Below are 57,671 nucleotides of genomic sequence, written 5' to 3'. Positions count from 1 at the left end.
GCCTTCTTGCTGCAACCTGGCAATCAACGGGTGAGCCTGCCCTTCGGGCATCTCCAGTTTAATTTCTGGTGTGGACACGTCTTTGGGCAAGGCTTCAAGCACAGCACTTGCAATATCGTGTCTTGAAAGTATTTCGAGTAGGCGCGCACCCGCATACAGCCCATCATCAAACCCGAACCAGCGCTCTTTGAAGAAAATATGGCCGCTCATTTCGCCTGCCAACGGCGCGCCGGTTTCTTTGAGTTTGGCCTTGATCAGTGAATGCCCGGTCTGCCACATAATGGGTTTTCCGCCTGCGTTTCTGATCGCCCGTGATACATGGCGGCTGCATTTCACGTCATAAATAATAGAAGCACCAGGCGCGCGTGCCAGTACGTCTTTCGCAAAAAGAATAAGCTGCCGGTCAGGCCAGATGATCTCGCCTGAGCGTGTTACCACGCCTAGTCGGTCAGCGTCGCCGTCAAAGGCAAGGCCCAGCTCGCAGTCGGTTTGCTGTACGTGCCGGATAAGGTCTTTAAGGTTGTTGGGGTCAGCCGGATCGGGGTGATGGTTGGGGAAAGTGCCATCCACTTCGCAGTACAGCTCGTCAACCGTGCAGCCCAGCGCCTGGTAAAGGCGTGCTGCAAATTTGCTGCCCACGCCATTGCCGCAGTCGATGGCCACCTTCATGGGGCGCGCCAGAATGACGCTGTCTTTAATGTACTGAATATATTCTTCAGAAAGATCAGTTTGCTGACGCGTACCAGGGGTAACGTCGTCTAGCGGCTCGAGATTGCTCATGATGCGGGCAAGTTCAGTAATGGCTTCGCCGTGCAGCGTAACGCCGCCCATCATGATTTTGAACCCGTTGTAGTCGGGCGGGTTATGGCTGCCGGTAATGGCCACGCCCGAGCCGGTGTTTTTGCGGTGCGCCCCAAAATACACCAGAGGTGTGTGCACCATGCCCAGGTCGATGGTATCTATGCCGCCTTTTAAAATTCCCTCCTGCAAGGCCTGTGACAGTTCGGGGCTGCTGAGGCGTCCGTCATAACCTACGACCAGCCCATGTATACCTTGTGCACGAGCCTGCTGGGCAAGGGCCAGCCCAAGCTGATAAGCAAAGCTGGCATTGAGCTGCCCGGGAACCTTACCGCGAATATCGTAAGCCTTGAAAACCGTACTGGTTGTCCAGGGCTGGGCTGGCGCGCCGTCATGAAAAGTGGAAGACGGAGTGGAAGTCGTCACGACATGTCCTTGTAAAGAGGTTGGCATACTGCATGATATCTCGTATTACCTCTGAAAATGTCAGCTTATACACACGCTGGGCCGCCCATCACTTCTGGCCTAAAATAGGGAATTGGATGTGTTTACTGGAAATCGCAGAATGAGTCAGATCGACGAGTTAGTTCAGATGCTGGGGCAGCCATATGTGCTGGTGGGGGCAGAAGCCGAGTCTTATGTCACCGATTGGCGCGGGCGATATCAGGGTGCGGCCCTGGCTGTCGTCAAGCCTGGCTCGACCGAAGAAGTAGCCGAGGTGGTTCGCTGGTGCGTGGCGCATAAAGTGCCCATGGTGCCGCAAGGCGGCAATACTGGCCTGTGCGGCGGTGCCACCCCCGACGACAAAGGCAATGCAGTCGTTATTTCGCTGCAGCGGCTTAACGCCATTCGTGGTGTTGACACCGATAATGACACTATGGTCGTCGAGGCTGGGTGTATTCTGCAGGCCGTCCAGCAGGCAGCCCGCGATGTAGACCGCCTGTTTCCGCTTAGCCTGGCAGCAGAAGGCAGCTGCACCATAGGTGGCAATCTGGCTACAAACGCCGGGGGCACACAAGTGCTGCGCTATGGCAATACCCGAGAGCTAGTTCTGGGCGTCGAAGTGGTGACGGCCGATGGCGACATATGGCATGGGTTGCGCGGCCTGCGCAAAGACAATACCGGTTACGACCTGCGCGATCTGTACATCGGCAGTGAGGGCACGCTGGGCATTATTACGGCAGCCACGGTCAAGCTGTATCCGCTTCCGGTCGCACAATGCACCGCACTGCTGGCCCTGGCCTCGGTCGAAGACGCTGTCACCGTACTTTCTGCTGCACAAAAAGGCTTTGGCGCCTCGCTCACCGGTTTTGAGTTAATCGCTGGCAATTGCCTGAAAGGCGTGGTTTCCTGCTACCCCGAGCAACGTATTCCATTTGAAGGCGCGTCGGCCGGCTTGCCCTGGTATGCCTTGCTCGAGCTTTCCGACAGCGAAAGCGCAGAGCATGCCCGCGAGCGATTCGAAACCGTTGTCGGAGCAACCATAGAGGCTGGCTTGGTACAAGATGCGGTCATTGCAGAAAGCATTACGCAAAGCAAGGCCTTGTGGCATTTGCGTGAAAGCATTCCGCTGGCAGAAAAGGCGTTTGGCAAAAGCATCAAGCACGACGTTTCCATTCCGGTGTCGCGCATGGCTGAGTTTGTTCGCGTTACCAATGCGGCGCTGCAAGCGCATTTTCCGGGCATTGAACACGTTATCTTTGGTCATCTGGGCGATGGCAACTTGCACTACAACGTTGCACGTGGCCAGGCTTACAGTGAAGAAGAACTGCTGGAGCGCCAGTACGAGATCTACGAACTGGTGCACGAAAGCGTACACCAGTTTAGCGGGTCGATCAGTGCCGAGCACGGGGTAGGGCAGCTTAAGCGCGACGCCTTGCCTCGCTATAAAGACCCCATCGAAATGGCGCTTATGCGTCGGATCAAAGACGTGCTTGATCCGCATGGCCTCATGAACCCCGGCAAAGTACTTGTCACAGCTAGCTAGCCAGTTAATGGCCAGGGCCTGGTGGCCCTGGCCGTTTGTTAAGGCCGCGCGGGCGGCTTACTGGGCGACAGGAAGCACGGTTCCGCTGCATTCGCCCAGGCTGATGGTGGGGTAGCCAGGCTTGCTGCACTGTGCGCGCAAAATGATCTCATCTTGATCTTCCAGAAATACGCGCTCTTCACCCCATGGTAGCTTTATAGGGTTTTTGCCGCCGGCGTTCAGTTCCAGCAACGAACCCTCTGCGCCTTTTTCGGGGCCCGAGAGCGTGCCGGTACCGAGCAAATCACCGGGTTGCAGATTGCAGCCGTTCACGGTGTGATGTGCAATCAGCTGGCTAATGCTCCAGTAAGCAGCGTCTTTAAAATTGCTGCGTGCCAGTGAAGCGGGCTCGGCTTGCTGGGCACGCGAGGCCTGCGTCGTTAGCAGCACTTCCAGTTCAATGTCGAAGGCACCGGCATCCTGATTGGCCTGAGAGTTCAGATAAGGCAGCGGCTGAGGTTCGGCATCGCCACGCACAAATGGGGCGCGAAACGGCGCGAGTGCCTCAAGGGTGACGATCCAGGGTGAAATGGTGGTGGCAAAGTTTTTAGCCAGAAACGGGCCCAGAGGCTGGTATTCCCACGCCTGAAGGTCACGGGCCGACCAGTCGTTCAACACGCACACGCCAAATACATGGCCCTCGGCCTGGTCTATGGGTATGCGCTTGCCTTGCTGGTTACCCTCACCAACAAAAATACCCAGCTCAAGCTCGAAATCCAGCCGCTTGCATGCCTCGAAGCCGGGCTCTGCGCCTTCCGAAGCAGGGCGCGTCTGGCCCATGGGACGCGCGAAGTGCTGGCCTGAAACCCCAATGCTGGATGCTCTGCCATGATAGCCAATGGGCACCCACTTATAGTTGGGCAGCAAGGGATTGTCTGGCCTGAACTGCTTGCCCACTGCCGTGGCGTGGTGCAGAGAGATGTAAAAGTCTGTGTAATCGCCAATGCGAGCCGGCACGGCCATTTCGGCATGGCTCATAGGGGTAAGCAGTGGCTCAAGCTGACTTTGCAGGGGCGAGCCGCTGCGCAGCGCACGAGAAAGCCCAAGACGCAGCGCCGACCAGTGTTTTTGCCCCAATGCCATCAGGCCATTGAGTGTGTTGCTGCGGCAGGCGTCCAGTGCCTGCCCCGCTTCATCAGCAAAAGGGCGCAGACCCGCAAGCACGGCAAGATCAATAACCTGGTCGCCAATGGCAACGCCGGGCCGGAAGTTGCGCGAACCCGCCTGAGCGCGAAAAACGCCGAAAGGAAGATTCTGTATTGGGAAACCATTGTTTTGTTCGTTGGCAGAAGTAACCCAGCTTTGCAGCGCAGGGTCATGTGTTTCGTTCAGATAAGACATCGGCAATCCAGCGAAGAGTGAGTCGGTTGTCGGCCCGGTCGTGACAGAGATCAGGGCCGGTCGGGGTTGAAATGCTTCGTGAACCCGCCCCAGACATCGTCGTAGCCTGCCTGCAAGGTGGCGGCTGCGAGTGCTGCCGCGGCGGGTCGGATGACGCGGCGTGTTTCAAACATGAATGCCATCGTATCCCGGATGTAGTCGGGCTTGCCAGTGTCGGCGGTGCTGGCTTTCTCAAAGGTTGTGGCGTCGGGGCCATGCGCCGACATGCAGTTATGCAGACTGGCGCCGCCTGGCACAAAACCCTCGGCCTTGGCATCATAGACGCCCTGAATCAGCCCCATGAATTCGCTGGCATAGTTGCGATGAAACCATGGGGGCCTGAACGTGTTTTCCATGACCAGCACACGCGGCGGAAAAATCGCAAAATCTACGTTGGCGGCGCCCGGCGTGTCGGAGGGCGAGGTTAATACAGTAAAAATGCAGGGGTCAGGGTGGTCGTAGCTGATTGAACCCATGGCATTGAAACGGCGCAAATCATACTTGCAGGGGGCGTAGTTGCCATGCCAGGCTACGACGTCAAACGGTGAATGTTCCAGCGTGGTGCGCCAGAAGCCGCCCGTAAACTTGGCAATCAGTTCGCAGGGGCCTTCGATGTCTTCATACCAGGCCACGGGTATCTGAAAATCACGCACATTGGCCAGGCCGTTGGACCCAATGGGCCCAAGCTCAGGCAGACGCAGGTGGGCGCCAAAGTTTTCCAGCATATAACCTCGCGCCTGGCCGTCCGGCAGCTCGACGCGAAATCGCACCCCGCGCGGAATAATAGCAATCTCGCAAGGCTCAACATCAAGCAGGCCCATCTCAGTGACAAGGCGCAAACGGCCTTGCTGCGGCACCACCAGCATTTCGGCATCGGCATTGTAAAAGGCGCGCTGTGTCATGGACTGGTTCGCGGCATAAAGCTGTATGCCAATGCCTGCCTGCTCTTCGCTGTGGCCATTACCTGCCCAGGTATGCATGCCGCTGACAAAGTCTGTCGGGGCGTCAGGCATAGGCAGCGGATTCCAGCGCAAGCGGTTAGGGGTTACTGGCCCCGATCCAAAGCTTGCCGTCCACGAAGGTGCAATATTGCAGGCCTCGAACGCACCCTGCTGGGCCGAGGGCCGTATGCGATAAAGCCATGAGCGCCTGTTTTCAGCGCGTGACATGGTAAAGGCTGTGCCAGTGAGTTGCTCGGCGTAAAGTCCATAGGAACAGACTTGCGGCGAGTTTCGGCCGACTGGCAGAGCACCAGGCAACGCTTCGGTAGCGCAATGGTTGCCAAACCCGCTCTGGTAATCAAGTGTGGTCATCGTGGTTTTCCTTGGGGCTGCCGCTTCTGCTTACTTGCTGCCGTTTGTTGCTTTCTGACGTGGCGATTGACGTTGAACAAGCAGGCATTGGCCGTTGATACACCTGGCTTGCAAAAGATTTCGCTGCATTGCGCAAGGTGTTTGATGCCTAAAACTATAGTTTAATGTTTGTTTATGTGCAACGTGTTCGTTATAGACGAATGTTAAATGCGCGACAATCAGAACTCACAAGACAATAGGGAATGGCACAGCGATCGGGAGTCACACGCCAACCAGTAATCGTACAGCGATTAATTTTTGCCTTTGCACAGCAAAGTCATAAGTTTGGATTTAGGCGTGCAGTCGGGGTGGGCGGGGGTAAAGGCTATCGGCGTTGACAGGTTGGACAGTAATAGGTGGCCCGCTGCCCCTGAATAATGCGGCGTATGGGCGTTTCGCAGATGGGGCAGGGCTTGCCAGCGTGGTCGTAAACTGCTGCGTGCAGGCTGAAGTAGGCACCCGCTTCGCCCGTGGCGTTTACGTAGTCGCGCAGCGTGCTGCCGCCCGACTCCAGTGCTTGTGTCAAAGTTTGGCGTATGGCCACCGCAAGGGTTTCGCAGCGTGCCAGCGAAAGTGAGCCCGACTGTGCTTTAGGGTTGATGCGCGCCTTGAACAACGCCTCAGAGGCATAAATGTTGCCAACGCCCACCACAATATGGCCCGCGAGCAGGGCTTGTTTTATGGCCTGGGTTTTGCCCTTTAAGCCTTGATGCAGAAGCTTGCCGGTAAAGCCGGGGTCAAAAGGTTCTATGCCCAGTTTGGCCAGCAGGGGGTGGCTTTCTAGCGGGCCATCAGCCAGGTCATGCCACAATACAGCACCAAAACGACGCGGGTCATGCAGCAAGAAACGGGCATCGCCGAATACCCACTCGACATGATCATGCTTGAGTCGAGGTTGATCAAGCGGGGCGCGCCTGATTGACCCCGACATGCCGAGATGCACGATTTGCGTGCCGTGGGCGAAGTTTAAAAGCAGGTATTTGCCGCGACGTTCACAACTCACTACCTGATGTCCGGTGATCGTGGCCTCCATGTCGGCAGGAATGGGCCAGCGCATGCGTGACTCGTAAACGCTGAAGCGTTCGAGCACGCGACCAGTCATTATCGTAGCGATTCCGCGACGTGTTGTTTCAACTTCTGGTAGTTCTGGCATAAGGGGGTGATAACATCGTGTTCCGACTATGTAATTTTGCTATCTGACGCTAACCATGGCTCAGCGACGACGGTTTTTCTGAATGAAATTTTCAAATCCTCTGCTGTACGCGGTATGCCTGTCTGCTGTTTTTCATTGGCCGGCGGCTGCACAGCCCACGTCAGACGACAAGCTAGAACAGGTTGAGCAGATCCGGCTGCACGCTGGTGAGTTGCCTTCGGTCACGCTCACGCCCGACCTATTGTATCGTCTGCTGGCAGCCGAACTCGCCGCGTCCCAAGGCCAGTATGACCTGGCAGGGCAGACGCTGCTTGATCTTGCTATCGAAACCTCTGACCCGAGGCTGGCCAAGCGGGCGTTTCAGTTTGCCATGATTGATCGAAATCTGGCGCGCGCTTTAGCAGCTGCGCGCCAGTGGGCACTGCTTGCACCCAAAGACCCCGAGGCTGTTGCATCGTCGCTGGCCCTTGCTGCTTCCAGCGGCCAGACTGCGGGGTTGGCCAATGCGCTCTGGCAGCGCATCGATAAAGCCGAAGACAAAGACCGTGCTGTGGCGCAGGCGTCTGCCATAATCGGCAAAATGCCCGACAAGCGGTTGGCCCTGGAAGTGCTTGAAAAAGCGTTGCATCCATCGGTCATGGGTATGCCCTCAGCCCATCTGGCGTTGTCGGATGCCGCCTGGGCTGCCTCCGACCCAGATCGCGCCCTGAAAGAGGCGCGCAAAGCCCAAGAACTTGATCCTGATTCAGGGCTCGCCGCTCAGCGTATTCTTGAATATGGCTTGCAGGCTGACCCAGAGTTAGCGCTTAAAGAAACGCGCGAATTTGTGCAAACTCATCCTGACTCCCGCGATGTGCAGCTACTGTTCGTCAATCGCCTGGTAGAACGGCGCGAGTTTGATGAGGCCTTGCGGCAGGTGGCAATTATGCGCCGCAATGCACCAGAAGACTTTGATCTGCTGTACACCGAGGCCGAAGTTAATATTCGCGCGGCCCACTACGATCAGGCTCGCAAGCTGCTCGAAGAATACATTGCGGTGCAGAACCAGCGTCGCTTGTCCATACGGGACAAGGCCAGCAATGCAATGTCTGATGCCTCCGACGCGCGCCTGCTGCTGGTGCAGATCGCCGAGCGCCAAAATAACCTCAAAGAGGCCATTGCACAGCTTGAGCTAATCGACGACCCGTCGCTCAGGTTTCAGGCACAGGTGCACAAAGCGGTTTTACAGGCGCGTATGGGTAGCCTTGATGAAGCGCGCCGCAGCCTTGACCGGCTACACCCCCGCGACACACATGAACGCTCAGTGCTGGCATTGACACTGGCCTCTATTTACCGTGAGGCAGGCCGAACCGACACCGCCGTCGAAGTGCTCGTCAAGGCCGACAAAGAAATTCCTGATTCCACCGAAATCAAATACGACCTGGCCATGCTCTATGAAAGACAGGGTCGTATGGAAGACTTCGAAACGTTAATGAGGCGCGTCATTGAGCTTGATCCCAATAATGCCAATGCGTATAACTCGTTGGGCTACACCTACGCCGACCAGAACCGCAAGCTCGATGAGGCGCAAGATTTGCTAGAACGCGCGCTCGACCTTGATCCAGACAATCCGTTCATACTTGATAGCGTAGGCTGGTATTTTTATCGCACCGGCGATTACGAGGCCGCCATCGAATACCTTAAGCGCTCACTCAGCCAAATGGATTCAATCGAAGTGGTGGCTCATCTGGGTGAAGTGCTGTGGGTCAGCGGGCGTCGCGACGAGGCCATGAAAGTATGGAGCAAGGCGGCTTCGACCGCGTCTGACAATGAAGTATTGCAAGAAACGCTGAAGCGCCTGGGGGTTAAGCTTAAATGATCACACGCTTAACGGTACGCCTCGGCCTCCATGGCGAGGCCGGTTTAGATGACCAACGCCTGGCGCCCGGGGCGTCTCTAAAATCTGGCAAAGTCTCTTCAGCCATCTGGCCCAGCTTCTTTAGCGGGCAGGGGTTCAGAGGGCGTCGTGCCTGGCTTTGCGCCGGCGCCGCTGCATTGTTGCTCAGTGCCTGCGCCACACCACAAAAAATAAGTGGGCTTGGTGAAGGCCCCGCATTTGAACGAGCCGGGCGTTTCGCCCTCAATGTCAGTAATGCCAACGGCCAGCGTGAAGCCCTTCAGGGCGGTTTTGCCTGGCGCGATACCGGGCGCCTGCTTGTGCTCGATCTTGCAAACCCGTTGGGCAGCATTCTGGCGCGTATCGACGTGAGTCCGTCCAGCGCCACCCTTACGCGCAGCGATGGGCGAATTGAGCAGGCCCCAAACCCCGACGCCTTGGTCGAAGAGGTATTGGGCAGCCCCATGCCGGTCAGGGGCTTGCGTGGCTGGCTTCAGGGCCAGGTCGGTGACTCGGCCGTCAGCGAGCTCAAGAAAGATGAAGAAGGCCATATCAGCGGTTTTACGCAAGATGGCTGGCGTGTGCGGCTGTCACGTTATGACGCTGAAGGCCCGAGGCTGTTGCAAATGAATCGTAGCGATACCAGCCGCGATATCAGTGTGCGGCTGGTTGTCGACGAAAGCTGAGCGTGCGGGCATGGAACTGCACGATGTGCCGGCACCGGCAAAGATAAACCTGTTTCTGCATGTCACTGGCCGCCGCAGCGATGGCTACCATTTGCTGCAGACGGCATTTCGCTTTATTGGCGTGTACGACACGCTCTCGTTTGATACGCGGCGCGACGGGCAGGTTGTGCGTGAGGGCGAGGGGCTGTCGGGGCTGGCTGCCGAAGACGATCTGGTTGTCCGCGCTGCGCGTACGCTGCAGCGTGCCACCGGAACGCACCAGGGCGTACAGATCCGCTATACCAAACGCATCCCCTCGGGTGCTGGCCTTGGCGGGGGGTCCAGTGACGCCGCCTCCACGCTTATTGCGCTTAACCGCCTATGGGGCACCGGGCTAGACCGTCAGCAGTTGATGGCGCTGGGCAGTACGTTGGGGGCTGATGTGCCCGTATTCATCTATGGCCAGCCGGCATTTGCGACGGGCATCGGTGATGTTTTCGCGCCACTGTCGTTGCCTGACAACGCTTATGTTGTGGTTCAACCGCCGCAAACTGTCTCCACGGCAAGTGTATTTTCGTCACCCGATTTGACAAGAGATTCAGCTTGCGTCAAAATGCTGTTCTTTACTGAATGGCTTAACAAAAACGAGCCGCTTAACGGTTACCGTGAAGGCGGGTTTTTTGGTCGTAATGACCTAGAGCCAGTTGTTTTTGCAAAGTATCCGCAGATACAGGCTGCCGCAAGGTGGTTGGGTCAGCAGGGTGTTAATGCAAGAATGAGCGGGTCAGGTGCGTGTCTGTTTGTCGAGTTTGTAACCATCGCACAAGCAGCAACGTTTCAGGCCCGAATTTTTGGTAATATAGACAGCCGCGAAAGCGGCAACGTAGCGGTAATCCGTAACGCTTGGGTTTGCCCAGGTTTACATGATCACCCTCTACGGCACTGGATTAGCAGTTAGAATTGGGGAATCGCCAAGCTGGTTAAGGCACAGGGTTTTGATCCCTGCATGCGAAGGTTCGAATCCTTCTTCCCCAGCCACTTTCCAAGCCTTTTGGCTTGCTGTTAACTACAAGCTGTTGAGTCGGCCCTCAAGGTGCTGTTCAACAGCTTTGTTGTTTAACGCAACGCATCGACCATCCGCCATGTCAAACGACCGCTTCATGATTTTTACCGGCACTGCTAACACTCGCTTAGCTGTCGATGTAGCAAATCACCTCGACATGTCGCTCGGGAAAATGACAGTAGGTCGTTTTTCAGACGGCGAAGTAATGGTGGAGGTCAATCAGAACGTTCGCGGCAAAGACGTGTTCGTCCTTCAACCCACGTGTGCTCCCACCAATGACAACCTCATGGAAGTCATGGTCATGGTTGACGCACTGCGCCGGGCATCTGCAGGCCGAATCACCGCCGCCATCCCCTATTTTGGTTACGCCCGTCAAGATCGCCGTCCTCGTTCGGCCCGTGTCGCCATCTCGGCCAAGATCGTGGCCAACATGCTGCAGGTCGTGGGCGTTGACCGCGTCATGACCATGGATCTTCACGCTGACCAGATCCAGGGCTTCTTCGATATCCCTGTTGATAACGTTTATGCCGGCCCAATCTTGCTGGGCGATATCTGGCGCCGTAACTACCGTGATCTCGTGGTGGTGTCGCCTGATATCGGCGGTGTTGTGCGTGCACGCGCACTAGCCAAGCAGCTTGAGGCTGATCTGGCCATTATCGACAAACGTCGTCCGCGCGCCAATGTGTCTGAAGTCATGAATATCATCGGCGACATTGATGGCCGTACCTGTATCATCATGGACGACATGGTTGATACCGCAGGCACTCTGTGCAAGGCCGCGCAAGCGCTCAAAGAGCGTGGGGCCGTCTCTGTGTATGCCTATTGCACGCACCCTGTACTGTCAGGCGGAGCCGTTCAGCGCATACTTGAGTCAGAACTTGACGAGCTGGTTGTCACCGACACCATACCGCTGTCAGAGGCCGCGCGTCAGTGCAGCAAAATCCGCCAGCTGTCCTGTGCGTCACTTTTGGGCGAGACCATGCTTCGCATATCCAACGCCGAGTCGGTCAGCTCACTGTTCGTCGAATAAACCTGTTTTCGCCATCTGCTGGTCGCGGCAGATGGCAATCTTGCGCAGCCTAAGGCTGCGTTCTACCAACAAGGCTATCTGCCTTCTGTTATTTGGAGTTTTTCCATGCAATTTAATGCCACTTCGCGCAGCGTCAAGGGTACGAGTGCGAGCCGCCGCCTACGCCGCGCTGGCCGTGTGCCGGGTATTGTCTACGGTGGTAAAGACGACGCCATCAGCGTCGAATTCGACCACAACGAAATCTTCCACGCTCTGCGCAAAGAAGAGTTCCACGCTTCCATTCTCGACATGAAACTTGACGGTAAAGGTAAAGGCCAGCCCGTGCTGCTGCGCGCCGTTCAATGGCACCCTTACAAGGCGTTGGTGCTGCATGTTGACTTCCAGCGTGTCGATGCTAAACAAACCCTCACCACTAAAGTGCCCCTGCACTTCATCAACGGTGATCTCTCGCCTGCCGTCAAGCTTGAAGCCCAGATCATCAGCCAGGTGCTGACCGAGCTCGAGATCACTTGCCTGCCCTCCGATCTGCCCCAGTCCATTCAGGTTGATCTTGCTAACATGCCTGCTGGTGGCAATATTTACCTGTCAGACTTGGTGCTGCCTGAAGGCGTTACGCATACCGTTCACGGTGCGGAAGACGACCTGGTCATTGCTGCTGCATTGGCCAAGAAAGGCGCCGGTACTGCCGCTGCTGATGGCGAAGAGGCCGAAGGCGAAGCTGGCGAAAACAGCGCCGAGTAAGCTGTTGTCGCCGGGCCAGGCGCTGTTTCTTCGGGGCCAGCGCCTGTCTTTCAAAACCCCTGTCAGGCCATTGCGGCCAACAGGGGTTTTTTGTGTAGACTCTGACTATGACCACGCAAGCCATACGTCTTATCATTGGCCTGGGCAACCCCGGGCCCGAGTACGAAGTTACCCGACATAACGCGGGTTTCTGGCTGGCCGATCACCTGGCCGATGATCTCAAGGCTTCGTTCTCGCTTGAGAAAGCTTTTTCCGCCTGGGTTGCTAAAGCAAGGTTCGATGGCGAAGCCGTGATTCTTTCTAAACCGACCACCTTCATGAATAAGTCGGGTCAGGCAGCCGGTGCCTTAATGCGGTTTTACAAACTGGCACCTGAACAGGTGCTTGTGCTGCACGACGAACTTGATTTGATGCCCGGGCAAGCCAAGCTCAAGCGCGGGGGAGGGCATGCTGGCCATAATGGCTTGCGTGATATTCAGTCCGCCTTCGGCAGCAGTGATTTCTGGCGCTTGCGCTTAGGCATCGGGCATCCGCGTTCGCTAGGGCTCAATCAGCAAGTTGTCAATTTTGTACTTGGCGCGCCACGCCGCGAAGAGCAAACTGAAATCGAAAAAGTAATTGATCGTTGTCGGGCTGTGTTACCCGCGCTGCTACGAGGTGAGTTTGTTCAGGCGACCAATCAATTGCATGAGGGTAATCGTGGTTGACCGGGCAGGTCTGGCAGCCTGTATGATTTGCCCGTCTCTGAGTACTATTGCAGCGCCGTCCTGGCGGTATGCCGACTCTGTCAGGGGGCTAGCATGACTGTAGATTCACCCGTATTGGTTAAAACGCCCACGCCGCGGTTTCGCGATGAATTCGCCGATTTCGCTCGATTTGTGGTGCGGCCAAGCTTCACTCCCCGCCTGCCTCCCCGTGAAATCGAAAATGGGTGGATACAAGACTGGTTTCCTTCCGTCCCGCTCGTGGGCCTATTCAAATGGGCCCTGTTTCTATGGGTAGTCAACCTGATCCTGTTCGGGCCTATAGCTGTGTGGGCGGCCACTTCCAGCGGTGCGACCCACAGGCTGGACGTTTACAATATGCCCTGGTTGCAGGCATTGATCTGGGCTCCCATCGTCGAAGAGCTGGTTTTTCGCTATGGCATGCGGCGCCCAGCCTACGCGTGGTGGCTGGCTCCCATTGCTACGGTGGCAATGCTGCTGGGGCCGAAGTGGCCTGGTATCCTGTTGATTGCCGCCGTACTCGTAATGTGCTGGGCTCCGTATTTATCAGGAGCCAAATGGGCCAGACGCTCAACGCCCTGGCGCTGGCGGCTATATTATCGGCGCGCCTTTCCGGTGGTGTTTCATCTGGCATCGCTTTTGTTTGCCGCCGTGCATCTTTACAACTTCAAGCTTCATCATACGGCGTGGTGGTTGTTGCCGCTGCTGGTATTGCCGCAGTGGCTGACCGGCCTGGTGCTGGGTTGGCAGCGATGCCGGCGAGGCATAGGCGCGTCCATGCTGCTGCACTGTATTTTTAATTCTGGTCCGCTACTGGTCGTATGGATATTGCTGCAAGTTGCGGGAGACGCGCTGACCTAAGGGTTCCAGCAAGTGTCTTGCCGTTGTTCGGGGCAGCATAGCCTGCTGCCGTGCTCGCGGCAAATCTGCCAGCGAACTACTACAATAGCTTCTTTTCGAAATATTCTTTATTTTTCAGGATACTCATGGCTCTGCAATGTGGCATCGTTGGCTTGCCCAACGTCGGGAAATCTACGCTCTTTAACGCCCTGACCAAGGCTGGCATTGCCGCCGAGAACTACCCCTTTTGCACTATCGAGCCTAACGTTGGCGTCGTTGAGGTGCCCGATGCGCGTTTGACGGCACTTGCCGAAATCGTCAAGCCTGAGCGCATTCTGCCCGCCGTGGTCGAATTCGTTGACATCGCTGGTCTGGTTGCCGGTGCGTCCAAAGGTGAGGGCCTGGGTAACCAGTTTCTGGCCAACATCCGTGAAACCGATGCCATTGTGCACGTCGTACGCTGCTTTGAAGACGAGAACGTCATTCACGTGGCCGGTCGTGTAAACCCAGTGTCTGATATTGAAGTTATCAATACCGAGTTGGCCCTGGCTGATCTGGCCACGGCTGAAAAGGCATTGCACCGCAATCAGAAAACCGCGCGTGCGGGTGATAAAGAGGGCATCAAGATTGTTGCCATCCTTGAAAAAATCATTCCGGTACTTAACGAGGCACGCCCGGTGCGCTCGCTGGACCTCGACGACGACGACAAAGCGCTTATCAAACAGTTTTGCTTTATCACTGCAAAACGCAGCATGTATGTCGCCAACGTGCGTGAAGATGGGTTCGAAAACAACCCCCACCTCGATGCAGTGCGTAAGTACGCAGAGGCTGAAAATGCACCCGTAGTTGCCGTATGTGCTGCCGTCGAAGCCGAGATCGCCGAGCTTGATGACGAGGACAAACTCGAATTTCTGCAAGACATGGGCATGGAAGAGCCTGGCCTGAACCGCGTTATTCGTGCGGCCTACTCGCTGCTCGGTTTACAAACATACTTTACGGCAGGTGTAAAAGAAGTGCGCGCCTGGACCATCCGCATTGGCGACACTGCACCCAATGCCGCCGGCGTCATCCACACCGACTTTGAACGTGGTTTCATCCGTGCGCAAACCATTGCTTATGACGACTTTATTGCCTGCAAAGGCGAGCAGGGCGCCAAAGAGGCCGGCAAGATGCGTGCAGAAGGCAAAGAGTATGTGGTTAAAGATGGCGACGTGCTGAATTTTTTGTTTAACGTCTGACCTGTGGGGCTTGTTGCCCCTTTGTGTGCGGTTCCATTGTCGTTTGCCTTTGCCAAGGATGGGAGACTGAGAATCGGGTAATCAATGAGTAAATGGGGTGATTTTTAATTTTATTACTCGTCTTTTTATGAAGACTCATACGTATCTTCCTTCCGGTCAGCTTTATCAGCCCTGCAAAGCCGACCTGTGCTAGGTTCAAGAAAAGGGCAGTCAAAGTCATGGCACTCAGGCGCCCACGCTGCGCTCACTGGGCGAGTGTCTGGGCAAGTAAAAGTGCTGCGCCGTGCAGTCGCCCGAAACCCTCAAGGGTCTGAGCCAGGTCGCGGTGATAGAGTCAACCGAATCATCCAATCGCCTGCAAGGCGTCGTTGTCGCGCCCTCACTTCGCCGACATGGACACCGAAATAACCACTCTCGAAAACCGCCGCCCCAAGACCTGCGCCCTCAAGCAGGCCGTGACGCAGGAACTGCTGGCAGGCAGAGCGCAATTAATACGTGTCGCTGGCGAAGCGTGGTGGTTGCAAGCCGTACTTCGATCATCATGTCTTCAAGATCGTCGAGACTCTTGATAAAATTCCGTTCACATTCAAGACAGCGAAAACTGAGTAATACGAAATCGCCGCTACCTAGATAGCGGCATGGAGCGATCTGCTGCGTGGCAAAGGAGCTGTCTCCGATGAGATGATCGTGCATGAGGTGCTGCACAAATGGCACGAAGAGACGCAGGGGATACCTGAAGATCGCTGGCGAAGGCTGTTAATTGGATGCGAGAAAAGGTTTCGCTTCCAAAGGAATGACGGTGCTATGACTGACAAACCAATCTCCTTGATCCCCGTCCCGCAAGGCTATGCAGATTGGCTAGTCGATTTAAAGGGTCGCATTCATACCGCGCAGCAGCGGGCGGCGCTGGCGGCCAATCGGGAGCTGGTGGGGCTTTACTGGCAGATCGGTCGCGACATCCTGGAGCGGCAGGCAGAGCAGGGCTGGGGCGCAAAGGTGATCGAGCGGCTGTCGCATGACCTGCGTACCGCCTTCCCGGAAATGAAGGGTTTTTCACCGCGAAACCTCAAGTATATGCGGGCGTTTGCCGAAGCCTGGCCGGACGAATCATTTGTGCAAGAGGTGCTTGCACAATTGCCCTGGTATCACCAGTTGGCCTTGCTGGACAAACTGCCTGGCCCGCAAACTCGTAAGTGGTATGCGGCCAAGGCCATCGAGCACAACTGGTCGCGCAACGTGCTGGTGATGCAGATCGAGTCCCGGCTGTTGGAGCGCAACGGCCAGGCAGTCACCAACTTCCCGACTACGTTGCCTGCGCCGCAATCTGATTTGGCTCGTGAGTCGATCAAGGATCCGTACCGTTTTGATTTTCTCGGTCTGACCGACGAGGCACAGGAAAGGGAGATCGAGGGTGCGCTGATCAGGCACGTTACCGAATTTTTGTTGGAGCTCGGCGCAGGTTTCGCTTTCGTGGGGCGACAGGTGTTGCTGAACGTGGGTCGTGACGAGTTCTTCATCGACTTGCTGTTTTACCACCTCAAGCTGCGCTGCTATGTGGTGATCGAGCTGAAGGGTGGAAAGTTCAAGCCTGAGCACTTGGGACAACTGAGCTTCTACCTGACGGCGGTGGACACGCAAATAAAGCGCCCAGACGACAGCCCCACCATCGGCCTGTTGTTATGCAAAGGCAAAAACAAGGTGGTGGCTGAATACGCGCTGCGCAATAACGCTCAGCCACTAGGTGTGGCTGAGTACCAATTGGTCGAGTCGCTTCCCGCCGAACTGCAGACCAGCTTGCCTAGTATTGAGCAGATCGAAAGAGAGCTGGGTAACTCCATGAGCAAGGGTGCCGAGGAATGATGCGCTGGGCCTGCGCTACGGCGTCACCGGCACGCCGGAATAGTTCTTGATGCAGTGGAAAGGCCAGCAACTAACTGCTGCAGCGGCGGCGCCTTTCCATATTTTTCGGCCGTTCATGTAATTGCGTCGCGTCATTTTCTTGCACATGGTCACTTGTAGGGAATTAATTTCTACAAACAAGGGTTTTGCGTGTAAACAAGACAATAATTTTTTAAGCTTAAAGAATTAAAATAGTGATATTGCCATTCAAGACGCTGTTATAAAACTCATGAAAAATTTCTCTCAGCTTTTTACCAAACACCCGAGCTCTGTCGGTGAATCCTACCTGCAACACATGAAGGTGTCGTTTTCTTTCGCGCTGACCATGCTGGGTAGTGGTGCGGCCGCCATCGTTCATGGTGTTTTGCCTTTTTGCTTTGTGAAAACTGGCAGTACGAATATCACCAATTTGTACAAAAGAATGGTCGCGCATCGTGACAGCCGTGTAGGTTAGTTATTGCCAGCCTTACAGTGGATGTTGCACTGATCACCCACGTTACGTGCACCATTGAGACGATATTGTGCAGCGGCTTTATGAAGAAGCGCTAGGACGCTTCTTCTCACTGTCGCTCAGTGCGGGCGACGTTAACAGAAGGCAAGGTATGATGGTTATCGCCTTCGCATAGCGTTGGCGCTTATGACAGCCACCACGTATTTGATGCGTTTGGCGCGCCAGATATCTTCGGCCTCAAAGTCAGCGGGCTGTCAAAAAAAAACTATCTGATCAAAAGGCTTTCCTGTCATGAGCGACCTCCACAACCGTATTTCTGCCAGTTTCGATGCGCAGGGCTTGATGGCCACACTGGGCGCACAGCTTGTCCTGGTCGAAGAGGGTGAGGTGCAGATCGCATTACCGTTTTCGAAGGGGCTTTCGCAGCAACATGGTTACGTTCATGCGGGTGCGATTACCAGTGTGGTGGACAGCGCCTGCGGGTATGCCGCATTGAGCATGGCGCCACCCGGGTACGAGGTGGTTACCGCCGAGTTCAAAATAAATTTCATGCGGCCCGCCATGGGTGACCGGTTTGTCGCCATTGGCAAAGTAATCAATGCAGGCAAACTGCTCACCGTTTGTGCTGGAGAAGTCCATGCCTATTCTGGCTCTACGGTTAAAGTAATCGCAGCCATGCAAGCGACCATTGTGAATGTGCATCGTTGAACAACAAAACGGTCAAACGAAAAGCTTGTTCAAACACCAGCCAAAGAGATAAAGACCAGATAAGCGTGCTCTTATAGAGCGTAAACGCGGGTGCAGTGACTCGGAATTCGTTTCTGGACGGCCTGTTGAGCCCTATATATCTGCTAGCTATTTATAAACCCTTATTCAATAATGGCTTCACAAGCATTCAGGCCTAAAATAGTCCACAATAAACGTTTTTCGTTTTGACTAGCCTGGATCCATCAATGACTCGTATTGTCCTGTTTGAAAACATCCACCCCAGCGCCAAAGAAGTCTTCAACGCCGCCGGTTTTGACAACGTCGTAACGCATGCTTCTGCACTGTCTTCCGAGCAATTGCGTGAAGCGGTTCGCGGCGCACATGTGTTGGGTATTCGTTCCCGCACGCAGCTTGACGCGGCTGTGCTCGCCGAAGCTACTGACTTGCGTGTTGTAGGGTGTTTCTGCATCGGGACCAATCAGGTCGATCTTGAATCCGCCATGTTGCGTGGCGTGCCGGTTTTTAATGCGCCATTTTCCAATACCCGTTCGGTCGCCGAATTGGTGCTGGGTGAAGCCATTTTGCTGTTGCGCCGCATCCCTGAAAAAAACGACCGTGTACATCAGGGCTTCTGGGACAAAACTGCAGACGGTGCCTTCGAAGCGCGCGGTAAAACCTTGGGTATCATCGGGTACGGCAATATTGGTTCACAAGTGGGCACACTCGCCGAAGCCGCGGGCATGCGCGTTATTTTTCATGACGTCGAAGCCAAACTGCCCCTGGGCAACGCACGTGCCACAACCTCACTCAAAAAATTCCTGGCTCAGGCCGATGTGGTGACGCTGCATGTGCCGGGTGGTAAAGCCACTGAAAACATCATGGATGCAGAAGCCATCGCCTCCATGAAGAAAGGCGCTATCCTTATCAACGCCTCGCGAGGTTCGGTGGTCGACATTGACGCACTCAATAACGCGCTAGATTCCGGCCATCTGTCAGGGGCCGCCATAGACGTGTTCCCCGTCGAACCCAAAAGCCGTGACGAAGCCCTTAAAAGCCCATTAATCGGCAAGCGCAACGTCATCCTTACCCCGCACATTGGCGGCAGCACGCAAGAGTCCCAAGAAAACATCGGCCGCGAAGTCGCCGAAAAACTTTGCCATTTTCTGCTCAGCGGCACCACAAAAGGCGCTGTCAACTTCCCCGAAATCTCATACCAGCCCACCATGGGAACCGCCCGTATCCTGCACGTTCACCGCAACCTGCCAGGCGCCATGGGTACCCTCAGCAACCTGATGGCCGAGCACGGGCTCAACATTCTCAGCCAGCAACTGCAGACCAAAGGCCAAATCGGTTACGTCATCTCCGACGTCGAAGGCAAGGTTGACGACACCGTTGTCTCAGTGCTTAGAGCGCACCCGATCACCGTGCGTTGCAATATCGTTTAATCTGGCGAGCGGCAAATATGCCGCTCCGTTAGTTTTGTAGGTTCGTGCTCAACAAGGTACTGGCGTCGCAATAGTGGCGTCAGAACTTGATCATTGTGCGCCTACAGAAGCCAGCGGCGCGAGTGCCCCGTAAAAATCGTACGATCGGGCACCCGCCGCAACTAAACTGTTACGCGCTCCGAAAAGCTCATTGCAGTTACCTTTTAAGGAAGTTGCCCCTGCGCCTAAGTACAAGCGCTCCGGGCCCGACCCGCTTCTGTTGTCAGACAGAGGGGTGCTCATGAAAAAGATCGTGCAACAGCCCGCTACACAGCCATAAATATCGTCCGACATCAACTTGACTCGACTCGACTCGCAAGCGTCAACACCAACACCAACACTAACCTGGCCTTGTGGCTGACGCTGAGCATAGCGAAGATCACCACATACTAAGTAATAAAAATCTGCAAAGCGCCGCGGACCAGTGCCCTGAGCGCCATTTGAGCGTGCCGTCAGGAAGGTCTTGGATCAGGGGCCTGAGAGGGCGTGCTGTCTGAGTCCAAAACAGTCCGGGGGACTGTTTTGGACGAGTTCACGCCCGTCCCCTGAGACAGGGCCTTCCTGACGGGCAGCCCCGCAGGGGCCGCGCGATTTGGCGCTCAGGGCACTGGTCCGCGGCGCGACTGAAGAACCCAACCGCTGCGGCTCTGCAAAGAGCACACGATTTAGTGCAAAGGGCGCAGGCTACACGCCCTAGCTCGCGCGCGAATTAAGAAACCAACCGCTGCAGGCGCCCAGCAAAGACCATACGATTTAATGCTCAGGGCACAGGGCACTGGCCCGCGCGCGAATTAAGAAACCAAATATGGCAGCCTCACAAGAAAGAGCGCCCACAAAAAAAGCGCCACCAAAAGGCAGCGCCATAAAACCTCATCATCAAGCCCTCAGCCAGCCGAAAAACCAACCCTACTTGGTAACCCCACGCCGAGCCTCAAAAACCACAGGCACCTCAAACGTTGCCGGCGTAACCAACACATCAGCCAGCGTAAACCCATCAAGATGCTGCAAAAACGCCACCAGAGCCCCGTCAAGAATCGACCGCACCCCACAGCGCCCCGTCAGACTGCACTGGTTTGCATCCGTATAACACTCAACCAGTGCAAGATCATTTTCAGTGTCGCGCACCACCGCACCCAGATTAATTTGCTCAGCGGGCATGGCAAGCCGCATACCGCCATTCTTGCCCCGCACCGTTTCCAGCCACCCCCGCTGAGCCAACCTATGCGTAATCTTCATCAAATGCGGCTCTGAAATACCATAGGCCCGAGCAATCTCGGCAATGGTACACAACCGGTCGGGGCGCTCGCCCACATACATGAGCAGGCGCATCGCATAATCCGTCATCATGGTCAGCCGCATATTGACACCTTAGAGAGCTGCATAATTGCTACTACTTGGCCGCCTTGGCCTTGAGCACCGCATCAGGCCGCGGGCGGATCAACATAGGCACGAACCGCCACAAATAAAGACCCATGCATACGATCCAGCATGCGGCAGAAGCATGCAACAGCATCAGCGTGACGCTTGATGGCCACAAAGCCGCCAGACGCAGCGCCACGGCCGCAATCATCAGGTAATAACTGAGCAGCATGCTGGCATCAAGCGCCAACGGCCTGCCAAGATGGCCCAACGCCGTGCGTGTAAGCATGCCAATAATCAGAATGCAGAACCCGCCCATGCCGATAATATGTACATGTGTTGCGCTTCGGCCCAACGGGCTACTGGCGCCAATACCCGCCATGTGCGCGGCTGCACATATCAGACCGATACCGATCATTGCGTAGCCCAGGTACAGAATCCATAACATAGGCTTGTGCAGCACTGAAAACGGCTTCCAGTGAGCAAGCTGCCACAGACTGATCAAACCCGTAATAGCAAGCGACAGCGCCATGGCCCAGCTCAGGCCCACCAAACTGAACACAATAGCCGCCACACCAAAACCCAGTTGGTATTTGCCGCTGCCAACCAGCATGGGCAGCTTCAGCTCAGGCACCATGCGCATGGAGAAGAAGGGAATAACCCGGCGTGCAATCAATAGGGCGACCACAGCCATGGCGATCAAGCCTTGATTAAAGTGCTCGATGAGAAGAACATAATCGCCATTTTTTGCTGCCGAAAGATACAGCACATTGGCCACGCCCAAGCCGAGCACCAGCAGAGGCAGGCCATAGTTGCGACGGCTTTTGCCTTTGATGACCACCCTTAGCAGGCTGAGTGCACTGATAAGGAAAAAGGCAGACTCACTGATCACACCCACCGTGAAGGCCGTATCGCCGCCGGTCAGGTAGGCAATGCGTGCGATCAGCCAAAGAATGCACACCAGACCCAGCGGGGCGCCTTTCAGCGGGTTGAAACCCGTCCAGGTTGCACTGGCAGTAAGCAAAAAACCCAGTGCAATCGTAACGATAAAGCCCCACAGCATTTCGTGGGCGTGCCACGCAACGCCCCACATTGGTGCAGGGATCAGTTGTGGCGCGAAAATCCAGATTGCGATGGAAACGAGCGCCCAGACAACACCCGCAATATAAAGCGGGCGAAAACCGAGGCTGAGGAAGGTGGTCAGGTCGGGCCGCGCCACACCAGCTTGGCGCTCCTGGGGGTGGATGAGTTCAGCCATTATGAAGATCCTTGGGCATGCTGTCAGGGTTGTTATTCATTTGATAGCCAAACCACAGGCTGCGGGCAATACGATGCGCGGCCTCTTCGGCGCGCTCGGCAAACAGCCGATTTGGCAAGGTTTCTGTGGTGTCATGAAAAAGCTGAAGCCAGCGTACAAACATGTCGGCGTCGAGGCCGGGCAAGGCTACATGCTTGGGCATGGGGGCACCGCTATACGTGCCACTGCCGATCAGTACTGACGACCAGAACCGCACCATGATTGTCAGGTGAGTGTCCCAGTCGTGGATGGCGTCGTTGAAAACAGGGCCTATGAGGGGGTCAGCGCGAACTTTGTCGTAAAACGAGTAAACAAGCGTAGTGATTTCTGCTTCGGTGCAGAGTTCGGATCGGGACATCGAGAAGCTTCCGGGTAGCCTAGAAATAGTGGGGACAAGATGTTTTCGAGTGAAAACGGCTTTAAAGATTCATTTTATATATATCTTATAGAAAGCCGTCTTCACCGTCAATGGTAGCCTGTAAGAAATACGCGTGAAAGCAGAGCTTGCGTCGCCCAGTTGGCCGTCATACTATTTTCTTTTTATTCCATCAAGCAGGAGTACGCCATGTCTGTAGCCATCAGGGCGCTGACCGATACCTTTGCGGTCGCCCCGCAATTAGGGCCAGACGATATGCCCGACGTCGCCAATGCAGGTTTCAGAAGCGTAATTATCAATCGGCCCGACCTTGAAGGCGGGCCCGACCAGCCGCTGTCAGCTGACGTGATAAAGGCCGCGCAGGCCGCAGGCCTGCAAATTGAGTATCAGCCTGTTGTAAGCGGTGCCATGACGTATGATGATGTCGAGTGCTTTGCCAAGTTGCTCAAGCAGCTTCCCGAGCCTGTGCTGGCGTATTGCCGTTCGGGGGCACGCTGCACTGCGTTGTTTGAAGCCGCGCGGCAAATCAATGCAAACAAGTCATAATAAGCAAATTGTCTGATGCATATCAGCACAGGTGTATATACCAAGTGTTATTAATTACACTTGACGTTAATCTTTGGGGCCAAGCAACACATGGGGACTACAAGCATGTTCAAAAGAATTTTAATTCCGACTGATGGTTCTGCACTGTCAGCACAAGCAGCTAACAAAGGCGTCTCCTTCGCCCGTGAAACGGGCGCCGAAGTCGTGGCTGTGTACGTTACCCAACCGTTCGCCGCAACGGTCGGTTTCGATGGCATGGCAGCCGCCTATGCCATTACTGACGAAGACTACGATAAAACGGCCCAGCAACAGGCGCAAAAATACCTCCAGTCTGTGCTTGATCGGGCTGAGACGGCAGGCGTCAAGGCCACAGGCAAGGCCGTGTCCAACTTTAACGTAGCAGATGGCATTGTGCAGACAGCCACCGAAGAAGATTGCGATCTGATCTTTATCGGCAGTCACGGTCGCAGCGGTCTTTCGCGTTTGCTACTGGGCAGTGTCACCATTAAGGTGCTCAGCCTGGCCAAGACGGCGGTACTGGTTTACCGGGTGAAAGAGTCCTCCTGATCGGGCACTAACCTGCTGCAAAAAAAGCCACCGTGTAAATCGGTGGCTTTTTTTTGCAGGCTTGCTGCGTGTCAGGCAGTGCCCACGCCGCCGGGCTCAAGCCCCGCAAGAGGCCAGCCCGGCGGTATGCAGGTTATTGAAATAACGCCGTAGCCTTCAGCATGGTTTCCCAGATGCCCCAAACCAGCGGTATGCCTACATAAAGCCAAAACATTGCTACCAATGCAGGTGGGCTTGTAGTTGTTTGTGTTGTCATGAATATGCTCCTTTATTCGGCAGCCAGGATGGGCTTGAGGCTGGGTTGTTCTTCGCCCATGTGATGGTGGGCGGCTACCGGGCGTACCATCATGTTGCAGAGAAACCCGATAATCAGTAGCCCAGCCATGATGTACATAGTGGTGGTATAGGCTTGTGCGGGCGGTACCCCACTATCTACCTGATATTGGCGAATGTAATTTACCAGCACCGGGCCAAAAACACCTGCTGCCGACCATGCTGTCAGCAGACGGCCGTGGATGCCGCCTACAAAACGGGTGCCAAACAGATCGGCCAGATAGGCCGGCACTGTCGAAAACCCGCCGCCGTACATCGATATGATGATGGCGTAGAACAATACAAACAGTGCCACATTACCTGCCGACCCCATGCCTGGCACCATAAAGTAAAGCGCTGCGCCCAAGACGAAAAAAATGTAATAGGTGTTTTTGCGGCCCACGTAGTCAGAAACCGATGCCCAGAAAAAACGCCCCAGCATGTTGGCCAATGACAGTACACCCACAAAGCCTGCGGCAGCAGCCGGCGTAATGCCGCCCTTAAAACTCTCCTGGATCATGACTGAGGCCTGACCCAACACACCTATGCCAGCGGTTACGTTCAGGCATAGTGCCCACCAGATCAGCCAGAACTGAGGCGTTCTCAGGGCCTGGTCAATATGAACATGATTGCGTGTGATCATCGCATTCTGTGTGACCGGAGGCGTCCAGCCTTCAGGCTTCCAGTTAGCGGCAGGAATGCGCACGGCCAGCGAACCGATGGTCATGGAAATAAAATACAGCACGCCCATCACGACGAACGTTTGGGCCACGCCTACCGATGTGGACGACTGAAAATGGTTCATCATGGCGACCGACAGGGGTGAGGCAATAAATGCTCCGCCTCCGAACCCCATGATCGCCATGCCCGTTGCCATGCCTCGCCGGTCAGGAAACCATTTGATCAGCGTAGAAACAGGCGATACATAGCCTATGCCCAAGCCTATACCGCCCAGCACACCGTACCCTAGATAAACCAGCCATATCTGATGCAATGAAATGCCGACTGCCGAGACCAGAAAGCCGCCGCCGAAGCAGCATGCGGCCACAAACATGGCCTTGCGCGGTCCGACTTCCTCCAGCCACTTGCCGGCAAATGCCGCAGACAGCCCGAGAAAAACGATGGCAATGCTGAAGATCCAGCCCAGTGTCGGCAAATCCCAGTCGCCCGGCGCAGACTCCGAGATACCGACAAGGCGTGTCATGGGACCATTGAATACTGAAAATGCGTAGGCCTGGCCAATGCATAGGTGTACAGCGAGTGCAGCGGGTGGGATCATCCATCGGTTAAAGCCAGGAGGCGCAGTTATGCGTTCCTTGCTGAAAAAACCTGCTGTGCGATCTGTGCTCATGTTGTCTCCTTGTTGCTGAGGGGGCAGCGTTTATTAATACAGAGTGCAGAAAAAGTGGTGGTGCAACTAAAAACTCAGTGGGTTGATGTTTGTTTGGGGGTTAATCTCTCCCTGTTCTTGAGCAGTGACTCGAGTACGATTGCGTCCAGGCCCGCCTCCTCCGACTGGCCGTCAGGTCTGGCCTTGATGAACGCCAGCATGGCAATGCGCATGCGGGGTTCCCAGAATTTGTGAATATGATTGGCGATGCCTTCAATGGCTTCGTCATGGCGGGGCATTGCTTCGAAGAATGCGCCGATGCGGTTGGCCAGACGGATAAGATGGTCGATATTGTTCATGTCGTACTCCCATGACTGATCAGGAATTCTGGGTGGCTGTAAACGGTAAACGCGTTGCCGCGGGCAAAGCCTGCAAGCATGACGTTAAGGTCGTTGGCCAGGGCACAGGCATAGGTGGTGGGTGCTGATACGGCAATTAGCGCAGACATTCCCATGGCGGCAGCCTTTTGCACCATTTCAAAGCTTGCGCGGCTTGATATCACGGCAAACCCTGAGGCAGGGTCGATCGCCTCGCGTAATAGGTGACCGATAAGCTTGTCCAGGGCATTGTGTCGGCCTACATCTTCCCTCACATAAAGCAACTGCCCGTCGAGCGATGCCCAGCCGGCGGCGTGTGTGGCACCCGTTTCCTGATGCAGAGGCTGTTGCGCGCGAAGTTGCGCCACAGCATCAAGAATGGCGCGGGTGGATACCCATTCGTGCCGGGCTTGTACGGCCGGTAGTACGCGCCGGACCTCGCCCAGGCTTTCCACACCGCACAGCCCGCAACCCGTGCGGCCGGCAAGGTTTCGGCGCCGCATTTTCAGTTTGTGCAAGCAGGCACTGGCTATTTGCGCCTGAATAACAATGCCTTCAGGGCGTTCGGAGAGTTCGATGTCATACAGATCATCGGCGCTGTGGATAATGCCTTCGGTCAGTGAAAACCCCAGAGCAAAGTCTTCGAGGTCAGTTGGCGTAGCCAGAAGCGTGGCATGGCTGATGCCATTGAACTCAAGAGCGACCGCAACTTCCCGGGCTAGTCTGTCATCTTCCAGATGGAATTTATTTTGCTCCGCCGAGCCTATGCGTACTACCACCGCAGATTCGCTGCCTTCATAGCAGGCGATTTCAGCGGGGTAGGCGCAGGGTAGGGGTTCAGGCATAGGTGTCATGTTTTGCTCAGGTTTCCAGTGCGCCACTCAGTTTTCTGAGGCAAGCGCGGGGGTTGCCCGTACGCCAGTTGCAGACTGATGCGGCTGTGCGGCAGACGCATCTACAGTCACCTTTTCTTTCTGTTTTGCCGGCCTTACCGTCGGCCCCGATGGAGCGCTGGCAGCGGTCTCGCCTTCACGCGTACGCTGTTCAAGCAGTCTGGCCTGAACATCGCTAAAGCGTGACCATTGAGCCTGCCACGCCGAAGGCTCTGTAACTCGGCGGGCCTGCACGGCCGTAACCTTGTATTCGGGGCAATCAGTTGCCCAGTCTGTGCTGTCGGTTGTGACGACGTTGGCACCGGATTCGGGAAAATGAAAAGTGGTGTACAGAACGCCAGGCTGTACTCGGTCGGTAACATCCGCCCGTAATACGGTTTCACCTGCGCGGCTGGCTATCGCCACCATGTCGCCCGACTGAATGCCTCGGTCTTCGGCATCGTGGGGATGCATCTCTAGCAGATCTTCGTCGTGCCAGACCACGTTGGCAGTGCGCCGCGTTTGCGCGCCCACATTGTATTGCGTGAGGGTGCGGCCTGTTGTGAGCAGCAGCGGAAACTTTCGTGTGCTGCGTTCATCGCTGGGCACATACTTGGTGATCATGAAACGCCCCTTGCCGCGCACGAAGGTGTCAACGTGCATGATGGGCGTGCCATCAGGCGCTTCTTCGTTGCACGGCCATTGCACGCTTCCGCCCAAGGCCTCGATTTTGTTGAACGACACGCCGGCAAAGGTAGGTGTCAGGCGGGCGATCTCATCCATAATTTGAGAAGGATGGGTGTACTGCATGGGGTAGCCCAAGGCATTGGACAGTGCGCAGGTGGCCTCCCAGTCGGCCAGCTCACCCATGGGCTCCATCACCTTACGTACGCGTGAAATACGACGCTCGGCATTGGTGAAGGTGCCGTCTTTCTCAAGAAATGAAGAGCCTGGCAGAAATACATGTGCATACTTTGCGGTTTCGTTCAGGAAGATGTCCTGAACGATGACGCACTCCATGGCAGCCAGCGCTGCGGCCACATGCTGCGTGTTGGGGTCAGACTGGACGATGTCTTCGCCCTGGCAATAAAGCCCCTTGAAAGACCCACTGATTGCCGCATCAAACATATTGGGAAGACGTAGGCCCGGCTCGGCCTGAAGGATGACGCCCCAGTCTTGCTCAAATTGATGGCGAACAGCGTCGTCAGACACGTGGCGATAGCCCGGCAGCTCATGCGGAAAGGACCCCATGTCGCACGAACCCTGAACGTTGTTCTGTCCGCGCAACGGGTTGACACCCACGCCTTCACGCCCATAGTTGCCGGTTGCCATGGCTAGGTTGGCGATGGCCATGACGGTTGTTGAACCCTGGCTGTGCTCGGTAACGCCAAGGCCATAGTAAATAGCGCCGTTGCCGTGGGTGGCGAACAAGCGTGCGGCCCCACGTACGTCTGCGGCAGGTACGCCAGTTTCACTCTCCATGGCTTCGGGCGAGTACTCGGGGCGTGCCACGAATTCACGCCAATGCTCAAAGGCTTCCGCCTCACAGCGCTCGGCAACAAAGGCTTCGTCGACCAACCCTTCGGTAGCAATGACGTGAGCCATGCTGGTGAGCAGTGCAGTGTTAGTGCCAGGTCGTACCGGAAGATGAAAGTCTGCTTTGACGTGGGGTGCCTGCACCAGCTCGATGCGGCGCGGGTCAATAACAATGAGTTTTGCGCCTTCGCGCAGGCGTCGCTTCAGGCGCGAAGCAAACACAGGGTGCGCTGCACTGGGGTTGGCCCCCATCAAAATGACCACGTCGGTATGCATGACCGAGTCAAAGGTTTGTGTGCCGGCTGATTCGCCTATGGTTGTCTTGAGCCCGTAGCCGGTTGGCGAATGGCACACACGAGCGCAGGTGTCGACGTTATTGGTGCCAAAGGCGGCGCGTACCAATTTCTGTACTAGATAGGTTTCTTCGTTGGTGCAACGCGAAGAGGTAATGCCGCCGACCGAGTCTCGCCCATACTTGCTCTGGATGCGGCGAATCTCTGAGGCAGCGTACTGGATAGCCTCGTCCCAACTGACTTCGCGCCAGGGTTCAGAAATGTGGCTACGTATCATGGGTTTGGTCATGCGGTCTTTGTGGGTGGCGTAGCCCCAGGCGAACCGGCCTTTGACACATGAGTGGCCGCGGTTGGCCTTGCCATCTTTCCAGGGCACCATGCGTACGACTTCCTGGCCCTTCATGTCGACCTTGAAGGCGCAGCCTACGCCGCAATACGCGCAAGTGGTAATGACAGAATGTTCGCCAAGGCCTTTTTCTATGACAGAGTTTTCCATGAGCGAAGAGGTGGGGCAGGCCTGTACACAGGCGCCGCACGATACGCACTCGCTGCCCAGAAACCCATCGTTCTGGCCTGCTGTAATGCGTGATGCAAAGCCGCGGCCATCCACCGTTAGCGCAAACGTGCCTTGCACTTCGTCGCAGGCCCGCACGCAGCGGCTGCAGACAATACACTTTGCGGGGTCATAGGTAAAGTAAGGGCTGGAGGTGTCTTGGGTATCGTCCAGGTGGTTGGCACCTTCAAAGCCATAGCGCACATTGCGCAAACCAACTACTCCGGCCATGTCCTGTAGCTCGCAATCACCGTTGGCCGGGCATGTCAGGCAATCTAGGGGGTGGTCGGAAATATACAGCTCCATCACACCACGCCGCAGTTCATGCAGTTTTTTGTTTTCGGTATGAATCACCATGCCAGCTTCGACCGGCGTGGTGCAGGAGGCCGGATAGCCCCGGCGTCCTTCTATCTGCACCAGACACAGCCGGCATGAGCCAAATGCTTCAAGGTTGTCAGAGGCGCACAGCTTGGGTATGTTGATGCCGGCTTCTGCAGCGGCGCGCATGACTGAACTACCTTCAGGCACATCGATGGCAATGCCATCCACAGTAATGCTTACATAAGTGGTTTGTGTTGATGCCGGGGTGCCAAAATCACGGTCACGTCGGGCGATGGTCTCAAGCATGGTGGCCTCCGTCAGGCGATCTGTGTGCCGGCAGCCTCGGATGAGGGCAGGCCGAAATCTTCTGGAAAAAACTCCAGAGCGGAAAGTACTGGGTATGGCGTCATGCCCCCCAGGGCGCAGAGTGAACCCGCCATCATGGTGTCGCATAGGTCACGCAGCAAGACCACCTGGGCTTCGCGCTGATCGTTGTCACGAATCTTCTGAATGACTTCTGTGCCGCGTATCGAGCCAATGCGACAGGGAGTGCATTTGCCGCAAGATTCTATGGCACAAAAATCCATGGCATATTGCGCCATTTTGGCCATGTCTACCGTGTCGTCAAACGCCACGATGCCGCCATGACCAATCATGGCCGACAGCTTGATATAGGTTTCATAATCAAGCGGGGCGTCCCATTTTGAAGGGGGCAGGTAGGCGCCAAGTGGCCCTCCAACCTGCACGGCGCGCAATGGCCGGCCGCTGGCACTGCCTGCGCCATAGTCATACAGCAACTCCTTCAGGCTAACGCCAAAGGCTTTTTCTACAAGGCCGCCATGCCGAATATTGCCGGCCAGCTGGAAGGCCAGCGTACCGGTTGAGCGGCCCATGCCGTAATCTTGATAGAACGCCGCGCCACGGGCCAGAATAATGGGCACTGAAGCCAGCGATACGACGTTGTTGATGACGGTTGGTTTGCCGAAAAGGCCTTTTATGGCCGGCAGTGGCGGTTTGGCGCGCACCAGGCCGCGTTTGCCTTCGAGGCTTTCCAGCATCGATGTTTCTTCACCGCAGATATAGGCGCCTGCGCCCACCCGCACTTCCATGTCGAAGGCGCGGCCGCTGCCACGTACATTCTGGCCCAGCCATCCTGCTGTGCGCGCCCGCCGTATGGCCTCTTCAAGTGTCTCGATGGCGTATGGGTATTCAGAGCGAAGATACACATAACCATAGTTGGCCTGCACGGCCAGTCCTGCGATGATCATGCCTTCGATCAGTGTATAGGGGTCGCCTTCCATCAACATACGATCTGAAAACGTGCCCGAGTCACCTTCGTCGGCATTGCAGGCAATGTATTTTTGTTCAGAGGTGGTTTCGAGTACGGTTTTCCATTTAATGCCTGTGGGGAAGGCTGCACCGCCGCGTCCACGCAGGCCTGATGCGGTTACCTCCTCGACAATGGCTGACGGTGTCATCGTCAATGCCTTGTTCAGGCCAACGAAGCCGCCATGTGCCTGGTAATCGTCCAGCGACAAGGGGTCGGTGATGCCAATACGTGCAAAGGTAAGACGTTCCTGGTTTTTTAACCACGGGATCTCATCGGTCAGGCCTTTCCAGAGCGCATGCGGTTGGCCTTGCAGAAAGCCGGCGCTGAACAAGCCTGGTACGTCGTCGGGTTCGATGGGCCCGTAGGCAATGCGTCCGGACGGTGTTTCAACTTCGACCAGTGTTTCCAGCCACAGCATGCCGCGAGAGCCGTTGCGTATCAGTTCAATGTCGGCGTGCTGACGTGTCGCTTCCTGAGCAATGGCCTCGGCCACCGCATTGGCACCGACGGCAATGGCCGCAGTGTCGCGCGGAACAAAGACTTTTATGGTTTTGCTCATGCCTGATACCCCTCTTCCTGAAGCAGGCGATCCAGTTTCTCCGGCGTGACCCGGGCGTGCGGCTGGCCATTAATCATGATGGCGGGCGACTGAGCACAAAGGCCAAGGCAATAAACGGGTTCGAGTGTTACGGCCTGGTTTGATGAGTTTTCGTGAAAATCGCAGCCCAGGCGCTGCATGGCGTGGGCAGCAAGTTGTTCGCCGCCCATGGCTTGGCATGATTCAGCACGGCACATTTGCAGTACGACAGGCGCAGCGGGTGTCTGCCGAAAATGCGGGTAGAAGCTGATGACGCCATGTACTTCTGCCCTTGATAGCTGCAGGGCTTCGGCCAGCACCGGCACGGCGCTGGCCGGTATACAGCCCAAGGCATGCTGAACCGCATGGAGTATGGGCAGCAAGTTGCCGTTTTGGCCTTGGTAATGCGCTATGGCCTGGCGTGTCGCGGTATGTACGCTTTCGTCCGAGGGGATGAACTCGTCTGAAGCCGAGGGCGTATGCATGGTTTCTTCCTCCGACAGCCTTAGGTAGCCAAGGCTGGGTTGTCTCTAATATGTTTTTGATTGCATATATGTTTTTTTATGCTTTGAGGTAATCTACACACTTAAGTCATAAGCTTCAATAAGAAAAAATTGACATATAAGAAGTTTTTTAATAGGCAATAAAAAACATATAAGAGAGGCATGGAGACGCATGAGCTATAAATTCAAGGCACGGCTACGGTCAGAATGGGTGCTGGAAAACCCATCGGGAAACGAGCTTGCACTGAGCGAAGTTTTGCGGCTGCTGGCCGCCATCGATGCCACCGGGCATATTGCCGGCGCCTGTAAAGCCTGTGGGCTTTCTTACCGACACGCCTGGGGTGTTGTGCGTAACGCCGAGAAGGAGTTTGGTGCTGCACTCATCGACACCTCGCGTCGTCAGGGCTCACGCGTTACGGCGTTCGGGCAGCACCTGTTGTGGGCAAACCGGCGTGTTGATGCCAGGCTCATGCCCACACTTGAAAGTATGGCGTCAGAGTTGCAAGAAGAGCTCGACCGCCTGTATCCCGCAAGCCAGCCCAGGCTGCGTCTGCATGCCAGTCATGGGTTTGCGGTAGAAGGCCTGATGCAACTGGCCAATGGCCTCGATATTTCGCCCGTCGAATTGCGCTACCGCACCGCCATTGAGGCGCTGGCATCGCTTGATCGATCAGAATGCGACCTGGCCGGTTTTCAGGTGCCCTTGGGTGAGTTTGAACAGCCTATTCTTGAGCGCTACAGGCAGTGGCTCAAGCCTGATCGACATGTGCTCATTCACCTGGCGGTGCGCAACACCGGCATGATCGTCAAGCCTGAAAACCCCAAACACATTGAGTCGGTCGCCGACCTGGTTAATGATGATGTCCGCTTTGTGAACCGCCAGATCGGGTCAAGCACGCGTTATCTGGTTGAACTGATGCTGCAGGAGCTCAATATCGACACCAGCAAGGTGCAAGGTTTTGACACCAGTGAGTTTACCCATATGGCGATTGCGGCACATATCGCGAGCGGCATGGCCGATGTGGGCATTGGCGTGGAAACGGCCGCCTGGCGGTGCGGCCTGACGTTTATTCCGCTGGTTCACGAACGTTATTTTTTTGCTGTTCATCGTGACTCGCTCGATACGCCGCAAATGCAGCGTTTGCTCAATCTGATGAATGGTGAGCAGTACCAGGCCTATGTTTCCGAGTTGGTGGGTTATGACGCGGCCTGTATGGGGCAGGTGCAGACCTTAACGTCAGCATTTGGAGAACAGGGCGTGCAGGCACTCACGGGGCGCGCTGGCGCGCTATGATATCAATATGAGCAAAGTTATCTTTCATTCGGATTCGCGCCCCGTCCCAGGGGTCAGGCCGGTTGCCGCACAGACCGTCGGTGGTGCAGTGCTGGACACGAGGTCGAGGCCTTTGCGTGACCTGCGCATATCGGTTACCGACCGCTGTAACTTTCGATGTACGTATTGCATGCCACGTGAAGTGTTTGGCAGCGATTATCAGTTTATGCCGCACGCCGAGCTGCTCAGCTTTGAAGAAATTGCTCGCGTGGCAGAAGCCGGCACTAGACTCGGTTTGCGTAAAATTCGCCTTACCGGCGGCGAGCCCTTGTTGCGTAAAAACATCGAGGTGCTGATCGCCATGCTGGCAGCCTTGCGCACGCCCGAGGGCAACCCGCTTGAGCTTACCCTTACCACCAACGGCACCTTGCTCGAAAAAAAGGCGGCAGCCCTTAAAGAGGCGGGGCTAGGGCGAGTTACGGTCAGCCTTGATGCGCTCGATGAACGCCTTTTTGAGCGTATGAGTGACAGCAAGGTCAGTGTAAAAACCGTGTTGCGCGGCATCGATGAAGCTGCGCGTGTCGGGCTGGCACCCGTCAAGGTCAACATGGTAGTGCGCAAGGGCATGAACGATGATCAGATTCTTCCCATGGCCCAACACTTTCGCCATAGCGGGCATATTCTGCGGTTTATCGAGTTCATGGATGTCGGGTCGACCAATGGCTGGAACCTGAAAGAGGTGGTCACGGGTGCCGAGATCAGGCAACTTATTGCTCAGCAGTTCCCTTTGCAGCCTGTCACCTCTGATTACCGTGGTGAAGTGGCTGCGCGCTGGCGCTATGAAGATGGCGCGGGCGAGGTCGGGGTCATCACTAGTGTCTCTCAGCCCTTTTGCGGCGACTGTACACGCGCACGCCTGTCGCCCGAAGGGCAGGTGTTTCTCTGTTTGTTTGCCAGCCAGGGCCATGACGTGCGCGCACTGGTGCGCAGCGGTGCCAGCATAGACCAGCTTGCGGCGCGATGGGCCGAGATCTGGTCGGGTCGTGACGACCATTACTCTGAAATTCGCGGAAAACAGACGGCAGCGGCGCGCAAGATCGAGATGAGTTACATCGGCGGATAAACGGCGCACGAGGCATGATACCGCGCGAACATCTCACGGGCCTTATTCTTGCAGGAGGGCGGGCTAGCCGCATGCAGCCGACTGTTGCAGGGTCAGCCCCGTCAGGGCGACTCGTACGCCACGGTCCGCGTGGAGGGCTGTCACCAGAGATGCCGGCAGCCAATAGCGGCATTGTGCCCATAGAAAAAGGCCTGGCTTTGTTGCACGATGAGCCGTTGGTGGCTCACGCCCGGCGTTTTCTCCAAGGGCAGGTCAGCCGCGTGGTGATCAGCGCCAATCGCAGCGTTGATGCGTTTGCGCGCTATGGAGAAGTAATTACTGACGATGCCGAGATAGGGCCAGATGCAGGGCCGTTGGCGGGTATCTACAGTGCGCTGGTGCGCATTGACACGCCTTGGTTGGTCGTTACGCCTGTTGACGTAATTAACCCGCCTGAAGACCTTGTGCCGCGTCTTGCCGATGCCATTGCCCGCAAGGTGGCTCAAGCCGCTTACGCGACCACGACCCGTTCGCACCCCTTATGCATGATGGTGCACGCGGATCTGGCGCCTAGTTTGCGTAGTTACTTGCTGGGGGGGGACCGTAAGGTAATGTTGTGGCTGGAACGCATAGGCGCTGTGTCGGCGCCTTTCGATATGGGCGAGCATGCATTCGCCAATATCAATACCCTGGCAGATTTGCAGCACGCTCAAATTAGAGGGGCGGCAGACACTGTTTAAGCGCCTGCCGCCCCTTTTTTTCTACCGAGCCGACAAACGGCTTAGAAAAACGCCTGAAGTCCTGTCTGGGCGCGACCCAGAATCAGTGCATGCACGTCGTGTGTGCCTTCATAGGTATTGACGACTTCAAGGTTGACCAGATGACGGGCAACGCCGAATTCATCCGAGATGCCATTGCCACCCAGCATGTCGCGCGCCATACGAGCGATATCCAGTGACTTGCCGCACGAGTTGCGCTTCATGATGGAGGTGATCTCGACGGCGGCAATGCCTTCGTCTTTCATGCGACCCAGGCGCAGGCAGCCTTGCAGACCCAGGGTAATTTCCGTCTGCATGTCAGCCAGTTTTTTCTGGATAAGCTGGTTTGCCGCCAGAGGGCGACCAAACTGCTTGCGATCCATGGTGTACTGGCGGGCGGTATGCCAGCAAGACTCGGCGGCACCCAGTGCACCCCATGCGATCCCGTAGCGAGCGGAGTTCAGGCAGGTGAAGGGGCCACGCAGGCCGCTGACACCCGGCATCATCTGTTCGGCACCGACCTCGACGCTGTCCATAACGACTTCACCGGTGATCGACGAACGCAGGCCGACCTTGCCATGAATGACCGGCGCAGACAGGCCCTTCATGCCTTTTTCAAGTATGAAGCCGCGGATTTTGCCGTCATCATCGCCGCCCACCACTTTGGCCCACACCACGAACACGTCGGCGATGGGTGAGTTGGTGATCCACATTTTGGCGCCAGAGATGGTATAGCCATCGGCCGTTTTGACGGCGCGGGTTTCCATGCTGCCTGGGTCGGAGCCATGGTTGGGCTCGGTCAGGCCGAAACAGCCAATCCATTCACCGCGGGCCAGCTTGGGCAGATACTTCTGCTTTTGCTCTTCACTGCCAAACTCGTTGATAGGCACCATCACCAGCGATGACTGCACACTCATCATGGAGCGGTAGCCTGAGTCAATGCGCTCGACTTCGCGGGCGATAAGGCCGTAGCTGACGTAGTTCATGCCAGCGCCGCCGTACTCTTCAGGAATGGTGGCGCCCAGCAGGCCAAGTTCACCCATCTCAGAAAAAATGGCCGGGTCGGTTTTTTCGTGGCGGAAGGCTTCGAGCACGCGCGGCGCCAGCTTGTCTTGCGAGTAGGCTTGCGCTGCGTCACGCACCATGCGTTCTTCTTCGGTAAGCTGGCTGTCCAGCAAGAGTGGGTCTTCCCAGTGGAATGAAGGGTTGGACGACATTTTAATACCTCGTATCAGATGAATTTAATGTCAATCGCCTGATGGCGATTGATAGTGATGGTTTGTGCTGCCGACTGAGTGGTGCGTGCAGCCGCGACGGAGTTACATTAGGCGAAGGTGCTTGCATGACACTACACCTCGCCGTTTTACTGGGTACGATATCTGGCTGCGCTTGCACCGTCGGTTTCAACGCCTTTAGCGTGCCGCCTGTGCCTTCTCGCGAATTTTCTGCAGCGTAGTAGTTGGGGTAATGGCCTCGGGGTCGATCAGGCAATGCAGGATGGCGGGCTTGCCACTGGCTACGGCGCGTTCAAACGCTGGTGCAAACTGCTCGGTGGTTTCGACACGCTCGCCGTGGCCGCCAAATGCCTGGGCGTAGGCAGCAAAATCGGGGTTTTCGAGTGTGGTGGCCGAGATGCGTGCGGGGTAATGGAGCTCTTGATGCATGCGAATAGTGCCAAACATGCCGTTGTCGAAAATAAGCACAACAATGGGCAGGTTGTATTGTACGGCGGTGGCGAATTCTTGCCCGTGCATCATGAAGCAGCCGTCACCGGCAAAGCATATAACCGTGCGTGAAGGATGGATGCGCTTGGCCCCCACGGCCGCAGGCAGGCCGTAGCCCATGGAGCCCGAGGTTGGCGCTAGCTGTGTGCCGTAGCGCTTGAAGGGATGAAAGCGGTGCAGCCAGGTGGCATAGTTGCCGGCGCCATTGCACATAATGCTGTCGTCGGGCAGGGCAGAGGCCAAGTAGGCCATAACCTTGCCAACCTGCAGAGCGCCGGGGTGTGTAATGGTGCTGGGGTCGCTCCAGGCCTCATAGCTTGACCGCAAGCGGGTCAGATCGTTTGCCCATGCAGGTGTTCCGGCTGGTTTCAGGGCAGACACCGCTTGGGCGAATGCGCTGGGCGACACATTAATACCCAGTGTGGCGCGGTAAACGCGGTTTAACTCGCCGGCGTCAGGGTAAACATGCACCAGCTTTTGCTTGGGAACAGGAATGTCGAAAAGCGTGTAGCTCTGGCTGGCGATTTCTGACATGCGCCCGCCTACCAGCAGCACCAGGTCGGCATCACGTATGTACTGCATAAGCTCGGGGTTGCTGCCCAGCCCGACATCGCCCGTGAAGCTTGGGTGATCAACCGGAAACAGCATTTGACGACGAAACTGTACAGCAACAGGCAATTGATAACGGCTGGCAAACTGGGCGAATTCGTCGACGGCGTTTTGGTCCCAACGCGTGCCGCCAAGAATGGCAATAGGCTTGCGGGCGTTGGCTAGCAAACCCTGCAGGTCGTCAAGTTGCGCTGTCGTTGGTGCGCTTTCTATAACTTGGTAACGGGGTGCATCGGCTACCTGGGCGGTTTCCACCAGCATATCTTCAGGCAGCGCGATAACGACGGGGCCTGGGCGGCCAGAGGTGGCGACATGAAAGGCCCGGGATATCAGCTCGGGTATGCGTTCAACCTGGTCGATTTCGGTAACCCATTTGGCCTGGGTACCGAAAACGGCGCGGTAATCCATTTCTTGAAAGGCTTCGCGCTCACGCATGCCGCGTTCAATCTGGCCGACAAACAGAATAAGGGGTGTTGAATCTTGCTGGGCGATATGTATGCCTGCCAGCGCATTAGAGGCACCAGGCGCACGTGTAACCATGCAGATGCCGGGTTTGCCTGTGAGCTTGCCATAGGCATCAGCCATCATGGCTGCGCCGCCTTCCTGGCGACATACTGTGACCTCGATGGAGGCGTCATACAAACCATCGAGCACCGCGAGGTAACTTTCACCAGGCACGCAGAATACGTGCTCGGCCCCGTGGGCGACGAGTTGGTCGACGAGAATGTGGCCGCCAATGCGGGCCTGCAGAGTAGAGCTGGATTCAGTTGTCATGGTAAGCAAGGATAATGTGCGTTGGGCGCACAACGCAATTGATAAAATTGCACAATGTCTTGCGTATTAGGCAAGACATTGGCGTGACGTACAGATCTGGTGTGGCTCGCCATCCAGCACCAGGTATCGACCTTGGGCATCCAAACGCTGACGCGCGGTGTCTCGAGCCCCTTGCACACGATGCCTGGCATCGGGTTACTGGTTTTCAGGGCGCGAAATCCTCGCGTTGCTTGCAATAGTTTGCCAGATTTCTGGCTTCGGAGACGGATATGAGAAATGGGGTGCCCAATCTTGGGGCGTTGCAGGCGTTCGAAGCGACTGCGCGGCTGGGATCTTTTTCGCGCGCTGCCGAGGAGCTGGCGTTGACGCATAGCGCCGTATACCGTCAAGTGACTGGGCTGGAGGAGCGTCTGGGGGTGCAGTTGTTAACGCGTATCCGGCGCCGCGTGGGTCTGACGGATGCTGGCGCAGAATACGCTGCCCGTGTTCGCCATCACCTGGAGCAACTGGAAAAAGACACATTTGGGTTGATTTCTCGCTCAGGCATGGGGCGTAGCCTGCATATTGCTGTCCTGCCCACCCTGGCGACGACCTGGTTGGTGCCCCGATTGGCTCAGTTTCATCGCCTGCATGGTGATATTGCGGTAAGCCTGTCCTCCCGCACTTTGCCGTTTCAGTTCAAAGATCACCCTGTGGATGCCGCCATTTACCATGCTGAACAATTATGGCCACAGACGCGAGGCATCAAACTCTTTGATGAAGAGGCGCTGGTGCCTGTGTGCATGCCCCAGCTGCTTAAAGGGCGTGAGACTGTTGACAGCGACATGTCGGGTCTTACCCATCTGCATATGCTTTCTCGTCCTGATGCCTGGCGATACTGGTATGACGCACAGGGGCGCGAATACCAGCCTTCCATTAGTGCCGGGCCGCGCTATGAACTGTTTTCCATGGTTATTGCGGCCGTCAAAGCAGGTATGGGCGTGGGCCTGGTGCCACGCTTTCTGGCGCAACCTGAGCTGGATGCCGGCACGCTGGTCGCGCCGGTTGAGGGTGTGCTAAAAGTGCCGGAAGCCTATTTTTTCAGTTATCCAGTGGATCGCGATCGCTCTGAAGCGCTCAACATGTTTGAATCATGGGTGCAGGGGCTGGCGCAGTAAATTGAGTGAAAGACAAAGACAAAGACAAAAAAACGGAAAGGCAAAAGTAAGGGGTGAGGCAAAAGTAAGGGGTGAGGCGGCTAGGGGTAAGAAACAGAGAACAGGGAGCCAGAGACACAGACGGCCAGAGACAGACGGAGACAGACGGGAATAGACGGGATAGACGGGAATAGACGGGAATAGACTGGAATAGACTGGAATAGACGGGGATAGACTGGAATAGACTGGAATAGACGGGGATAGACGGGGATAGATGGGGATAGATGGGGATAGACGGGGATAGACGGGGACAGACGGGTATAGACAGGGATAGGCAGGGGATAGCAGAAGACAGTCAGAGACAGCCAGAGGCCCGAGGGTGGGCGAAGGGATGAGAAGCAAGAAATAAAGGGCGAGACACATGCAGGCAAGGCGAGAAAACACACGATTGGGCTTTTATGCGGTGACCGGGCGCCGCAGCACGGTAGCGCGTGCGCTGGCAGGGCTGATGCTTGCCCTCTTGCTTCCCGCTGCGTGGGCGGCGTCGCCGGCCTCACCCTCACCCGCTGTGGTGTCGCCAACTGCAGTGTCGCCAACTACGGTGTTCAAAGAAGACATCAACCCTGAGTCTGCTACAGCCGTATCCCAGCGGACATTGGTCAGGGCAGCGCATTACATGGCCAGCAGCGCCAATCCACTTGCCACGCGGGCTGGTGCCGACATGCTGGCAGCGGGCGGTAATGCCGTGGATGCCACTATCGCCATGCAAATGGTGCTTGCACTGGTAGAGCCTCAGTCTTCCGGGCTGGGGGGCGGCGCCTTTCTGGTCATGTATGACCCTGCAAAGGGCATGCTTGCATACGATGGTCGCGAGACGGCACCATTGGCGGCGCGCAACGACCGATTTGTCAAAGACGGCAAGCCACTGCCATTTTGGGACGCGGTAAATAGCGGAAAATCTGTCGGAGTACCTGGGGTGCTGGCCATGCTGGCCATGGTTCATGCGCAGCACGGTCAGCTTCAATGGTCACAGCTTTTCACGCCGGCCATTGCACTGGCTGAGCAGGGTTTTGAGGTGTCTCCGCGCCTGCATGCCTTGCTCAAAGAAAATGAGTATTTGCCGCAGCAACCGGCTGCGGCAGCGTATTTTTATGATGATCAGGGCCAGCCGTGGCCTGCAGGGCATCGCCTGAAAAACCCCGCACTGGCACGCAGCCTGCGCCTGATCGCTCAAGATGGCGTATCGGCATTTTATCAGGGCGACATCGCGCACGATATCGTTGAGGCAGTGAGGGGCCATGCTATGCCCGGCGACCTGACGCTTGCTGATCTGGCTGCCTACAAGGCTAAAGAGCGCGAGCCTTTGTGCATGCCTTACAAGGCCTATCAGTTGTGCGGCATGCCACCGCCCAGCTCGGGGCCGCTGGCGATTATGCAGATGCTGGGCATACTCGCTCATACTGATATCGCGGCCATGGCGCCAGACAGCCTGTCGTCCGTACATTTATTTTCTGAGGCGGGTAAGCTGGCCTTTGCCGACCGCGATGTTTATGTGGCCGACCCTGATTTTGTTCATGTGCCAGTACAGGCCATGCTAAATCCAAAATATCTTGCCTTGCGGGCGGGCTTGATCGATAAACAACAAAGCATGGGGCGTGCGCCACCGGGTGACCCGGCCAATATGCTGGCGGTCAGAGGGCAAGACAACTCACCGGAGCTGCCGTCCACCAGCCACATGGTGGCGGTTGACGCTGATGGTGGGGTGGTTTCCATGACCAGTTCAATAGAAACCGCGTTCGGTAGCAAAATCTTTGTTGATGGCTTTTTGCTTAACAACGAACTGACAGACTTCTCGCTCAGCGGTGTAGACGATGAGGGCAAGCCTGTGGCCAATCGGGTTGAACCGGGCAAGCGCCCGCGCAGCTCCATGGCGCCCATGATTGTGCTCAAGGACGGTAAACCCTACATGGCGATCGGATCACCCGGAGGGGCTGCCATTATCAACTTTGTGGCAAAGACCTTGCTGGGTGTACTCGATTGGGGGCTGAACATTCAGCAGGCCATTGCCCTGCCCAATCGAGGCAGCCGCAATCGGTTTACCGAGGTCGAGAAAGACACGGCCCTACATGTATTGGTAGCACCGCTGCGTGCAATGGGCCATGAGGTGCGCGAAATTGCATTTCCAAGCGGGCTTCAGGGCGTGGTGATTACGCCCCAGGGTCTGGAAGGTGGGTCTGACCCTCGACGCGAAGGCGTATCGATGGGTGACCCGCCGGGTTAGCGGAAAACGACAGTACGCTGGCCGTTGAGCAAAATGCGGTGTTCCACGTGCCAGCGCACGGCGCGCGACAGCACGCGCGATTCTATGGTGCTGCCCACACGGGTAAGGTCGGTTGAGCTCATGGCGTGGTGCACACGCTCAATGTCTTGCTCAATAATTGGCCCTTCGTCAAGTGCTGCCGTAACGTAGTGGGCGGTGGCGCCAATAATTTTGACGCCGCGCGCATGCGCCTGGTGATAAGGCTTGGCACCTTTGAAACTGGGCAAAAAGCTGTGATGAATATTAATGGCCCTGCCAGACAGCGCGCGACACATGTTGTCGGACAAAATCTGCATATAACGCGCCAGCACGACAACGTTTACATTTTCTTTGGCGACCAGGTCAAGAACCTGTTGCTCTTGCTCTGCACGGTTTTCGGCGCTGACAGGCAACAAATGAAAAGGTATGCCATAGGATTCAGCCATGCCTTTGAAATCAGGATGATTGGACACGACGCCCGCCACTTCTACTGGCAGTTCGCCGCTATTGGCCCTAAAGAGCAGGTCGTTCAGGCAGTGGCCTTGTCTGCTTACCAAAAGCAGCAGGCGCGCCTTGCGCTGGGCGTCATTGATCTGCGCGTCCATATCGAATTTGTGGGCCACTGATGCAAACGAGGCATGAAGCTCGTCGACGGGTGTGGCAATGGGCAGCGCAAAATGTACACGCAAGAAGAACCGCTCGGTTTCGAGATCGCCAAACTGCTGGGCATCAATAATGTTGCCATGCAGGCCCAGTAGCCAGCCGGTTACGTTGTGAACTATGCCAATGCGGTCAGGGCACGAAAGCGTAAGAATGTAGTCGTTCATGTGTAGTGTTAAGCAGTAAGTTACAGCGTGGCCAGCGCTGAGCGAGCGATCGCCAGGCAGGCTGTTAAGCCGGGAGATTCTATCCCGAACAGATTAATCAGGTTGCTCACGCCGTGGGTTGCCGGCCCTGCGATCACAAAATCAGCTGCAGGCTGACCTGCGCCAACGATTTTTGGGCGTATGCCGGTATAGCCGGGGCTAAGTGCGCCATCGGGCAGGTCGGGCCAGTAGCGGCGCACGGCTTCGTAGAAACTGTCGCCCCGGTGAGGGTCTATATCGTAGTTTTCATGGTCGACCCATTGCGTGTCGGGCCCAAATTTGGCCTGGCCGCCAAGATCTAACGTTAGGTGTACGCCCAGGCCTGCTTCGTCAGGCATGGGGTAGATGAGACGGCTAAAGGGTGCCCGCCCTGACAGCGTAAAGTAACTGCCTTTGCAGTAATACGTGGGGGGTATGTGTGCAACAGGCTGCCCATGCAGTGCGTGCGCTGTGGCTGGCGCCGACAGACCCGTCGCATTGATGACGGTATTGGCGCTGAGCGTCATGGCCGAGGCGCTGTCAGCGGCGTTGTCACCAAAGGTTAATACGAATTCGCCCGTATCGTTAATATGCCCGTCGCGAAACACAGTATGAAAAACGCATTGCGCACCGTGGTTTTCGGCATCTCCCTGCAGCGCCAGCATCAGCCCATGGCTGTCGATGATGCCTGTTGAGGGTGAGACCAGTGCCCCGTCACAGCTAAGCGCAGGTTCGAGTTCGCGCGCCTGCGCACCGGTAATCTGGTACAGATCGTCTACGCCATTGCGTCGTGCCTGCTCGGCAATCTGCTTTAGTTGTGCGGTTTGCCCGGGCGTGGCCGCCACGATAAGTTTGCCTGTGCGTTTGTGCGGTATGCCGCGCTCAGCGCAATAGGCGTACAGCAGTTGCTTGCCTTCCACGCACAGTTTTGCCTTGAGGCTGCCCGCAGGGTAATAAATACCGGCGTGTATGACTTCTGAGTTGCGTGAACTGGTGCCGGTGCCAATGCTTGAGTCTGCCTCGGTAACTAGCACCTCACGGCCTGCAAGGGCGAGTTCACGCGCAATAGCCAGGCCGACAACGCCAGCTCCGAGCACCACGCAGTCTAGATCTGCTGCCATTGTTTCTCGTACATAGATAAGTTGAAAGCCGCGTCAGAGATCGGACAGCGGCTCGGTAGAAGGGGTAAGGTCAAAGTCGCCTGCGTGGTACACCAAAGGCTGACTGAAGCTGCGATCACAGCTTTCTACCTGACCGATGAACACCACATGGTCGCCCGCTTCATGGTGGGTCAGATTATGGCATTCGAACCAGGCTGCCGTGTCGTTATCGGCCAGCATCAAGGTGCCGCCGGGCGCACGTGCAAGCGCCACATCGTTAAAGCGGCCGCTTTGGGGGCCGCTGGCAAAGCGTTTGGCCAGATGCAATTGTGAGGCTGCCAGCACATGAATCACATAGCGCTCAGCATGCAGAAAATAGGGCAATGCAGACGCTTTGCGTGACAGCGACCAGAGCACCAGGGGTGGGTCAAGCGACACCGAGTTGAACGAGCTAATGGTGAGGCCCACAGGCTCGTTTCCGGCATTGCCGGGGTGTTCAGCGGTAATGACGGTGACACCTGTAGCGAAACGGCCCAAGGCAGATCGGAAAAAGGCGGAGTCAAAAATAGGGGGCGTAGCGGCCATGAGCGGGTGGCCGGTTAGGGCGCGAGACGCCGCAGCGCCCAATGTGTGTTTTCGCGTTGGAACACCAGACGATCGTGCAAGCGCGACGGCCGACCTTGCCAGAACTCAAAGTAACTGGGCGACAGACGATAACCACCCCAATGCTCGGGGCGTGCAGGGTTATCGCCAAGCGATGCCGTGAGCGCAGCGGTGCGTGCTTCGAGTTCGTCGCGGCTGATGGGCTGGCTTTGGGGTGAAACCCAGGCGCCTATGCGTGACTCGAGCGGACGACTTTTAAAATACTGGTCAGACTCGGCTGCCGGTATTTTTTCGATGACGCCTTCAATGCGTACCTGGCGTTCGAGGGCTGGCCAGAAAAACAGCAGGCTGGCGTTGGGGTTGTTTGCTAGCTCATGGCCTTTGCGTGAGAGGTAATTGGTAAAGAACACCATGCCTTGTGCATCAAACCCTTTGAGCAGCACAATGCGTGCAGATGGCCTGCCTTCTGGGGTTGCAGTGGCCAGCGTCATGGCAGTGGCCTCAGTGACGTTGGCCTTTAACGCTTCGTCCAGCCATAGGGAAAACTGGTCAAAGGGGTTTGCGGCCAGAGAAGATTCGAGCAATTCGAATTTTTCGTATTTGTGGCGAATATCGGCAACTGACATGGTAAATGTACGCAGAATGGTGAACCCCTAGTTTAGCAAGCCACGACGGTCTGCAGGGATCAGTGTTGCTGTAAGTGTCGAACAAGGGCTTGCAGGCGTTTATCCTGGATATTGCACTGCCTGAGCGCGTTGGCGGTTTCGAGTACGTATTCTACGCAGGGCCCATAGCTTCCATGGGCGTTGCGCACAATTTGTGCCAGGTGATCGGTAGACAAACCGCGCACGTAGGCGTCTGTATGGCGATTAATGGCAAAAACTAGCGCTGTGATCGTGCCCTGTTCAGTGCGGCAGTTGATCCACCGTGGCAGATATGCGCCGCTGGGCATTTCGCGCTTCCACAAGGCCTCCATAGAAGCAGGCACCTGGTGTGCAGGTATGCGAAAGGCCATACCACGGCATGAACCGCCAGTGTCAAGACCGAACACCAGGCCAGGGCGGTCAGGTGTTCCGCGGTTTACGCGTGACCACAGGCATAGCGCACGGTGGTAGCCATGCAGCAGTGCCAGCCGTTTTTCGGTGTAGTCGAACTCTGGCCGCCAGATCAGCGAACCATAGCCGTATACCCACACGTCTTGGTCGGGTTGCCACCGGGCCATGGCACTTTGTAGTGACGCAAGGCGTTCGGCCTCGGTAAGAAGACGAAAATTACTGGGCGCTGGTGCAGACGCCAGTGCGGGTTCGGGAGCAAAAACGGTATTCACGACAAGAGGGCTCCGTAGATTAACCACTTGCCTGCGTCTGACCCAATTTGCGGGCGGCCGCTGGCAAGGCCTGATGCGGGCATATGCAGTGACAGCCCGGGCTGTGATGATGAGGTCTCACCCGAGGCGCGTCTGGCATCATCACTTACTTGCTACTTCAATATTCTAAGGCACTCCTATATGCTCTGGGGTTGTTTGCTTCTACAAAGACGGGGCCCGTGTACACTTTATGCACCCAAAGCGCAGTGTATTTAGCTGCTCGCCGTAGTCTTGGCTGCCTAGTTGGGTGGCCAGCTATCGGAACAGGCCTATTTGGCTTTTATGAAACACTTCTTCAGGCACCATGACAGACGCGACCAATATTGATTTGCAACGCCGCTTCGCTGGCCTTGAACGGTTATACGGGGTAGACGGGCTGTCGCGGCTGCAGGGCGCGCATGTGCTGGTGGCTGGCATTGGTGGCGTGGGGTCGTGGTGCGCCGAGGCGTTGGCGCGTTCAGGGGTGGGGGCGATTAGCCTGGTCGACCTTGATCATGTTGCCGAGTCTAATATCAACCGGCAGCTGCATGCGTTGACCGAAACAGTTGGTCAGGCCAAGGTGGTGGCGATGGGGCAGCGGGTGCACGGCATTAACCCGGCGTGCAGGCTCAATATGATCGATGACTTCATAAGCCCTGAAAACGTCTCGGCAATTATCGCGGCAGACGTAGACCTGGTCGTTGATTGCACCGATCAGGCAGCCGCCAAGATCGCCATGATACTGGAATGCCGCACTCGCAAACTGCCTGTCGTGGTGTGTGGGGGCGCGGGCGGCAAAACTGACCCACTGGCGTTGAGGGCTGGCGACTTGTCGGCGGCCGTAAACGATGCCTTACTGTCAAAATTGCGCAACACGTTACGCCGTCTGCATCGATTTCCCCGAGCTGCCAGTCAGGCTGGCAAGGTCAAACACCGCGTTCCCAAAATGGGGGTGAGGGTTTTATGGTTTGATCAGCCTGCAATACTGCCGACGGCCTGGATGCAAGACATGAACGCTTCCGTGTCAGGCGACAAGGCTTCCAGCCAGGAAAATGACCTTAATGTGCCAGTACCCGAATATTTGGCACATGAAGCGGCAAGTCAGACGGAAAACCAGATAGCCAGCGCGCAGGCGCGCCTTGAGCTTGGTGAGTTGCCTGCTCTGGCACCTCAGGCAACTGCATTGCAGGGCCTTTCGTGCGCGGGCTACGGTTCGGCCGTTACGGTTACCGCACCCATGGGCATGGCTGCCGCCAGTGAGGCCATACATCACTTATTGCATGGCCGGTTCAAATAAAAACAACGATGGAGATAACCTATGTATCACGATGATTCATGGCTGGAGTGGCCGTTTTTTGACGACACCCATCGCCAACTGGCTAAAGCGTTAAATCAGTGGTGTGTCGATAATCTGGGTGAGGTTGATCATACTGACGTCAATCAGGCATGCAAAGACTTGGTGTCGCAACTGGGCAAGGCGGGTTGGCTCAGGTATTGCATTCCATCAGGTGATGCTGATGAAGTCTTAAGCCTGGGGGGTATTTATCCCCAGATTGACTCTCGCTCCGTGTGTATTTTGCGTGAAACATTAGGGCGCTATGATGCGCTGGCCGATTTTGCCTTCGCCATGCAGGGGTTGGGGTCGGGTGCCATTACGCTGGCAGGCAGTGAAGCCATCAGGCAGCGTTATCTTCCCCGCGTCGCGACGGGTGAGGCCATTGCCGCATTTGCGCTTTCCGAGCCTGACGCGGGCTCCGATGTGGCGGCCCTAACCTGCTCGGCCTCGCGAGACGGTGACGCGTTTGTGCTGAATGGCAGAAAAACCTGGATCTCAAATGGCGGTATCGCCGACTTCTATTGTGTTTTTGTGCGTACTGAGGTCGATGCAGGCTCGCGCGGCATCAGCGCTTTTGTTGTCGATGCAGATACGCCAGGCCTGAGTGTGGAGTCGCAGATTAACGTCATGTCACCCCATCCGCTGGCGACGCTGCGTTTTGATGGTTGTCGTGTGCCCGCCGGTCAAATGCTGGGCGAGCCAGGGCAGGGCTTTAAGCTGGCCATGCGCACGCTGGATATTTTCCGTTGCTCTGTGGCGGCTGCCGCCCTGGGTTTTGCTCGTCGCGCGCTGTCCGAGGGTCTGGCCAGGGCCAGCAGCAGAAAAATGTTTGGCCAGACGCTGGCAGACTTCCAGCTAACGCAGGCTGCTTTTGGCGATATTGCCACAGCCATTGATCAAAGTGCGCTGTTGACCTACCGCGCAGCCTGGACACGTGACGTGGTTGGCCGCTCGACCACGGCAGAAACCGCCATGGCTAAGATGGCGTCAACAGAGTCTGCCCAGTGGGTGATAGACCGTGTGCTGCAGATGTTTGGCGGGCAGGGGCTGGTGAGCAATACGCCGGTTGAAAGGCTTTATCGCGATATTCGAGCCTTGCGTATTTATGAAGGTGCAACCGAGGTTCAAAAACTGATCATTGCGCGCGAACTGCTGAAAGCAACAAAATAGCCGATTGTTGCGGCAGCTTGGGTCAGAATCAAGTTCGTACCCCGCCACGTACATACAGCAAAAGACTTACTGGCCACATTCAGCAGACCATCAAGTACGTACCCGGCGATGCACATACAGAAAAAGACCTGCTGGTTACATTCAGCAGGCCATCAGGTTCGCACCCGATCCCGCACATACAGCAATAGGCCTACTGGCCACATCAGGCAGACCAGCAAGTGCGGCGCAAAGCCTTTCAGTGACCAGCCGTCGGGCTGTTCCTGGTGGTTATCGCGCATGTGCAAAGAAAATCTGGTGTAGCGTGCAGCCGCCATCAGAAACGCCTGGGGACGATAACGAAACCAGGGCAGGCACTCGACGACGGTATCTCTGGCCAGCAGCCACAGCCCCAGTGCGTGTTGCTGGCTGTTACGGCCCTGATGCGACAGCGAATCGGGGCTGTCGTAATACACCCGGAACACCTGATTTACGAAACGGGTAAGGTAGCCAGCACGTGCAATGGCTCGCCAGACCAGGCTTTCAGGCACAAAGCCGGCGATTTCTTCCGGAAACGGAAACTGGCGCAACACGTCAGTGCGAAGACAGCCGAATTTTTCCCCCCTGACCCTGTACTTGAAAGTCATGTCGAGTGAAGTGGCGTCAAACACATCGCTGGGATACATGTCTCCCACAATACGTCCATCGGGACGGGCACAGAGGCCGGTAATGGCGACGTAATGCTCTCGTTCATTTAGCGGGATTTCGTTCCACGCACTGGCCATGCTGTACAGCGCGTTGGCGTCGAGGCTGTCGTCGCTGTCTATGGCCACGACCAGCTCACCGCTGGCTTTCTGCACACCACGGTTAAAGGCAGTTTTTTTGTGCTGGTTGTTTTGCCACATATAGTGGATGGGGAAACTGGCTTCTTGCTGCCAGCCCATAACCATAGTGCGTGTATCGTCGGTGGAACCGTCATCAACGATTACCCATTCAAAGTCTTGAAACGATTGGTCGCGCAGCGACTGGTACAGACGCTCCAGCGTGTGCGCACGATTATATGTGGGGGTTACGACCGTAAAAAGATGGCGCCAGATAGACATAGAATTTTCTTTTATGTGCAGCTATGCCGTGATGATAGGCGAAAAAAAACCCGCAGTTTGGAGTTCTGCGGATTTCTTGCCAACCTTACAACAGGATACAAGCAAAACTGACGTATTCAACGTGAATGTGCCAATTTTTGGTCTTTAGACTGTTTGTACTAGAGACCATACAGTATTGCCTGGTACGACCTGATCACGCTTGGGGGGCTAGCCCCCCATTGCACTGGCAAAGTACCAGAGCGTTGTCGTGATTAGGCGCGCTTGACCTTTTCAAGCATTTTGAACACGCCTTTGGGCGAGCGCACAAAAAGACGCTTGAAAGCCTTGCCCAGGCAACGGCGTTCAAGGGTGTTGCGACGGTTGCGTTTGATTTCTGCCATGATAATTCTCCGGTCTTTGCATGAAAGGCCAGGCTGGCGTGCAAGGCCCATAAATTCAGTTAACCCAACATTCTACCTCAGAACTGTGTTGGGCCACAAAAAGTCAAGCTTAAACGGTACAGGTGGGCCCAAGTTGATGCGGCATCAAGGTAATCGGTGAGCATTGCCAAAAGAGCGATTATCATAGCGATATGAGTTCACAGATACGCATCTTTGGCGCCCGCCAGAACAACCTTAAAAACCTCGACGTCTCCATCACAACCGGCGAGCTGCTGGTCGTTACTGGTGTGTCAGGCTCGGGTAAGAGTTCACTGGCTTTCGACACCCTGTACGCCGAGGGTCAACGCCGCTACGTCGAAACCTTCTCGCCCTATGCGAGACAGTTTCTCGATCGTATGGATAAACCCCAGGTCGAGCGCATCGAGGGCATTTTGCCCGCTATTGCCATAGACCAGGTCAACCCGGTGCGTAATTCACGCAGCACCGTGGGCACCATGACCGAGCTTAATGATCATTTCAAGCTGCTGTTTGCACGCCTGGGGCGGTTGTACTGTCGTTGCTGTGGCACGCAGGTGCGGCGTGACAACCCACAATCCATCTGTCAGCAACTGGCGGTTCTCAGTCAGCCTGACGACCCACGGCTTGTCATTACCTTTCCGGTGGTCATTCCTGCCAACTACACCGAAGACGAGGTACGCGGGTTTCTCGATCAGCAGGGCTATACCAGGGTTCATCACGAAGAAACCCGCCTGTACACACCGCCTGTGCCCAAAAAGGCCAAAGGCAAGCGTGCCAAGCCCAAGCCTGAGCAACGCCGGGTACTGCATGTGGTGCAAGACCGATTCCGCTACGGCTCTGCTGAGGCAGAGCGCGTCATGGAGGCGCTTGACGCTGCACTAAAACAGGGTGACGGGCACATTGCCGTGCATGCCATGCCTGAATCGGGAGACGAAGCGGCTCAAGAAACCGTATGGCGTTTCAGTAGTCGTTTGCATTGCGCGCAGTGCGATATTGAATACACTCCGCCATTACCCAGCACGTTTTCGTTTAATTCGCCTCTGGGGGCGTGTGAGTCGTGTCGCGGTTTTGGTCGTGTCATGGGCATTGATTACGGGCTGGTCGTGCCTGATGAAACTAAAACCCTGCGTGAGGGCGCGGTCAAGCCATGGCAGACTAATAGCTACAAAGAGTGCCAGGCCGAGCTGGAGCGCTACGCCCCCGCCGCCAAGGTGCGTCTTGACACCCCCTGGAAAGATCTCGACGACGACGAGAAACGCTGGGTTATTGACGGTACCCCCGACTGGAAGGGCGGCCAACAGGCCTGGAAAACGCAATGGTATGGGGCGCAGCGTTTTTTTGACTGGCTCGAATCACGCGCCTACAAAATGCATGTGCGTGTGCTTTTGTCCAAATACCGCAGCTACACACCCTGCCCGACCTGCAATGGTTCGAGGCTCAAGCCCGATGCAACGCTGTGGCGCGTGGGCGATGGGGTGCACCGCGAGCAAGACGATGCCTATCCGCGTTTTATGCCAGTGCATGCCGCCTGGACGCGCGAGCAACTCAACGCCTTGCCCGGGCTATGTATTCATGACCTCATGCGCCTGCCTATACAGCGTGTGCGCGATTATTTCGTCGATATCAGCTTTGGGGCTGATATTGACGCAGCCATTGATTTGCTGCTTTCCGAGGTACGCACTCGCCTGAAGTTTTTGTGCGATGTGGGGCTGGGTTATCTATCGCTTGACCGCCAAAGCCGCACCCTGTCGGGCGGTGAAGTGCAGCGCATTAACCTGACCACAGCGCTGGGCACGTCGTTGGTTAATACGCTTTTTGTACTGGATGAACCCTCCATTGGTCTGCACCCGCGCGACATGCATAGGGTGGTTGAGGTCATGCACCGACTGCGGGCCAACGGTAATACCCTGGTCGTGGTAGAACACGACCCGCAGGTAATGATTGCTGCCGACCGCATTATGGATATGGGCCCCGGGCCGGGTGAGCGGGGGGGCAACATCGTATTTGATGGCACACCTGCGCAGTTGCGCAATGCTGATACGCTGACCGGCAACTATCTGGGTGGCCGTCTTCGGGTCGAGGCCCCGCGGCCCATGCCCGTAGCGCCCAATACACCCAGACTTATTCTGGAAGGTGCGCGCGCCAACAACCTCAAAAATGTATCGGTGTCGATTCCGCTGGGTCGCCTGGTGTGTGTAACCGGCGTGTCGGGCTCAGGCAAATCTACGCTAATCCAAGATGTACTCTACCCGGCCATACTCAAACAACACGGCAAACCGACCGAAGCGCCGGGCGAGTTTGATCGCCTGCTTGGCGTAGAGATGCTGGCCGATGTCGTTATGGTCGATCAAACGCCTATTGGCAAGACGGCGCGTTCCAACCCGGCCAGCTACGTTGGCGCATTCGACTCTGTGCGCAAACTGTTTGCACAGGCGCCGATGTCCCGCGAGCGCGGCTATACCGCCGGTACGTTCAGCTTTAATACTGGCGATGGGCGTTGCCCCACCTGCGGTGGCACGGGCTTTGAGCACGTCGAAATGCAGTTTTTGTCTGATGTTTACCTGCGCTGCCCTGACTGCGACGGCAAGCGTTTCAGGCCCGAAGTGCTGGAAGTGCAGGTTGAACACCTCGGGCGCACCGCGTCCATTGATCAGGTGCTTGAAATGACGGTGTCAGAGGCCCTGTCGTTTTTCAGCGGCCTGCGTGACGTGCAGTGGGCGCTTGCGCCGCTTGCCGATGTCGGCCTCGAATACCTGCGCCTGGGTCAACCCGTGCCCACCTTGTCGGGGGGTGAAGCGCAGCGGCTAAAACTGGCCGGCCATTTGGCGGCTGCCTCCCGCAGCGGCATCTCGTCGGCCAGGGTGGCAAAGAAGGGCAGCCTGTTCTTGTTTGATGAGCCTACCACCGGGCTGCATTTTGATGATGTGGCAAAGCTGATGCAGGCTTTCCGCAAGCTGCTAGCCGCCGGGCATTCATTGTTGATCATTGAGCATAATCTGGATGTCATCCGTGCGGCTGACTGGCTCATAGATCTGGGGCCTGAGGGGGGTGACGCCGGGGGCGAAGTGGTGGGCGTAGGTACGCCAGACGACCTGGCCGCCAATGCCGCGTCGCATACCGGCCAGGCGCTTGCTGATTACACCTCAGCCATTGTGTATGAAGACCGTTCGCAGGCGGCGCGTCTGCTTGCCGAGCCTGAGCGCCAGTATGGGGCCGAAGCAGGCACCCCACTGCAAACCGCGCTGGGGCGTCGTCGCGACAACCACAGCATAGATATTCTCAATGCGCGTGAGCACAATCTGAAAGGCATTAACGTCAGCATTCCGCGTGACACCTTTACCGTCATTACAGGTGTTTCAGGCTCGGGTAAGTCGACGCTGGCCTTTGATATTTTGTTTAACGAAGGGCAGCGCCGTTATCTTGAATCATTAAACGCCTATGCGCGGGCCATTGTGCAGCCAGCAGGCAAGCCTGATGTTGACGCCATTTACGGTATTCCGCCTACGGTGGCCATTGAGCAGCGCACCAGTCGTGGTGGGCGCAAGTCAACGGTGGCCACCATGACAGAAATCCACCATTTTCTGCGTCTGCTTTATGTAAAACTGGGCACCCAGATGTGTCCTACCTGCCATGTTCCTGTCGAACCGCAAAAGCCGGAACAAATCGTGGCGCAGATTATGCGCGATTATAAAGGCAGGCATATTGGTGTGCTCGCGCCGTTGGTGGTTGCCCGTAAAGGGTATTACACCGATCTGGCCAAATGGGCCGCAGGCAAGGGTTATACCCATTTGCGCGTTGATGGTGAGTTTATTGCCGTCGCGCCATGGCCCCGTCTTGATCGTTATAAAGAACATACGATAGAGCTTCCTGTAGCCGATCTGCTGGTCGACTCAAATGACGAACTAGGCCTGCGCACGGCGATTCGCAGTGCGCTTGAGCACGGGCATGGCACCATGGGCATACTGGTTGACCTTACTGACAATCACACTTTATCGCTGGAGCTACGCCGTGAAGCAGGCCTGGGCGTATCAGCGCAGTATCACCAGTTTTCAGTCAAGCGTGCGTGTCCGTGTTGTGGCACAAGCTTTCCTGAGCCTGATCCACGCATGTTTTCATACAACTCCAAACATGGTTGGTGCACGAGCTGTTTCGGTACAGGGCTGCAGCTTTCAGGGTTTGATGAGGAACAGACGGGTGAAGAAAGTGCGTGGAATGCCGGTTATGAAGGGCAGACTGAGCCGTGCCGGGCCTGTCACGGCGAGCGCCTCAATCCGGTTTCGCGGGCCTTTTTATGGCGTGACCGCTCTATAGCCCAGCTGGCATCCATGCCTGTCTCTGATGCACAGTCTTTCTTTACCGGCCTGGTGGCGCGTGGTCGCGAGGCCGAAATTGCCCGCGATATTCTGACCGAGGTGCAGGGGCGACTTAATTTCATGCAAGAAGTTGGCTTGGGCTATCTGGCGCTGGACCGCGCCGCACCCACGCTGTCGGGCGGTGAGGCGCAACGAATCCGCCTGGCGGCACAGTTGGGTTCCAATCTTCAGGGCGTGTGTTACGTGCTGGACGAGCCAACCATCGGTCTGCATGCGCGTGACAACCAAATTCTTCTGAACGCGCTGGCTACGCTCGAGCGTAATGGCAATACGCTGGTGGTGGTTGAGCACGATGAAGACACCATACGGCGAGCCTCCCACATTATTGATATAGGCCCGGGTGCCGGTGTGCGTGGCGGCATGGTGGTAGCGCAGGGTACAGCGCAAGATCTTATGGACAACCCGGCGTCAGTGACCGGCCGCTTTCTGAAACATCCATTGCAGCACCCCATGAATGGCCGACGCACTGTCGACAAGGAAACCCCGGTTATCGAAGTGCTGGGTGCTCATATGCATAATCTGCATAACGTCAACGCACGTATCCCGGTTGGTCGTCTCAGTGTTATCACAGGCGTTTCAGGCTCGGGCAAATCTACGCTGGCGCGTGAAGTATTGCTCGACAATATTGCGTTGGCAGTGTCGCAACGTAAGGTGCCTGTCTGGAAGGGATGCGTTGAGGTTAAAGGCTGGGAGCAGGTTGATCGTGTGCTAGAGGTCGACCAGACACCCATCGGCAAAACGCCCCGCTCTTGTCCTGCCACCTATGTCGGCTTTTGGGATGATGTGCGCAAGCTCTTTGCCGGTACGCGTGAAGCGCGCGTGCGAGGCTGGTCGGCGACGCGCTTTTCCTTTAACACGGGCGATGGCCGTTGCCCGGTGTGTGAAGGACAGGGCATGCGCACCATAGAAATGAGTTTTCTGCCCGACGTCAAAGTGCTGTGCGATGCATGCCACGGTGAACGCTTTAGCCGCGACACGCTTAACGTTACATGGCGTGAAAAAAGCGCGGGCGAAGTGCTTAAAATGGAAGTGGATGAAGCCGTCGGCTTTTTCAGTGCCCATTCAAGAATTTCACGTATTTTGCAGCTGATGCAAGATGTAGGCTTGGGGTATCTGACACTGGGCCAGCCTTCGCCCACTCTATCGGGGGGTGAGGCGCAGCGCATCAAGCTGGTCACAGAGCTGGCCAAAGCGCGCATGGATGAAGGGGTGGTCAAGACCGGGCGCGCGTCGCGCCTGCCGCACACCTTGTACGTGCTGGATGAACCTACGGTTGGGCTCTCTGGCGCCGATGTCGAAAAGTTGATCAACGTACTGCACCGTTTGGTCGAGGCCGGCAACACCGTAGTGGTTATTGAGCACAATCTTGACATTATTGCCGAGGCCGATTGGGTGGTCGATTTGGGCCCTGAAGGCGGCACAGGCGGTGGCCACCTGGTTGTGCAGGGTACCCCCGAGGATGTTATTGCCCGAAGCCCGGTATCACATACGGGCGAGGCACTGGTCCGGTTTCTTAAAGCCGGCCAGCAGGCGAACGAGGTAAAGCCAGATGCTGTGCCGCTTTGAAAATCGCCTTGAGGGTAAGGCGCTCGAGCTAAAGCAATTTAGCCATCGCATTGCAGTTACGTCGGCGTCGGGGCTTGATGCCGCATTTCGCGATATTGCCGATGCGCAGGCACGTGGCTGTTGGGTCGCGCTATTGCTTGACTATGAACTGGGTGAGTGGCTGGAGCCCGGCAGCATGTGTGGCGTGGCTGGCGACCCCTTGTCTGGGGTCAGCAACAAGCCCAGGCTGACGGCATTGGTGTACCAGGAAGCCGAACCTGTTCCAGTATGGCAGGGGCTTGGTTCGGCAGCGATTGCCAACAGCATGCCTGAACATGCCAGGGCAGGCTCTGGCGCGCTAAAGACAGCGGGTATACATACGCGGCTCGCGGCATCTGCTCAGGCCACTGCAGGGGCAGCAGCAGAGGCTAATGTAATGGCTACTGAAAAGGCCACTGCAGAGGCTGCGGATCAGGTTACAGCTCAGCCCACAGCTAACACTGTAGCTCAGCCTTTAGCTCCGGCGGCTGCGCTGCCTGCAGCGCACATGCAGGCGTCGCTGCTGTCAGCGACGGCGTTAATGCCGCGAAGCCGTTATCTTGACCATATCGAGGCGTTGCGGGGCAGTATCGCCCGCGGTGAGATCTATCAGGCCAACTACACGTTTCCTATTGCCATTGAAACCTGCCTGTCGCCACAGACGCTGTACCGCGAGATTGCCAGTCGTCATCCCTGCGCGCATGCCGCCTATGTTGAAGATGAGGGGCGTACCCTGTTGTCGTTTTCCCCCGAGCTGTTTTTTGCACGCAGCGGATCAACCCTCACGGTGCGGCCCATGAAGGGCACCGCCCCGCGTTTTGCCGACCCAGAACAAGATCATCAGTCTGGTCAGCAACTGCTGCACAGCGAGAAGAACCGGGCCGAGAACTTGATGATTGTCGATCTGTTGCGTAATGACCTGGGCCGCGTGGCCACACCGGGCACGGTTAAGGTTGACGCTTTGTTCACACTCGAGCAATACCCTTCGGTCTGGACACTGACGTCAACGGTGACGGCGCAGGCGCCCGATGCTTCGCTAGAGACCTTGTTGCGGGCACTGTTTCCATGCGGTTCAATCACTGGCGCACCCAAAATTGCCGCCATGAAAAAAATACGCGAACGCGAGATGGCAGAGCGCGGTATTTATTGCGGCAGCATAGGCTGGTTGGCGCCCAACGGTGACTGTTCGCTTAACGTTGCCATACGCACCATTACCATGCAAGGCGACGCGCCGGAAGACGGGCAGGCTGGCTTGTCAGACCATACAAAAAGCCGTGCAAACCAAAGCCACAGCGCAGACGTACCTGGCAGTCAGGCAGACCAAGACCAAAACGCAGAATTGCCTGATCGACAGGCAAGCCAAAGTCATAATGCAGAAGTGCCTGATCGACAGACAAGCCAAGGCCATTACGCAGAAGTGCCCGGCAGTCAGTCAGACCATCGTGCGGCGCAAAACGTGTCATTGGGCGGTGTGCATCATTTCGCCGCGCCGCGTTTTCATGGGGTGTTTGGGGTTGGAGGGGGTATCGTCTATGACTCCGAACCTGAGCTGGAGTGGCAGGAATGCCTTTGGAAGGCCCGTATTTTGGGATCGCCGCCTGGGTTTGTTGATGAAGTGCCCATTGCAGAGCAGCCACCAAGTACCGTAAGTGGCACGCAAAGGCCGTCAGAGGTGGGTATGTCTTCGCGATCATCACAGTGGTCTTTTGAAAGTCGGGCCGACGCAAAGCGTCAATCATGACAGCGATCACAAAAATAGCCACCAGGCATGGCTCAGACGACGCCCAAGTGCAGTTGATCGAAACCATGCGTGTTGAGCCGGGCCACAGAATCGAACTGCTGGCAGGCCATATGCGCCGGCTGCAAGCCTCAGCCCAGGCATTGGGTTACCCCTGGCATGGCCAACAGATTACACAGGCCATACAGCAGGCTTTGGCAGATGTAGATGCACACGGCACGTTTCGTCTGCGCCTGCTGCTCAATAATCGCGGCAGGTGTTCGCTGGAAAGTACGGTCTTGCCGCCCACCCCAGAGCCCGTAAAACTGAAGCTGGCGCCTGAGCCGCTTTTGGCCGATGCGTTCTGGCTGGTGCACAAAACCACACGCCGTCATTGGTACGAGCCCGCACAAACCTGGCTTTCAGCGCACGCTGAGTACTTTGATGTGGTGTATTGCACTGAGCAGGGGCAGGTTTGCGAAGGCAGCCGCAGCAACCTCTATGTGCAGGATGATGCGGGCGTTTGGTTAACGCCGCCCATCTCTGCAGGCCTGTTGCCGGGCGTGATGCGCCAGGCGTTACTTGACCAAGGCATAGTGCGTGAAGCGCTCGTGCCCCGCCAGATGCTGATCGAGGCCCGGGCTGTGCGCGTTTCAAATGCCTTGCGCGGTTGGCTGGATGCCTTGATCGACTTTGACTGATCCAATCTTAGGGCCTGTAATCAACATGAACGGGCGTTGGCGCAGGCCATACGCCCGGGCGTGAGGGCAATCGCGTCGGGGCAGAGGCGTTTAGCGTTAATGCAGCGTGCGCGGGCGGTAGGGGTCAAAGGGGCCAGCCCCTTCTGTGCCGTCATCAGGCCCGGTGT

At 56.4% G+C, this 57,671-nt stretch carries 49 protein-coding genes, 1 tRNA gene and 2 pseudogenes (2 of these 52 running past the window's edge); 27 read left to right on the top strand and 25 right to left on the bottom strand.

What is annotated here, in order from left to right; all coding sequences use genetic code 11:
* Positions 1–1,137, bottom strand: the 5' portion of a protein-coding gene (locus FQ179_RS17480; protein WP_370459895.1) for a phosphomannomutase/phosphoglucomutase. The gene continues 207 nt to the left of window position 1, outside the view; only the first 1,137 of its 1,344 coding nucleotides appear in the window; the start codon lies at positions 1,135–1,137; the stop codon falls past the left edge of the window.
* A gap of 226 nt (positions 1,138–1,363) precedes the next feature.
* Here FQ179_RS17480 and FQ179_RS17475 point away from each other — a divergent pair, with 226 nt between their 5' ends.
* A complete protein-coding gene (locus FQ179_RS17475) occupies positions 1,364–2,785 on the top strand; it encodes an FAD-binding oxidoreductase (protein ID WP_149398598.1) in 1,422 nt (473 codons plus the stop codon).
* Positions 2,786–2,842: 57 nt separating this feature from the next.
* Here FQ179_RS17475 and fahA read toward each other — a convergent pair whose 3' ends face one another.
* The 3 genes from fahA to mutM all read right to left on the bottom strand — a co-directional run bounded on the left by fahA (position 2,843) and on the right by mutM (position 6,709).
* Complete coding sequence (fahA, locus tag FQ179_RS17470; RefSeq protein WP_149398597.1) at positions 2,843–4,165, bottom strand: fumarylacetoacetase; 1,323 nt, start codon at positions 4,163–4,165, stop codon at positions 2,843–2,845.
* Between the two features lie 50 nt (positions 4,166–4,215).
* Positions 4,216–5,517, bottom strand: a complete 1,302-nt coding sequence (hmgA, locus tag FQ179_RS17465) for a homogentisate 1,2-dioxygenase (RefSeq protein WP_149398596.1) — start codon at positions 5,515–5,517, stop codon at positions 4,216–4,218.
* A gap of 364 nt (positions 5,518–5,881) precedes the next feature.
* A complete protein-coding gene (gene mutM, locus FQ179_RS17460; protein ID WP_149398595.1) occupies positions 5,882–6,709 on the bottom strand; it encodes a bifunctional DNA-formamidopyrimidine glycosylase/DNA-(apurinic or apyrimidinic site) lyase in 828 nt (275 codons plus the stop codon).
* Between the two features lie 82 nt (positions 6,710–6,791).
* Here mutM and FQ179_RS17455 point away from each other — a divergent pair, with 82 nt between their 5' ends.
* The 10 genes and pseudogenes from FQ179_RS17455 to FQ179_RS22965 form a co-directional block, all read left to right on the top strand.
* Positions 6,792–8,567, top strand: a complete 1,776-nt coding sequence (locus FQ179_RS17455; protein ID WP_149398594.1) for a tetratricopeptide repeat protein — start codon at positions 6,792–6,794, stop codon at positions 8,565–8,567.
* A complete protein-coding gene (gene lolB / locus FQ179_RS17450) occupies positions 8,564–9,271 on the top strand; it encodes a lipoprotein insertase outer membrane protein LolB (protein WP_149398593.1) in 708 nt (235 codons plus the stop codon). The genes FQ179_RS17455 and lolB overlap by 4 nt, the downstream gene beginning before the upstream one ends.
* Before the next feature lie 10 nt (positions 9,272–9,281).
* The gene (gene ispE, locus FQ179_RS17445; protein WP_149398592.1) at positions 9,282–10,208 is read left to right on the top strand and encodes a 4-(cytidine 5'-diphospho)-2-C-methyl-D-erythritol kinase; all 927 of its coding nucleotides are present in this window, start codon (positions 9,282–9,284) and stop codon (positions 10,206–10,208) included.
* A gap of 3 nt (positions 10,209–10,211) precedes the next feature.
* A tRNA-Gln gene (locus tag FQ179_RS17440) sits at positions 10,212–10,288 on the top strand.
* Positions 10,289–10,392: 104 nt separating this feature from the next.
* A complete protein-coding gene (locus FQ179_RS17435; RefSeq protein ID WP_180118603.1) occupies positions 10,393–11,343 on the top strand; it encodes a ribose-phosphate pyrophosphokinase in 951 nt (316 codons plus the stop codon).
* Positions 11,344–11,448: 105 nt separating this feature from the next.
* Complete coding sequence (locus FQ179_RS17430) at positions 11,449–12,084, top strand: 50S ribosomal protein L25/general stress protein Ctc (RefSeq protein ID WP_149398591.1); 636 nt, start codon at positions 11,449–11,451, stop codon at positions 12,082–12,084.
* Between the two features lie 107 nt (positions 12,085–12,191).
* A complete protein-coding gene (pth, locus tag FQ179_RS17425; RefSeq protein WP_149398590.1) occupies positions 12,192–12,791 on the top strand; it encodes an aminoacyl-tRNA hydrolase in 600 nt (199 codons plus the stop codon).
* Positions 12,792–12,884: 93 nt separating this feature from the next.
* Entirely contained in the window at positions 12,885–13,670 is a 786-nt protein-coding gene (locus FQ179_RS17420; protein WP_149398589.1) for a type II CAAX prenyl endopeptidase Rce1 family protein, read from the top strand.
* Between the two features lie 125 nt (positions 13,671–13,795).
* Entirely contained in the window at positions 13,796–14,887 is a 1,092-nt protein-coding gene (gene ychF / locus FQ179_RS17415) for a redox-regulated ATPase YchF (RefSeq protein WP_149398588.1), read from the top strand.
* 220 nt (positions 14,888–15,107) lie between these two features.
* Positions 15,108–15,269 (top strand): annotated as a pseudogene (locus tag FQ179_RS22965) (cell filamentation protein Fic); the annotation flags it as partial.
* A gap of 62 nt (positions 15,270–15,331) precedes the next feature.
* Here FQ179_RS22965 and FQ179_RS22365 read toward each other — a convergent pair.
* Positions 15,332–15,580: a hypothetical protein gene (locus tag FQ179_RS22365; protein ID WP_188074644.1), complete on the bottom strand. Its 249-nt coding sequence runs from the start codon at positions 15,578–15,580 to the stop codon at positions 15,332–15,334.
* 111 nt (positions 15,581–15,691) lie between these two features.
* Here FQ179_RS22365 and FQ179_RS17400 point away from each other — a divergent pair, with 111 nt between their 5' ends.
* The 4 genes from FQ179_RS17400 (at position 15,692) to serA (ending at position 19,390) form a co-directional block, all read left to right on the top strand.
* The gene (locus FQ179_RS17400) at positions 15,692–16,747 is read left to right on the top strand and encodes a YhcG family protein (protein ID WP_149398587.1); all 1,056 of its coding nucleotides are present in this window, start codon (positions 15,692–15,694) and stop codon (positions 16,745–16,747) included.
* A 268-nt stretch (positions 16,748–17,015) separates the two neighbouring features.
* The gene (locus FQ179_RS22500) at positions 17,016–17,240 is read left to right on the top strand and encodes a DUF6356 family protein (RefSeq protein ID WP_149398586.1); all 225 of its coding nucleotides are present in this window, start codon (positions 17,016–17,018) and stop codon (positions 17,238–17,240) included.
* A 288-nt stretch (positions 17,241–17,528) separates the two neighbouring features.
* Positions 17,529–17,945 (top strand): PaaI family thioesterase, encoded by a 417-nt coding sequence (locus FQ179_RS17390; protein WP_149398585.1) that lies wholly within the window; start codon positions 17,529–17,531, stop codon positions 17,943–17,945.
* Between the two features lie 224 nt (positions 17,946–18,169).
* Entirely contained in the window at positions 18,170–19,390 is a 1,221-nt protein-coding gene (gene serA, locus FQ179_RS17385; protein ID WP_255475045.1) for a phosphoglycerate dehydrogenase, read from the top strand.
* Positions 19,391–20,335: 945 nt separating this feature from the next.
* Here the strand turns inward: serA and FQ179_RS17380 are convergent.
* From FQ179_RS17380 to FQ179_RS17370, 3 genes are read right to left on the bottom strand one after another with little or no spacing between them, the layout of a single operon-like run.
* Positions 20,336–20,788, bottom strand: coding sequence for an Rrf2 family transcriptional regulator (locus FQ179_RS17380; RefSeq protein WP_149398583.1), 453 nt, complete (start codon positions 20,786–20,788; stop codon positions 20,336–20,338).
* Between the two features lie 31 nt (positions 20,789–20,819).
* Positions 20,820–22,046 carry an NnrS family protein gene (locus FQ179_RS17375; protein WP_149398582.1) on the bottom strand — a complete coding sequence of 409 codons (1,227 nt, stop codon included), beginning with the start codon at positions 22,044–22,046 and terminating at the stop codon, positions 20,820–20,822.
* The gene (locus tag FQ179_RS17370; RefSeq protein WP_149398581.1) at positions 22,039–22,443 is read right to left on the bottom strand and encodes a group III truncated hemoglobin; all 405 of its coding nucleotides are present in this window, start codon (positions 22,441–22,443) and stop codon (positions 22,039–22,041) included. The genes FQ179_RS17375 and FQ179_RS17370 overlap by 8 nt, the downstream gene beginning before the upstream one ends.
* A gap of 207 nt (positions 22,444–22,650) precedes the next feature.
* On the opposite strand from FQ179_RS17370, the gene FQ179_RS17365 reads away from it, so the two are divergent.
* Complete coding sequence (locus FQ179_RS17365; protein WP_149398580.1) at positions 22,651–23,007, top strand: TIGR01244 family sulfur transferase; 357 nt, start codon at positions 22,651–22,653, stop codon at positions 23,005–23,007.
* Between the two features lie 105 nt (positions 23,008–23,112).
* Positions 23,113–23,574 (top strand): universal stress protein, encoded by a 462-nt coding sequence (locus FQ179_RS17360; RefSeq protein WP_149398579.1) that lies wholly within the window; start codon positions 23,113–23,115, stop codon positions 23,572–23,574.
* A 133-nt stretch (positions 23,575–23,707) separates the two neighbouring features.
* Here the strand turns inward: FQ179_RS17360 and FQ179_RS22495 are convergent, their stop codons facing one another.
* The 7 genes from FQ179_RS22495 to FQ179_RS17330 all read right to left on the bottom strand — a co-directional run bounded on the left by FQ179_RS22495 (position 23,708) and on the right by FQ179_RS17330 (position 31,560).
* Positions 23,708–23,830, bottom strand: a complete 123-nt coding sequence (locus FQ179_RS22495; protein ID WP_223146288.1) for an oxalate:formate antiporter — start codon at positions 23,828–23,830, stop codon at positions 23,708–23,710.
* A 12-nt stretch (positions 23,831–23,842) separates the two neighbouring features.
* Complete coding sequence (locus tag FQ179_RS17355; RefSeq protein WP_149398578.1) at positions 23,843–25,237, bottom strand: OFA family MFS transporter; 1,395 nt, start codon at positions 25,235–25,237, stop codon at positions 23,843–23,845.
* A gap of 74 nt (positions 25,238–25,311) precedes the next feature.
* A complete protein-coding gene (locus tag FQ179_RS17350) occupies positions 25,312–25,575 on the bottom strand; it encodes a formate dehydrogenase subunit delta (protein WP_149398577.1) in 264 nt (87 codons plus the stop codon).
* Complete coding sequence (gene fdhD / locus FQ179_RS17345) at positions 25,572–26,447, bottom strand: formate dehydrogenase accessory sulfurtransferase FdhD (protein ID WP_370459891.1); 876 nt, start codon at positions 26,445–26,447, stop codon at positions 25,572–25,574. The genes FQ179_RS17350 and fdhD overlap by 4 nt, the downstream gene beginning before the upstream one ends.
* A 27-nt stretch (positions 26,448–26,474) precedes the next feature.
* Positions 26,475–29,474, bottom strand: coding sequence for a formate dehydrogenase subunit alpha (gene fdhF / locus FQ179_RS17340; protein WP_149398576.1), 3,000 nt, complete (start codon positions 29,472–29,474; stop codon positions 26,475–26,477).
* Between the two features lie 11 nt (positions 29,475–29,485).
* Positions 29,486–31,057 carry an NADH-quinone oxidoreductase subunit NuoF gene (locus FQ179_RS17335; protein ID WP_149398575.1) on the bottom strand — a complete coding sequence of 524 codons (1,572 nt, stop codon included), beginning with the start codon at positions 31,055–31,057 and terminating at the stop codon, positions 29,486–29,488.
* Positions 31,054–31,560, bottom strand: a complete 507-nt coding sequence (locus FQ179_RS17330; RefSeq protein ID WP_149398574.1) for a formate dehydrogenase subunit gamma — start codon at positions 31,558–31,560, stop codon at positions 31,054–31,056. The genes FQ179_RS17335 and FQ179_RS17330 overlap by 4 nt, the downstream gene beginning before the upstream one ends.
* Positions 31,561–31,750: 190 nt before the next feature.
* Between FQ179_RS17330 and FQ179_RS17325 the strand changes: the two genes are divergently transcribed.
* From FQ179_RS17325 to mobA, 3 genes are read left to right on the top strand one after another with little or no spacing between them, the layout of a single operon-like run.
* On the top strand, positions 31,751–32,872 hold the full coding sequence (locus FQ179_RS17325) for a substrate-binding domain-containing protein (protein ID WP_149398573.1): 1,122 nt from the start codon (positions 31,751–31,753) through the stop codon (positions 32,870–32,872).
* 7 nt (positions 32,873–32,879) lie between these two features.
* Positions 32,880–33,974, top strand: coding sequence for a GTP 3',8-cyclase MoaA (gene moaA, locus FQ179_RS17320; RefSeq protein WP_149398572.1), 1,095 nt, complete (start codon positions 32,880–32,882; stop codon positions 33,972–33,974).
* Between the two features lie 14 nt (positions 33,975–33,988).
* Positions 33,989–34,693, top strand: coding sequence for a molybdenum cofactor guanylyltransferase (gene mobA / locus FQ179_RS17315; protein WP_149398571.1), 705 nt, complete (start codon positions 33,989–33,991; stop codon positions 34,691–34,693).
* A 41-nt stretch (positions 34,694–34,734) separates the two neighbouring features.
* On the opposite strand, the gene FQ179_RS17310 is transcribed toward mobA, so the two are convergent.
* Both FQ179_RS17310 and FQ179_RS17305 read right to left on the bottom strand, forming a co-directional pair.
* Complete coding sequence (locus FQ179_RS17310; protein WP_149398570.1) at positions 34,735–35,928, bottom strand: acyl-CoA dehydrogenase; 1,194 nt, start codon at positions 35,926–35,928, stop codon at positions 34,735–34,737.
* Positions 35,929–36,123: 195 nt separating this feature from the next.
* Entirely contained in the window at positions 36,124–37,818 is a 1,695-nt protein-coding gene (locus FQ179_RS17305; RefSeq protein WP_149398569.1) for a thiamine pyrophosphate-binding protein, read from the bottom strand.
* A gap of 269 nt (positions 37,819–38,087) precedes the next feature.
* Here FQ179_RS17305 and FQ179_RS17300 point away from each other — a divergent pair, with 269 nt between their 5' ends.
* Both FQ179_RS17300 and ggt read left to right on the top strand, forming a co-directional pair.
* On the top strand, positions 38,088–38,975 hold the full coding sequence (locus FQ179_RS17300; protein WP_149398568.1) for a LysR substrate-binding domain-containing protein: 888 nt from the start codon (positions 38,088–38,090) through the stop codon (positions 38,973–38,975).
* Between the two features lie 400 nt (positions 38,976–39,375).
* Entirely contained in the window at positions 39,376–41,235 is a 1,860-nt protein-coding gene (gene ggt / locus FQ179_RS17295; RefSeq protein WP_370459890.1) for a gamma-glutamyltransferase, read from the top strand.
* Here ggt and purU read toward each other — a convergent pair.
* The 5 genes from purU to FQ179_RS17270 are packed head-to-tail and all read right to left on the bottom strand — an operon-like array spanning position 41,232 to position 45,128.
* On the bottom strand, positions 41,232–42,080 hold the full coding sequence (gene purU / locus FQ179_RS17290) for a formyltetrahydrofolate deformylase (RefSeq protein WP_149398567.1): 849 nt from the start codon (positions 42,078–42,080) through the stop codon (positions 41,232–41,234). The two genes, ggt and purU, sit on opposite strands and share 4 nt — an antisense overlap.
* A gap of 20 nt (positions 42,081–42,100) precedes the next feature.
* Positions 42,101–43,219: an NAD(P)/FAD-dependent oxidoreductase gene (locus tag FQ179_RS17285; protein WP_149398566.1), complete on the bottom strand. Its 1,119-nt coding sequence runs from the start codon at positions 43,217–43,219 to the stop codon at positions 42,101–42,103.
* 33 nt (positions 43,220–43,252) lie between these two features.
* Complete coding sequence (locus tag FQ179_RS17280) at positions 43,253–43,783, bottom strand: flavin reductase family protein (RefSeq protein ID WP_149398565.1); 531 nt, start codon at positions 43,781–43,783, stop codon at positions 43,253–43,255.
* Positions 43,784–43,797: 14 nt separating this feature from the next.
* The gene (gene pdxH / locus FQ179_RS17275) at positions 43,798–44,427 is read right to left on the bottom strand and encodes a pyridoxamine 5'-phosphate oxidase (RefSeq protein ID WP_149398564.1); all 630 of its coding nucleotides are present in this window, start codon (positions 44,425–44,427) and stop codon (positions 43,798–43,800) included.
* A gap of 59 nt (positions 44,428–44,486) precedes the next feature.
* Positions 44,487–45,128, bottom strand: a complete 642-nt coding sequence (locus tag FQ179_RS17270) for a gamma-glutamylcyclotransferase (protein ID WP_149398563.1) — start codon at positions 45,126–45,128, stop codon at positions 44,487–44,489.
* Between the two features lie 343 nt (positions 45,129–45,471).
* Between FQ179_RS17270 and FQ179_RS17265 the strand changes: the two genes are divergently transcribed.
* Positions 45,472–46,443 carry a ThiF family adenylyltransferase gene (locus FQ179_RS17265; RefSeq protein ID WP_149398562.1) on the top strand — a complete coding sequence of 324 codons (972 nt, stop codon included), beginning with the start codon at positions 45,472–45,474 and terminating at the stop codon, positions 46,441–46,443.
* 21 nt (positions 46,444–46,464) lie between these two features.
* Positions 46,465–47,652 carry an acyl-CoA dehydrogenase family protein gene (locus tag FQ179_RS17260; protein ID WP_149398561.1) on the top strand — a complete coding sequence of 396 codons (1,188 nt, stop codon included), beginning with the start codon at positions 46,465–46,467 and terminating at the stop codon, positions 47,650–47,652.
* A 152-nt stretch (positions 47,653–47,804) separates the two neighbouring features.
* On the opposite strand, the gene FQ179_RS17255 is transcribed toward FQ179_RS17260, so the two are convergent.
* Complete coding sequence (locus tag FQ179_RS17255; RefSeq protein ID WP_149398560.1) at positions 47,805–48,731, bottom strand: glycosyltransferase family 2 protein; 927 nt, start codon at positions 48,729–48,731, stop codon at positions 47,805–47,807.
* A 251-nt stretch (positions 48,732–48,982) separates the two neighbouring features.
* Entirely contained in the window at positions 48,983–49,111 is a 129-nt protein-coding gene (locus tag FQ179_RS22800; protein ID WP_255475044.1) for a hypothetical protein, read from the bottom strand.
* A gap of 191 nt (positions 49,112–49,302) precedes the next feature.
* On the opposite strand from FQ179_RS22800, the gene uvrA reads away from it, so the two are divergent.
* From uvrA to FQ179_RS17240, 3 genes and pseudogenes are all read left to right on the top strand, one after another.
* A complete protein-coding gene (gene uvrA / locus FQ179_RS17250) occupies positions 49,303–55,068 on the top strand; it encodes an excinuclease ABC subunit UvrA (RefSeq protein ID WP_149398559.1) in 5,766 nt (1,921 codons plus the stop codon).
* A gap of 499 nt (positions 55,069–55,567) precedes the next feature.
* Positions 55,568–56,338 (top strand): annotated as a pseudogene (locus FQ179_RS22795) (chorismate-binding protein); the annotation flags it as partial.
* Between the two features lie 485 nt (positions 56,339–56,823).
* Complete coding sequence (locus FQ179_RS17240) at positions 56,824–57,504, top strand: aminotransferase class IV (RefSeq protein ID WP_149398558.1); 681 nt, start codon at positions 56,824–56,826, stop codon at positions 57,502–57,504.
* Between the two features lie 96 nt (positions 57,505–57,600).
* On the opposite strand, the gene FQ179_RS17235 is transcribed toward FQ179_RS17240, so the two are convergent.
* Positions 57,601–57,671: the 3' end of a hypothetical protein gene (locus FQ179_RS17235; protein WP_149398557.1), read on the bottom strand. Its footprint extends 460 nt past the window's final position; the window shows 71 of its 531 coding nt (coding positions 461–531); the start codon falls outside the window, past its right edge; it ends in the stop codon at positions 57,601–57,603.

The organism is Pusillimonas sp. ANT_WB101 (genome assembly GCF_008369125.1).
In the GTDB taxonomy this organism is placed as follows: domain Bacteria; phylum Pseudomonadota; class Gammaproteobacteria; order Burkholderiales; family Burkholderiaceae_B; genus Allopusillimonas.
This window is presented reverse-complemented; position numbering and strand designations above follow the sequence as displayed.

Coding starts and splice junctions, on each gene's coding strand:
- fdhF (WP_149398576.1), bottom strand. CDS start 29,474: ATGCTTGAGACCATCGCCCGACGTGACCGTGATTTTGGCACCCCGGCA.
- FQ179_RS17420 (WP_149398589.1), top strand. CDS start 12,885: ATGACTGTAGATTCACCCGTATTGGTTAAAACGCCCACGCCGCGGTTT.
- FQ179_RS17365 (WP_149398580.1), top strand. CDS start 22,651: ATGTCTGTAGCCATCAGGGCGCTGACCGATACCTTTGCGGTCGCCCCG.
- ychF (WP_149398588.1), top strand. CDS start 13,796: ATGGCTCTGCAATGTGGCATCGTTGGCTTGCCCAACGTCGGGAAATCT.
- uvrA (WP_149398559.1), top strand. CDS start 49,303: ATGAGTTCACAGATACGCATCTTTGGCGCCCGCCAGAACAACCTTAAA.
- FQ179_RS17280 (WP_149398565.1), bottom strand. CDS start 43,783: ATGGCCGCTACGCCCCCTATTTTTGACTCCGCCTTTTTCCGATCTGCC.
- fahA (WP_149398597.1), bottom strand. CDS start 4,165: ATGTCTTATCTGAACGAAACACATGACCCTGCGCTGCAAAGCTGGGTT.
- FQ179_RS17265 (WP_149398562.1), top strand. CDS start 45,472: ATGACAGACGCGACCAATATTGATTTGCAACGCCGCTTCGCTGGCCTT.
- FQ179_RS17375 (WP_149398582.1), bottom strand. CDS start 22,046: ATGGCTGAACTCATCCACCCCCAGGAGCGCCAAGCTGGTGTGGCGCGG.
- FQ179_RS17260 (WP_149398561.1), top strand. CDS start 46,465: ATGTATCACGATGATTCATGGCTGGAGTGGCCGTTTTTTGACGACACC.
- pth (WP_149398590.1), top strand. CDS start 12,192: ATGACCACGCAAGCCATACGTCTTATCATTGGCCTGGGCAACCCCGGG.
- FQ179_RS17325 (WP_149398573.1), top strand. CDS start 31,751: ATGAGCTATAAATTCAAGGCACGGCTACGGTCAGAATGGGTGCTGGAA.
- FQ179_RS17330 (WP_149398574.1), bottom strand. CDS start 31,560: ATGCATACGCCCTCGGCTTCAGACGAGTTCATCCCCTCGGACGAAAGC.
- FQ179_RS17350 (WP_149398577.1), bottom strand. CDS start 25,575: ATGAACAATATCGACCATCTTATCCGTCTGGCCAACCGCATCGGCGCA.
- FQ179_RS17475 (WP_149398598.1), top strand. CDS start 1,364: ATGAGTCAGATCGACGAGTTAGTTCAGATGCTGGGGCAGCCATATGTG.
- moaA (WP_149398572.1), top strand. CDS start 32,880: ATGAGCAAAGTTATCTTTCATTCGGATTCGCGCCCCGTCCCAGGGGTC.
- FQ179_RS17240 (WP_149398558.1), top strand. CDS start 56,824: ATGACAGCGATCACAAAAATAGCCACCAGGCATGGCTCAGACGACGCC.
- mobA (WP_149398571.1), top strand. CDS start 33,989: ATGATACCGCGCGAACATCTCACGGGCCTTATTCTTGCAGGAGGGCGG.
- fdhD (WP_370459891.1), bottom strand. CDS start 26,447: ATGACACCTATGCCTGAACCCCTACCCTGCGCCTACCCCGCTGAAATC.
- FQ179_RS22800 (WP_255475044.1), bottom strand. CDS start 49,111: ATGGCAGAAATCAAACGCAACCGTCGCAACACCCTTGAACGCCGTTGC.
- FQ179_RS17305 (WP_149398569.1), bottom strand. CDS start 37,818: ATGACAACTGAATCCAGCTCTACTCTGCAGGCCCGCATTGGCGGCCAC.
- FQ179_RS17355 (WP_149398578.1), bottom strand. CDS start 25,237: ATGAGCACAGATCGCACAGCAGGTTTTTTCAGCAAGGAACGCATAACT.
- FQ179_RS17400 (WP_149398587.1), top strand. CDS start 15,692: ATGACTGACAAACCAATCTCCTTGATCCCCGTCCCGCAAGGCTATGCA.
- FQ179_RS17310 (WP_149398570.1), bottom strand. CDS start 35,928: ATGTCGTCCAACCCTTCATTCCACTGGGAAGACCCACTCTTGCTGGAC.
- FQ179_RS17285 (WP_149398566.1), bottom strand. CDS start 43,219: ATGGCAGCAGATCTAGACTGCGTGGTGCTCGGAGCTGGCGTTGTCGGC.
- FQ179_RS22365 (WP_188074644.1), bottom strand. CDS start 15,580: ATGCACGATCATCTCATCGGAGACAGCTCCTTTGCCACGCAGCAGATC.
- pdxH (WP_149398564.1), bottom strand. CDS start 44,427: ATGTCAGTTGCCGATATTCGCCACAAATACGAAAAATTCGAATTGCTC.
- FQ179_RS17335 (WP_149398575.1), bottom strand. CDS start 31,057: ATGAGCAAAACCATAAAAGTCTTTGTTCCGCGCGACACTGCGGCCATT.
- FQ179_RS22495 (WP_223146288.1), bottom strand. CDS start 23,830: ATGACAACACAAACAACTACAAGCCCACCTGCATTGGTAGCAATGTTT.
- lolB (WP_149398593.1), top strand. CDS start 8,564: ATGATCACACGCTTAACGGTACGCCTCGGCCTCCATGGCGAGGCCGGT.
- FQ179_RS17390 (WP_149398585.1), top strand. CDS start 17,529: ATGAGCGACCTCCACAACCGTATTTCTGCCAGTTTCGATGCGCAGGGC.
- ispE (WP_149398592.1), top strand. CDS start 9,282: ATGGAACTGCACGATGTGCCGGCACCGGCAAAGATAAACCTGTTTCTG.
- FQ179_RS17255 (WP_149398560.1), bottom strand. CDS start 48,731: ATGTCTATCTGGCGCCATCTTTTTACGGTCGTAACCCCCACATATAAT.
- purU (WP_149398567.1), bottom strand. CDS start 42,080: ATGAACGACTACATTCTTACGCTTTCGTGCCCTGACCGCATTGGCATA.
- FQ179_RS17430 (WP_149398591.1), top strand. CDS start 11,449: ATGCAATTTAATGCCACTTCGCGCAGCGTCAAGGGTACGAGTGCGAGC.
- mutM (WP_149398595.1), bottom strand. CDS start 6,709: ATGCCAGAACTACCAGAAGTTGAAACAACACGTCGCGGAATCGCTACG.
- FQ179_RS22500 (WP_149398586.1), top strand. CDS start 17,016: ATGAAAAATTTCTCTCAGCTTTTTACCAAACACCCGAGCTCTGTCGGT.
- FQ179_RS17300 (WP_149398568.1), top strand. CDS start 38,088: ATGAGAAATGGGGTGCCCAATCTTGGGGCGTTGCAGGCGTTCGAAGCG.
- FQ179_RS17360 (WP_149398579.1), top strand. CDS start 23,113: ATGTTCAAAAGAATTTTAATTCCGACTGATGGTTCTGCACTGTCAGCA.
- hmgA (WP_149398596.1), bottom strand. CDS start 5,517: ATGACCACACTTGATTACCAGAGCGGGTTTGGCAACCATTGCGCTACC.
- FQ179_RS17435 (WP_180118603.1), top strand. CDS start 10,393: ATGTCAAACGACCGCTTCATGATTTTTACCGGCACTGCTAACACTCGC.
- FQ179_RS17370 (WP_149398581.1), bottom strand. CDS start 22,443: ATGTCCCGATCCGAACTCTGCACCGAAGCAGAAATCACTACGCTTGTT.
- ggt (WP_370459890.1), top strand. CDS start 39,376: ATGCAGGCAAGGCGAGAAAACACACGATTGGGCTTTTATGCGGTGACC.
- FQ179_RS17455 (WP_149398594.1), top strand. CDS start 6,792: ATGAAATTTTCAAATCCTCTGCTGTACGCGGTATGCCTGTCTGCTGTT.
- FQ179_RS17380 (WP_149398583.1), bottom strand. CDS start 20,788: ATGCGGCTGACCATGATGACGGATTATGCGATGCGCCTGCTCATGTAT.